Consider the following 57,671-nt stretch of genomic DNA (forward strand, 5'->3'; position numbering starts at 1 on the left):
GCCCCGACCGCCCCGCCCCCGCCCGCGTCAATGGACCGTTGCACACGTCTCGGCGGTGCAATGGTCCATTGACGAGCCTGGTGAGCCTGGTTCGAGTGCGATCTCGGACAACGGATCGGGCCGAACCTCTTGACGAAGGGGGCGGCACGGTTCACTCTTGTCGTCAGGAGCACCCCCAGTGGTTTCGTGGCCGAAGCGGCATCGGGCGTCCGGCAGGCGACACGCTTTCGTCGAGTCAGCGCACGACTGGACCCCGGGTGCTACTTTTGATGCCCCCGTTGCGCTCTGCGCACATTTGGGGTACCTTTGGACGTTGCGCTGGCTGCCTCCTGTCCACCTCTCGATCGCTGTTACCCGAAAGCACGTTTTCGGGCCGCTGTGATGGGGATTCGGTCTGGTTGCACCAGCCGAAATTCGCCCCACATATAGCAAACAGATACAGCGGCGGTCGCACTGCACGAGCGACCCGCGTGAGGTGCTGGAAGGACGCATCTTGGCAGTCTCTAGCCAGACCAAGGCAGTTGTCGGAACACCGGGAGCCCCGAGGAGGGTTTCGTTCGCGAACATTCGCGAGCCGTTGGAGGTACCCGGTCTCCTCGATGTACAGACGGATTCGTTCGAATGGCTGGTAGGTGCGCAGAGTTGGCGTGACCGTGCCGCCGCCCGCGGAGACAGCAGTGTCGCCGGTGGACTCGAGGACATCCTGACCGAGCTCTCCCCGATCGAGGACTTCTCGGGCTCGATGTCTCTCTCCTTCTCCGATCCACGATTCGACGAGGTCAAGGCCTCGACCGATGAGTGCAAGGACAAGGACATGACGTACGCGGCTCCGCTGTTCGTCACGGCCGAGTTCATCAACAACAACACCGGTGAGATCAAGAGCCAGACGGTCTTCATGGGTGATTTCCCGATGATGACCGACAAGGGCACCTTCATCATCAACGGCACCGAGCGTGTCGTCGTCTCGCAGCTGGTGCGTTCGCCGGGCGTCTACTTCGATCACTCGATCGACAAGACCACCGAGAAGGACCTGCACAGCGTCAAGGTCATCCCCGGCCGCGGTGCATGGCTCGAGTTCGACGTCGACAAGCGCGACACCGTCGGTGTCCGCATCGACCGCAAGCGTCGCCAGCCCGTCACGGTGCTGCTGAAGGCTCTCGGCTGGTCCACCGAGCAGATCACGGAGCGCTTCGGCTTCTCCGAGATCCTCATGGCCACGCTGGAGAAGGACAACACCGCCGGTACCGACGAGGCTCTCCTCGACATCTACCGCAAGCTGCGTCCGGGCGAGCCGCCGACCAAGGAGTCGGCGCAGACCCTGCTGGAGAACCTGTTCTTCAAGGACAAGCGCTACGACCTCGCTCGCGTGGGTCGCTACAAGATCAACAAGAAGCTCGGCCTCAACTCGGGTCAGCCCATCGTGGCGTCGACCCTCACCGAGGAAGACATCGTCGCGACCATCGAGTACCTGGTGCGTCTGCACGCAGGTGAGACCTCGATGACCGCACCCGACGGTGTCGAGGTTCCGGTCGAGGTCGACGACATCGACCACTTCGGCAACCGTCGTCTGCGTACCGTCGGCGAGCTCATCCAGAACCAGATCCGCGTGGGCCTGTCCCGCATGGAGCGCGTCGTGCGCGAACGTATGACGACTCAGGACGTCGAGGCGATCACGCCGCAGACCCTGATCAACATCCGTCCCGTCGTCGCTGCGATCAAGGAGTTCTTCGGAACGTCCCAGCTCTCGCAGTTCATGGACCAGAACAACCCGCTGTCGGGTCTGACGCACAAGCGTCGCCTGTCGGCACTGGGACCCGGCGGTCTCTCTCGTGAGCGCGCCGGCCTCGAGGTCCGCGACGTTCACCCGTCGCACTACGGCCGCATGTGCCCCATCGAGACCCCGGAAGGCCCGAACATCGGCCTGATCGGATCGCTCTCGGTGTACGCACGCGTCAACCCGTTCGGCTTCATCGAGACCCCGTACCGCAAGGTCGTCGACGGCAAGGTCACCGACGATGTCGATTACTTGACCGCCGACGAGGAGGATCGCCACACGCTCGCGCAGGCGAACTCCCCGGTCGACGATTCGGGTCACTTCATCGAGGACAAGATTCTCGTCCGTCGTAAGGGTGGAGAGGTCGAGTTCGTCTCGTCCGACGACATCGACTACATGGACGTCTCGCCGCGCCAGATGGTGTCCGTCGCCACCGCAATGATCCCGTTCCTCGAGCACGACGATGCCAACCGTGCCCTGATGGGCGCGAACATGCAGCGTCAGGCAGTCCCGCTGGTTCGCAGCGAGTCGCCGATCGTCGGAACCGGCATGGAGCTGCGTGCAGCTGTCGACGCCGGTGACGTCGTCATCACCGAGAAGACCGGTGTGGTCGAAGAGGTCTCCGCCGATTACGTCACGGTCATGGCCGACGACGGATCGCGCAAGACCTACCGGATGCGCAAGTTCGCGCGTTCCAACCAGGGCACGTGCGCCAACCAGCGTCCGATCGTGGACGAGGGACAGCGCGTCGAGTCCGGCCAGGTCCTCGCCGACGGCCCCTGCACCGAGAACGGTGAGATGGCACTCGGCAAGAACCTGCTGCTGGCGATCATGCCGTGGGAGGGCCACAACTACGAGGACGCGATCATCCTGTCGCAGCGCCTCGTGGAAGAGGACGTTCTCACCTCGATCCACATCGAGGAGCACGAGATCGATGCTCGCGACACCAAGCTCGGTGCCGAGGAGATCACTCGCGACATCCCGAACGTCTCCGACGAGGTCCTCGCAGACCTCGACGAGCGCGGCATCATCCGTATCGGTGCCGAGGTTCGTGACGGCGACGTGCTGGTCGGAAAGGTCACGCCCAAGGGCGAGACCGAGCTGACCCCCGAAGAGCGCCTGCTGCGCGCCATCTTCGGTGAGAAGGCTCGCGAAGTTCGCGACACCTCGCTCAAGGTTCCGCACGGCGAGAACGGAAAGGTCATCGGCATCCGCGTCTTCTCGCGCGACGACGACGACGATCTGCCTCCCGGCGTCAACGAGCTGGTCCGCGTCTACGTGGCTCAGAAGCGAAAGATCCAGGACGGCGACAAGCTCGCCGGCCGTCACGGCAACAAGGGCGTCATCGGCAAGATCCTCCCGCAGGAGGACATGCCGTTCCTGCCCGACGGCACCCCGATCGACATCATCCTCAACACCCACGGTGTTCCGCGTCGTATGAACATCGGTCAGGTCCTCGAAACCCATCTGGGTTGGATCGGCAAGACCGGTTGGAACGTCCAGATCGCCGCGGACGGCACGAAGCCCGATTGGGCCGAGCGTCTGCCCGAGGAGATGTTGGCGGCTCCGGCCGACAGCAACATCGCCACCCCGGTGTTCGACGGTGCCAAGGAGAATCAGCTCGCCGGCCTGCTGGAGAGCACGATTCCCAACCGCGACGGCGAGCAGATGGTCGGATCCGACGGAAAGGCCACGTTGTTCGACGGCCGCTCCGGCGAGCCGTTCCCGTACCCGGTGTCGGTGGGCTACATGTACATCATCAAGCTGCACCACTTGGTCGACGACAAGATCCACGCTCGTTCGACCGGGCCGTACTCGATGATCACGCAGCAGCCCCTCGGCGGTAAGGCGCAGTTCGGTGGACAGCGCTTCGGTGAGATGGAGTGCTGGGCCATGCAGGCCTACGGCGCCGCGTACACGCTGCAGGAGCTTCTCACCATCAAGTCGGACGACGTTGTCGGCCGCGTGAAGGTGTACGAGGCGATCGTCAAGGGCGAGAACATCCCGGAGCCCGGTATCCCCGAGTCCTTCAAGGTGCTCCTCAAGGAGCTCCAGTCGCTGTGCCTCAACGTGGAGGTGCTGTCCTCGGACGGCGCTGCCATCACGATGGCCGACGGTGACGACGAAGACCTCGAGCGTGCCGCAGCCAACCTGGGAATCAACCTCTCCCGCAACGAAGCTGCCACGGTCGACGACCTCGCACAGTAGTTCTATGGTCCGGTGGGCCTGCAGCGATGCAGGCCCACCGGGCGATATTTCTTGTTTTTGATTCGGTATCACAACACCCATAACGGGGAAAGGAAGTTACGTGCTCGACGTCAACTTCTTCGATGAACTTCGCATTGGCCTTGCCACTGCGGACGACATCCGTCAGTGGTCCTACGGCGAGGTCAAGAAGCCGGAGACCATCAACTACCGCACGCTCAAGCCCGAGAAGGACGGCCTCTTCTGCGAGAAGATCTTCGGGCCCACTCGGGACTGGGAGTGCTACTGCGGCAAGTACAAGCGCGTCCGCTTCAAGGGCATCATCTGTGAGCGTTGCGGCGTCGAGGTCACTCGCGCCAAGGTGCGTCGTGAGCGCATGGGCCACATCGAACTGGCCGCTCCGGTCACGCACATCTGGTACTTCAAGGGTGTGCCGTCGCGTCTGGGCTACCTGCTCGACCTGGCTCCGAAGGATCTCGAGAAGATCATCTACTTCGCTGCCTACGTCATCACCACGGTCGACGACGAACTCCGTCACAACGAGCTCTCGACTCTCGAGGCCGAGATGGAGGTCGAGAAGAAGGCCGTCGCAGATCAGCGCGACGCCGATCTCGAGGCTCGTGCGCAGAAGCTCGAAGCCGACATCGCCGAGCTCGAAGCCGAGGGTGCCAAGTCCGACGTGCGCCGCAAGGTCAAGGACGGCGGCGAGCGCGAGATGCGTCAGCTCCGTGACCGCGCGCAGCGTGAGCTCGATCGTCTCGAAGAGATCTGGACCACGTTCACCAAGCTCGCTCCCAAGCAGCTCATCGTCGACGAGCTCATCTACCGCGAGCTCATCGACCGGTACGGCGAGTACTTCACCGGTGCCATGGGTGCCGAGTCGATCCAGAAGCTCATGCAGACCTTCGACATCGACGCCGAGGCGGAGTCTCTTCGCGAGACCATTCGCAGTGGCAAGGGTCAGAAGAAGCTGCGCGCGCTCAAGCGTCTGAAGGTCGTCGCTGCGTTCCAGGCCGGCCGTAACTCGCCGATGGGCATGGTCCTGGACGCTGTCCCGGTCATCCCACCGGAGCTTCGTCCGATGGTGCAGCTCGACGGTGGACGTTTCGCGACGTCCGACCTCAACGACCTGTACCGCCGCGTCATCAACCGCAACAACCGCCTCAAGCGTCTGATCGATCTCGGTGCTCCCGAGATCATCGTCAACAACGAGAAGCGGATGCTGCAGGAGTCGGTCGACGCCCTGTTCGACAACGGCCGTCGTGGACGTCCGGTCACCGGACCGGGTAACCGTCCGCTGAAGTCGCTCTCCGACTTGCTCAAGGGCAAGCAGGGTCGTTTCCGTCAGAACCTCCTCGGCAAGCGCGTCGACTACTCGGGCCGTTCGGTCATCGTCGTCGGCCCGCAGCTCAAGCTGCACCAGTGTGGTCTGCCGAAGCTGATGGCTCTCGAGCTGTTCAAGCCGTTCGTGATGAAGCGTCTGGTTGATCTGAACCACGCGCAGAACATCAAGTCCGCCAAGCGCATGGTCGAGCGTCAGCGTCCGCAGGTGTGGGACGTTCTCGAAGAGGTCATCGCCGAGCACCCCGTGCTGCTGAACCGTGCACCCACCCTGCACCGGTTGGGCATCCAGGCGTTCGAGCCGCAGCTCGTCGAGGGCAAGGCCATCCAGCTGCACCCGCTCGTGTGTGAGGCGTTCAACGCCGACTTCGACGGTGACCAGATGGCTGTCCACCTCCCGCTGTCCGCCGAGGCTCAGGCCGAGGCACGCGTGCTGATGCTGTCCTCGAACAACATCCTCTCGCCTGCATCGGGCCGTCCGCTCGCCATGCCGCGTCTGGACATGGTGACGGGTCTGTACCACCTGACGCGTCTCGACGCCGGTGCTGTCGGCGAGCGCGCCGACGCGAAGACCGACCATGCCGAGTTCGGGGCGTACTCCTCCCCGGCCGAGGCTCAGATGGCCGTCGACCGTGGATCGCTCACGGTGCAGTCGCAGATTCGGGTTCGTCTCACCACGCAGCGCCCGCCGCGTGACATCGAGAACGAGCTGTTCCCGAACGGCTGGAACCGCGGCGAGGCATGGACCGCGGAGACCACTCTGGGACGCGTGCTCTTCAACGAGCTGCTTCCGGCGGACTACCCGTTCGTCAACGAGCAGATGCCGAAGAAGCGTCAGTCGACCATCATCAACGATCTCGCCGAGCGTTACCCGATGATCGTCGTCGCACAGACCGTCGACAAGCTCAAGGACGCAGGCTTCTACTGGGCCACGCGTTCGGGTGTCACCATCTCGATCTCCGACGTCCTCGTGCCGCCGGAGAAGCCGCAGATCATGGAGACCTTCGAGGCTCAGGCCGATCAGATCGAGAAGAAGTACCAGCGTGGCGCACTCGACAAGGTCGAGCGCAACTCCGCACTGGTCAAGATCTGGCAGGACGCGACCGAGCAGGTCGGTAAGGCCATGGAGGCCCACTTCCCCGACGACAACCCGATCCCGATGATCGTGAAGTCCGGCGCAGCCGGAAACATGACTCAGGTTCGCTCGCTCGCCGGCATGAAGGGCTTGGTGACGAACCCGAAGGGTGAGTTCATCCCGCGTCCGATCAAGTCTTCCTTCAAGGAAGGCCTGACGGTCCTCGAGTACTTCATCAACACGCACGGTGCTCGTAAGGGTCTGGCCGACACGGCGCTTCGTACCGCCGACTCGGGCTACCTGACGCGTCGTCTGGTCGACGTCTCGCAGGATGTCATCGTTCGGGAGACCGACTGTGGCACCGAGCGCGGCATCGTCACGACGATCGCCGAGAAGATGGCCGACGGCAAGATGATCCGCGACGCTCACGTCGAGACCAGCACGTACGCCCGCACCTTGGCGAACGACGCTGTCGACGAGAACGGCACGGTCATCGTCGCTCGCGGACACGATCTCGGTGACCCGGCCATCGACGCGCTGCTCGCTGCGGGCATCACGTCGGTCAAGGTTCGCTCGGTGCTCACCTGCACCACGGGAACCGGCGTCTGCGCCACCTGCTACGGCCGCTCGATGGCCACCGGCAAGCTGGTCGACATCGGTGAGGCCGTCGGTATCGTTGCCGCACAGTCCATCGGTGAGCCCGGAACCCAGCTGACCATGCGTACCTTCCACCAGGGTGGTGTCGCCGGAGATGACATCACCGGTGGTCTGCCTCGCGTGCAGGAGCTGTTCGAGGCACGTGTGCCGAAGGGCAAGGCTCCGATCGCGGACGTGTCGGGACGCATCCAGCTCGAGGACGGCGATCGTTTCTACAAGATCACCATCGTCCCGGACGACGGCGGCGAAGAGGTTGTCTACGACAAGCTCTCCAAGCGTCAGCGTCTGCGCGTCTTCAAGCACGACGACGGCACCGAGCGCCTTCTGGCGGACGGTGACCACGTCGAGGTCGGCCAGCAGCTCATGGAAGGTGCTGCCGATCCGCACGAGGTCCTGCGCGTGATGGGTCCCCGCCAGGTGCAGATCCACCTCGTCAACGAGGTCCAGGAGGTGTACCGGTCGCAGGGTGTGTCGATTCACGACAAGCACATCGAGACGATCGTGCGCCAGATGCTCCGTCGCGTGACGATCATCGACAGCGGCTCCACCGAATTCCTGCCCGGTTCACTCACCGAGCGCAGCGAATTCGAGTCGAGCAACCGTCGCGTCGTCTCCGAGGGTGGCGAGCCCGCAGCCGGACGTCCGGTCCTGATGGGTATCACCAAGGCGTCGCTGGCCACCGACTCGTGGCTGTCGGCAGCGTCCTTCCAGGAGACCACTCGTGTGCTCACCGATGCGGCGATCAACTGCCGTAGCGACAAGCTCATAGGTCTCAAGGAGAACGTCATCATCGGTAAGCTCATCCCGGCTGGTACCGGCATCAACCGGTACCGGAACATCACGGTGCAGCCGACCGAAGAGGCACGTGCCGCGGCATACGCGGTGCCGTCGTACGACGATCAGTACTACAGCCCGGACGGCTTCGGCCAGGGAACCGGTGCTGCAGTGCCGCTCGACGACTACGGTTTCTCCAACGAATACCGCTAGAGCGACTTCGTCGCACGTGAGCGGCTGAGTAGTGGGTCGTTCCGCAGGCTCCACTCCTTACTCGTAGTCCGCTACGAGTTTCCGCCCACGACGACGTAGCCGGCAGACAAAGCCCCGCATCGACTTCGGTCGATGCGGGGCTTTGTTCTTCGTTGTGACCGTATGTTCGTTGTGACCGTATGTTCGTTGTGACCGTGTTGCGTCAGGACCGGAAGAACTCCAGCATGTCGGCGTTGATCGTCGCTGCTTCCGTTGTCGGCATGCCGTGCGGGAAGCCGGGGTAGGTCTTCAGCGTGCCGTTGGGCAGTAGCTTCGCCGAGAGCACTCCCGCGTTCTCGTAGGGCACCACCTGGTCGTCCTCGCCGTGCAGCACCAGCGTTGGGATGTTCACCCCACGCAGGTCATCGCTGAAGTCGGTCTGCGAGAAGGCAACCACGCCGTCGTAGTGGGCTTTCGCGCCGCCGATCATTCCTTGACGCCACCAGTTGGCGATGATGCCTTCCGACGGAGTGGCTCCCGGCCGGTTGTAGCCGTAGAAGGGACCCTCGGCGAAGCTGCGGAAGAAGTCGGCACGGCGCGTGGCGACCTGAACCTGGACGTCGTCGAAGAAGGACTTCTCGATACCGCCGGGGTGGTCGTCGGTCTTGACCATGATCGGCGGTACCGAACTGATCAACACCGCCTTGGCTGCGCGTTCCTCCCCGTGCCGTGCCAGGTAGCGCACCACCTCGCCGCCGCCGGTGGAGTGGCCGACGTGGATCGCGTCGGTCAGATCGAGGGCTTCGACCACGGCGGCGAGATCGTCGGCGTAGTGGTCCATGTCGTGCCCGTCACCGACCTGTTGGGACCGGCCGTGACCGCGCCGATCGTGGGCGACGACGCGATAGCCCTGCTCAAGAAAGAACATCATCTGGGCGTCCCAGTCGTCCGACGAGAGTGGCCAGCCGTGGCTGAAGACGATGGGCTGACCCGACCCCCAGTCCTTGTAGAAGATCTCGACGTTGTCCGGTGTTGTGATTGTTGGCATGGAAGCAGTGTCGCCCGGGACCTTAGCTGCGCGGTACCACTGTGTGGGTCGAGAACCGCTCGTTTTGCGACATCGTCGATTGGGATGCGAACCGCTGCTGATAGCTGCGCGGGGACGTCCCGATTCGGGCGACGAACGCGCGTCGCATCACTTCGCAGCTCGAATACCCGGCTCGACGGGAGGCCTCGCCGACGGTGTAGCCGGTGTGAAGGGCGTCGCGAGCCAACTCGAATCTCGTCGACGCGACGAATTCGGCTGGTGAGCTGCCGAGCTCGGACTGGAACAGCCGGGTGAGCTGACGGGTGCTGAGGGCCGCGAACCGAGCCAGCTCCGCCACGGTGTGCGGTAGCCGGGGGTTGTCCCGTATGTGGTCGGCCACTCGGCGGACTGCTCCCGTGCGGGGGATCGGGCCGAGGAGGGACGACGAGAACTGGGATTGTCCTCCGCCTCGCTGCATGTACACCAGCAGTCCCTGGGCCGCGGCCCGCGCCACTTCGGGTCCATGGTCGTCCTCGACGAGAGCCAGTGCGAGGTCGATACCGGCCGCAACACCCGCGGAGCTGTACAGGTGGCCGTCCCGGACGAAGATGGCATCCGGATCGACCGTGAGGGCGGGGTAGAGGCGCTGCAGATCGGTCGTGAACTTCCAATGTGTCGTTGCGGCTCGGCCATCGAGTAGGCCTGCCGCGGCAAGGACGAATGCCCCGGTGCACACGGACGCCATCCGACGGGTCCGGGCAGCGAGATCGGTTGCGGCCTCGACGAGTTCGGCGGTGACGAGGCGAATCGGATCGAATTCGCTACCGGCGATGATCACGGTGTCGAACTGTCCGGATCCCGCGACCGGGCGGGTGGACACCGTTGTCCCGATCGAGGTGCTCACGTCTGCGCCGCCGGGAGAGAGGATCACCACCTCGTAATCGACGGCGGGCTGCTGATTCGACTCGACGAAGACCTCTGCGGGGCCGACGAAATCGAGCATCTTCACCCCGTCGAACACCAGGAAAGCGATCCGCCGTGATCCGAGAGATTCCGAAAGCGCATCGTTCATGCCTACAGAAGCTACCGCCGCTGGGCGATGAGTTTTCGATGCGCCTCGAGTCGGTACCGGCATGACCAACCAAACACCCAGCACCATCGTGAACATCGGCGTGGCCATGTTCACCGTCACCGACCAGGACGCCGCCCTCGAGTTCTATTCAGGCGTGCTCGGTTTCGAGCGGCGCGACGATACGCGTTTCGGCCCCGAGGGCGAGTACCGGTGGCTCGAAGTGGCACCGCCCGGGTCGACGGCGCGGCTTGCCCTGAATCCGCCGATGGGTAACTCGCCCGGCGGCGGGTCCATCGGAGTCGAAACCCCCGACGTCGGGGCGGAACACGCGCGTCTGACTGCGATCGGCGGTATCGACATGGACGCACTTTCCGGGACCGAGGACGGTGCGCCGCCCATGTTCGCGCTGCGTGATCCCGACGGCAATTCGGTGTGGGTCGTTCAGGCTTGATTCGGTCTGTCGATGAGGCGAACTTCGCCGTCTCGGGCTCGGCGCGGGGTACCGGCCGTTACTGTTGCCCCATGCGAAAGACTGTGCTCGTGCTCGCGATGGTCATGGCGTGGATTTTCGCGGGAGCCCTTCCGGCCGGTGCGGCACCCGGCGACGACCCGTCGTGGTCCGGCGATTATTCGCTGATGCGGTTCGCGGCGAGCAAGACGGGCACGAGCGCAGCGGCGTCGCAACGAGAACCGGATTTCTCCGACGTCTACACCTTCGCCACCGACTGCACCGACGGGAACTGCGTTGCCTCCGTCGTCGCCGGTCCACCGCCGGCGAACGAGTCTCTCCAGAACCGCCCGATCGACTACACCTGGGACGGGACGAGTTGGGTGCATACCTATGACTGGGTGTGGGACTGCTGGAAGGGTGCAGGAAATCCCAAGGAGTACAACGATGCACACTCGGTTGCCTACTACACGCCACAACCCGATGGCAGCTTGACGGGCGTGTGGACGACGACGATCTACGGCGGCTACTGCGACGGCACTGTCGTCATGAACGTTGCTGCATATCCTGTCTCGCCACTTCCCGCCTTGCCTCCGATGTTCGGCAGTAGCTGACCGAGTGAGTTCGCATTCGTCGACTCATTCGTGATGGCAGACGGCCTCGAGATCGATGCCGTTGAGGTCGCGCACGAACGATCCGTAGTACGTCGCGTGGTACTCCGGTTGTAGTCCCGGTGGCCGGAGCTCGATCGCTCCTGCTGACAGCGCTGCCGCGTGGAATGCATCGACAGTGGCGCGGTCCGGGGCACTGAACGCGAGGTGGGTGTGCGGTCCGATGGCCGAACCCGGGGCGTCGACGATCCAGAAGAAGGGCTTCACCTGCGCCCAGCCGAAGGCGATCATGGCGAGCTGGTTCGCCTCTGGGGTGTGCGGTACCCGCATGATCTCGGTGATCCCGAGCGGTGCGAGTGCAGCACCGTAGAACTCGGCGCTGGCGGCGAGATCGTCGACGCCGATGTTGAGGTGGTCGATTTGGGATCCTGTGCGGTCGGTGTTCGTCATGCGTTCGAGTTTTGCCGAGATCGCGGACGAGTTCGGTCCTGAATCGGATGGATCCGCTCGGAACCTATGTCCGCTGCGATCGCGCCGCCGCTGTCACCCCGATCAGTGCCACGGCCGCGAAGGTGAACAGCAGCAACTGAGCCGATCGCAGCGTCGATGATTCCCCGAGGTTCACCAGCACTCCCGCAAGGGCTGCGCCGAAGGCGTTGGCTATCAGTTGGACGGTATTGATGGCGGCCGAGGCTCGTGCGCCTTCGCCCGGTTCGGTGACCGATGTCATGGCACCGACCGCCAGGTGCGGCCACGCGATTCCTATTCCGACTCCCGCGACGATCAGACCCACCACCCACACGGTGATCAGGCCGGCACCTGCTCGGTCGGTGAGAAACGTTGCCATGGTGCACAATCCGACAGCGACGAGGATCGGTCCGCCGATGACGATGCGTCGTACGATGCGCGGAGCCGTGGCCGACGCGCTCGGTATCTCGCCGAGAGTCCAGCCCAATGCCAGTGCAGCTCCGAGGAATCCGGCCGCCAACGGTGCCAATCCGGCAAGTCGTTGGCCGAACAGTGGGATGAACGTTTCCACCGTCGATGCAACGGCGAGGACGACGATGGTCAGGTACACCCATTTCAGGGACGACGCGCTGAAGGTCGACGGAGGGAGAACGCCGTACGGTGCGCGACGGTCCGCTGCGACGAAGACGATCAGCAGCAGCACTCCGGCCGCAACCATGGCTGCCGTGATCGCGAGACTCGGCATCACCCCGGCAACGCTCACCAGCAGTGCAGCCGTGGTCAGCAGGGTCAGCGACCATGTCGGTACCGGGCTGGACTCGGTGGGCTCGCTGGTGTGGGCGGGAAGCGCTGTGGGGACGAGGGTGGCCACGGCGAGTGCTGCGACGACGAGCACGCCGAAAGCCGACCGCCAGGCTCCGAACTGAGCGAATACGCCACCGATGGCCGGTCCTGCGAACGTTCCCACGCCCCACATGGCGGAGACCAGCGCAGCTCCGCGAGTCCAGAGATGTTGCGGCAGAGCTGCATTGATGACGGCATAACCGAGTCCGGCCAATAGTCCACCTCCTGAACCCTGGATCGTTCGGCCCACCAGCAGGAGTTCCATCGTGGGGCTGACGGCGCACACGACGGTTCCGAGAGCGAAGATCGTCAGGCCGATGAGATATGCACCGCGAGGTCCGCGGGCAGCCAGAACATTGCTGACCAGCATCGAGGAAATGACGGACGCAATCAGGAAAACCGTTGCAGTCCAAGCGTAATAGCGTTGGCCGCCGATCTCGTCGATGGCCGTGGGCAGCAGGCTCGTGGTGAGATAGACGTTCGTGGCGTACAGCGCTACGCCGCCGGCGAGGACAGTTGCGGTGCCGGCGTAGCGGGCGCTGAGCAACTGTCGCCAGGTTCCGGTCGTGGGTTCGGTGGAGGGGTGCATGAGGACGAAGGTTAGAATCTAAAGTGCACTTCAGGTCAAATCGATGGACCCGCTGGGAGGCAGCATGATCCGGATCAGCGATGAGTTGCTCTCGATCGGTGAGGTCGCGGCCAGAACCGGTGCCGCGGTGTCCGCGGTCCGGTACTACGAGACCCTCGGGCTCGTTCCCGCCGAGCGGACGGCCGGCAACGTACGAAAGTTCCCCCGGCACGCGATTCGGCGGATCTCGCTGATTCAGGTGGCGGTGCGGTTCGGAATACCGCTTTCCGAAGTGGCCGAGGTCTTTGCGTCCCTGCCGTCGGGCCGCACCCCGAACAAACGTGACTGGGCAAAGATCTCGGCTGCATGGAACCAGAGGCTGGAGGATCGCAAGCAGTCGATTGCGCGGATGCAGGAGGAACTGACCGGTTGCATCGGCTGTGGATGTCTCTCGCTCGGCAAGTGCACCTTGCTCAACCCCGGCGACCAACTGGGCAAGGCGGGCCCAGGAGCTCGACGCATCTGAAGGCCGCATCGTGTTCACCTCAATGTCGAACCGATGACGGGCGCAGTTTGCTCGGGCGCGAGAGTCTCGACCAATGGTGAGACGCGGTAACGAGATTGGGATCGGACAGGACATCTCCTTGCGGGCGGGGGCCACGCGTCGACAGTTCCTGACGTGGAGTGCGTTGGTGGGGGCGCTGGCGTTCACTCCGGAACTCGCAGGAACGGCGGCGCACGCGCAGTCCGTGGTGACTCCCGACTACCCGTTCCGCCTCGGCGTGGCATCCGGCGATCCACTGCCCGATTCGGTGGTGCTGTGGACCAGACTCGCCACCGATCCCTTTGCACCACTGGGCGGAATGACTCCCGGCGTCGTGCCGGTGCGGTGGCAGATCGCAGCGGACGAGCGATTCGTGAACATCACGCGCGAGGGCGTCGAGCTTGCCACTGAGTTCGACGGCTGGTCGATTCACGTCGACGTCCGCGGTCTGGAGCCCGCTCGCGAATACTTCTATCGATTTCTCGTCGGACCGCACGCCAGCTCGGTCGGACGCACCAAAACTGCACCGGCAGTGGGGCAGTCGCTGAGCAGGCTCGATTTCGCCTGGGCGTCGTGCCAGAAATGGGAGGACGGCTACTTCGGCGCGTACCAGGACCTGGCGGCCTCGAATCTCGATGTGGTGTTCTTTCTGGGCGACTACATCTACGAGTACGCGATCAAGGATGAGGGGGCTCGCAAGGGTGAGCCGCGCACCGAGTCGGCTGCCCGAGAAACCATGGTGCTCGGCGACTATCGCGACCGATACGCGATGTACAAGGCCGACGAGAACCTGGCTGCCGCACATGCGTCGGCACCGTTCGTCTCGACGTTCGACGATCACGAGGTGGACAACAACTGGGCCTCGCAGATCAGCCAGGACAACGACGATCCGCGAGAGTTTCTGTTGCGCAGAGCTGATGCCTTCAAGGCGTGGTGGGAGAACACTCCGGTGCGCGCGAATCTGAAACCCATCGGACCGGACATGACGGTCTATCGCCGGTTCTCCTTCGGCGATCTGGTGGACTTCTCGGTGCTGGACACGCGCCAGTACCGCAGCGATCAGGCGCACGGGGACGGCGAGCATGCGCAGGACGCCGAGACGGCCGATCCGTCACGCACCATAACCGGTGCAGCACAGGAACAATGGATTCTCGACGGGTTCGCATCACCGTCGACGTGGAACTTCTTGGCGCATCAGACGGTCATCTCGGACTTGGCTCGTGGGCTCGGCAGCGATCGCAAGGTCGGGATGGATCCGTGGAGCGGATACGAGGCGTCTCGGCACCGAATTCTGGACGGGGCCAGGGATCGTGGCACGAAGAACGTCGCGTCCATCGTCGGCGACATCCACCGCACGATCGTGTCGGAATTGCGACGCGACTACCAGGATCAGGTGTCGCCGATCCAAGGTGTGGAGATCGCGACCACGTCCATCGCGTCGGGCAAGGACGGTGCCGATGTCGACTCCGCCGGTGCGGCGATCGCCGAGGCCTCACCGCACGTCAAGTACGGCAATGCTCGGCGCGGCTATCTCCGTAGCACGCTGACGAACACCGAATGGCGTTCGGAGGTCAGGGTTCTCGATCGTGTTTCCACACCGGGGGCATCGGTGCGAACCGCAGCAACGGTCACCGTCCCCGAGGGCCGCCCCGAGATCGAGTTGAGCTAGCGACCGTCGGCGATGATCTGCGCGACGTTGCGTTCGGCCAATGCGGTGATGGTCAGCGACGGGTTGGCGGCTCCGGTGCTACCGGGGATCAGTGCACCGTCGACGACGTAGAGCCCGGGGTGGCCCTTCACCCGCCCGTAATTGTCGGTGACGTCGCCCAATACCGCACCGCCGAGTGGGTGGGCGGTGAAGGTGTCGTCGACATCGCGGGTGAACGGTTCGGCTGCGACGACGGTGCCGCCGGCCTGGGCCATCCGATTCTGTACTGCGCGTAGGGCTTCGACGGTGTCGCGGCTGCCACCCTTGGGCCAGTTCAGTGTCAATCGATCTGCGGCGGAATCGAATCCGAAGTTTCCGCGCAGCGGGTCGATGGTCATGCCGAGCGAGCCGATGAATCCGAGGTTCACGGGAACGCCCGGTACGTACCAGTTCTCGACGGTCAGTGGCAGTCCTGAGTCGTCGACGATGCGAGATGCGCAGGGCGCACCCTGCGGTCCTGCGGACATCGGCCCGAGCGACCGGGTCATCGAGGCGTCGCCGTTGGTGCCCCAGCCGGTGCCGACGAATTCGTTGAGGTTCGACAGTGCTCCGGTGGTGCGGGCGCGCATCAGCAGCTCGGTGGTGCCGATGGACCCGGCTCCGAGGACGAGGGTGTCGCAGGTGAGCGTGCGTGTCTCGACGACGTTGCCGAAGGGGTCGAGGCGTTCGATCTCGACGCGGTAGCGGCCGCCGGATTCGGTGCCGATCGCCGCGACGCGGTGGCTGTGACATACCGTCGCGTTGCCCGTGGCCTCGGCCTGGGGGATGTAGTTCTGGGTCAGGTCGTGCTTGGCACCGTTGGAGTTGCCGAAGGTGCTGGCGCCGACGGTCGCGGACGGCCTCGAGCGGCCGCCGATCTCGTCGCGGACGACGTTCCAGTTCCAGTTGCCGTCCACTGCCTGAGGGGTGAAGCCTGCCCGCCTGGCGTGGTCGTCCCAGGTGCGTGAGTGTGCGAAATTCGGGCTGTTGTAGACGTCCTCGGGCATCGCCGACGGCCGGAGCATCGAGCGCGCCTTGGGGTACCAGGTGGCGGCCATCTCGTCGTAGTTCAGTCGTCCGCCGAAGGAGAGGTCGAAGAACTTCTTGTCGGGGGCGATGGTGACGCCGGTGTAGACGATCGAGCCGCCGCCGACGGCCGCGCCGCGCCAGACGGAGAGGTTCTCGTAGCGGGTCGTGTCGAGGACGCCGCCGAACAGGTCGACCGGTCCGACGGGCATTCCGGTGATGTTGGTGAACGAGCTCTGCTGCCACAGTCCGCGTCCGTCGGCGGTCATGTCGGCGGTGAAGATCTCGCGCCACGGGTCACGTGGCCAGCGCAGTCCGCGTTCGAGGACGGTGACCTGGGTGCCGGCCTGCGCCATGCGGAGGGCGGCGGCGCTCGCACCGAATCCGGAGCCGATGACGAGGACGGGGGAGTGGTCCGGTGGGCGCGGGGGGTCGGCGAACAGCTCGGGAACCAGTGCTCGGATGCGTTCGGCGCCGATCGGCAGCGCACCTGCGGTGGCGGAGCCCGGCATTCCAGCCGAGTTCAGAACCGGAGCGGCGGCAGCGCCGAGCATTCCGGCAGCGGCCAACCGCAGCAGTTGCCTTCGGTTCACGGAAAGTCCCCCTACTTGACTCACGGACAGCGTTATCGATTCTGTCGTGTTTGCGGCGAGAAAGCGAACAGTTCGGTCGGTCTCGAGGATGCTTCCCAGCTCGGCCTCAGGTTTGCCTGTAAGACTTCCGCTCATGGTTTCGGCATCGGCGGCTCTGTTACTGCTCGTCACAGCAGTACTCGGCATCGTGGCGCACCGCGTGGACGCGCGGGGGCAGGCGATGCTCGTTGCCGCGTCTTTGGCACATGTCCTCATGCTCGCCGCGGTGCCCGGCACTGCATTCGCGGCCGTGGCGTTCGGGTGGTGGGGGCTGGCGGCGGGCGCGGCTGTGGTGACGGGTGCCATTGCAACGCGGATTCCTCTGCACAGGCACCGCTCCCGGACGACGGCCGAAGCGCCGACTCTGACGGTGCTGCACGCCAATATCTGGCTGGGACAGGCCGATCTCGATGCGTTGGTTGCGTTGGTCGACAAACACCGGCCCGACGTGCTCACCCTCGTCGAGTTGACGCCCGAGGCCGACGCGGGGCTTCGCGGCAGACTGTCCGAGCTGTTGCCGCATGTGTACGTCAGTGCCGCCGCGGGCGGTGACGGGTCCGGTATCTACAGTCGCTTTCCGCTCGTCGACGAGCAGCGGCACGACGGTTTCGTGACCGAGCTGCTCTCGGCACGGGTGGAGATGCCGGGGCGGCCGCTGGTGTTCGCGGTTCATCCCGTGCCGCCGTGGCCACGGGAGCCGTCCGACTGGGTTCGCGAGCTCGCGCTGCTGCGTCAACTACTGGCCAAGATTCCCGTCGACGACGGTCCCGTGGTGGTGGCGGGCGACTTCAACGCGACGCAGGATCATCGGCGGTACCGAGATATGCAGGACGGTCGGTTCGTCGATGCCGCGGTGGCGAGCGGAGCCGGGATGCTCAGGACGTATCCGGCGCATACCTGGTACCCACCCGTCATCGCCATCGACCATGTTCTGGTGGCGGACATGGCGGTTCGTTCGGTCGAGGCCGTAGAGATTCCCGGCTCCGACCACCGCGGCATCCTGGCCCGGCTGCAGTTCCGGCACCAGTAACTCCGGCACTGGGTTCAGGGCTGCGCTGGCAACTGCTGCACCGACCACGTGTTGCCGTCGGGGTCGGCGAAGTACACGAACGTGCCCCAGCCCTCGTCCTTGGGTGGATCGATGGTCAGGCCGGCTGCGGTGAGGTGCTCGTAGGCCTCCTGGACGTTGTCCACGACCAACAGGATCCCGGCTCCTTTGCCCGGTTCGGCGTCGGTGATGCCCTCGCCGATCGCGATGGAGCAGGCCGAGCCCGGGGGAGTGAGTTGGACGTACCGGATACCGTCCCAGGGGCGAGCATCGTGGTCGGCGACGAAGCCGATCGAGACGTAGAAGTCCTTGGCGCGGTCCACGTCGGTGACGGCGAGGGTGACGAGTTCGAGCTTCATGGTGAGGTTCATGGAGCAATGATGAGCGCTATTGCGGACATGTTCGGTCCGCGGTGAACGAACACTTCGAGAAATATGCCCGACGCCTCGTCGGTTGAGATATCCGTGTTCTTCTCACTGCTCGACAGATCCCGCACGCGATCCGGTTTCGACGACGGCTCGGCGCTGCGGCATACCGTCGAACGAGCAGTGCATGCCGAGGAGATCGGATTGCACCGGTTCTGGGTGGCCGAGCATCACGGCGTTCCCGGCATCGCGTCGGGCGCACCGGCGGTTCTCGCCGCGGCGGTGGCGTCGCGCACCTCGCGCATTCGCGTCGGATCCGGCGGGGTGATGCTGCCCAATCATCAGCCGCTGGTCGTGGCCGAGCAATTCCTGATGTTGGAGTCCCTCTTTCCCGGACGGATCGACCTCGGTGTCGGCCGCTCCCTCGGTTTCACCGAACCGGTTCGGGCAGCATTGCGCAGTGAGCGGACCGACACGTTCGAGGCCGATATCGCCGAATTGCGTTCGTATCTCGACGGTTCGGGACCGGTGACTGCCCGGCCCGCTGTTCCGTCGCCGCCGGTGTTCGTTCTCGCGACCGGAGCCGGTCTCGAGGTTGCCGCTCGCGCCGGGCTTCCGGTCGTGGTCGGTGGACCGGTTCTCCAGCGTGACGATCCATTGGCGCTCTATCGCAAGCGCTTTCGGCCCACGCCATCGAATCCCGAACCTTACGTGGTTGTCTCGCTCGACGTGACCATCGCAGCGGACGCGGCCGATGCCCGCAGGCTCGCCGTGCCGGAGGCGTGGGCGATGGCCAGGTCCAGACGCGAGGGTGAGTTCCCGGCTCTGGAACGAGCGTCCGGGATCGACGAATCACAGTGGACGCCGCAGACGCGCAGCCGAATCGAGGCGTCGTTGGCGTCGAGCATCCTCGGCACGGCCGGGCAGGTCCGTCCTCGGCTGGAGGAGGTTGTCGAGCGCACCGGCGCGAACGAGATCATGGCCTCGACGTCGACGTACGATCGCGCCGAATTGTTCGACGCGGATGTCGCGTTCGCTCAGCTCGCGGGGGTGGCGGGCTGAACCGGTGCCGTCGCTGCGAGTGCTGCCACCAGGTCGCGCTGAATGTCGGTGATGGGCACGGTCGCGTCGACGACGGCCGACACCGGTAGCCGCAGCCTGCGGTCGGCCTCGGTGCGGAAGACCAGGCCGGTCTTGGGGGTGCTGTCGGCGGTGCTGGCGTACAGGATGGACCAGCATTGCGGGTTCTTGAGGAGTTCGGCGCTGGCGGTGTGATCGGACGCCACGGGTGGGCCGAAGCTCAGCGGCAGTGCACTGCGCTTCATCTCGCGCTCGATCACCCGGTGCAGCAGGATTTGCTCGCTCCGTTTGGGAAGTAGCAGGGGGTAGCCGGCGAGCTGGCTCAGGCTCGGGTTGTTCTCACCCGCCAGAGGATGGCCCTCGGGGAGGACGACGACGAGGTCCTCGGTCCACAGCTCGGTCACCTGTAGACCGGAGCGTTCGACGCTGCCGCGGATCAGCGCTACCTGGCAGTCGCCGGACGTCACCGCTTCGATCTGTTCTGCGAATCGTTTCAGGACGAAGTCGATCTCGGCGTCGGGATGGCGCTCGCGAACCGCGACGATGGCGGAGATGGCGTTGGCTGCGAACGTCATGTTTCCGGTCAGGCGCAGCTGATTGCGCTTGCGCGTCGTCAGTGCCAGGGCGGCCTGCTCGAGCTCCACCATGTGCCGGGCGATGGAGACCAATTGTGCTCCGACAACGGTCAATCGAACGGTACGAGAGGTGCGCTCGAACAGGGGCTCACCGATTTCTCGTTCCAGCTTGGAGATCTGCAGGCTGATCGCCGATTGCGAGACGTAGCAGCGTTCGGCAGCGCGAGAGAAGTTCAGTTCCTCTCCGACCGCGAGGAAGTACTTGAGCTGCCGCAGTTCCATTTCGCCATTCAATCATGAGTTCTACTCATAGATGCTATTTCAACTTCCGCGTTGATAGAGCATCTCGGTCGGAGTTTCATGGAGGTAGTTCTTCGCCCAGGGAAAGACTCGAGCCGAAAAGGAAAGTGCTGTGCAAACGTACGACGTCGTCATCGTGGGATCGGGATTCGGAGCATTGGCCGCTGCCAAGTCTCTGGGCAAGGCCGGTGTGACGTTCTCGCTGATCTCCAGCACCACAGAACACCTCTTTCAGCCGCTGCTCTACCAGGCCGCCACCGGAATGCTCTCGACCGGCGAGATCGCCCCTCCGATCAGACGCATCCTCGCGCAGTACGACTCGGCCGACGTGCGTCTCGGACGCGTCGTCGATGTCGATCCCGAAGCTCACCAGGTCACCTACGTCGGTGCCGGGCAGAGCCACACCATCGGCTTCGGTCGATTGATCGTCGCCACGGGTGCCACGCAGGCGTACTTCGGCCGTGACGAGTTCAAGGACCGCACGTTCGCGCTCAAGACCGTCGACGACGCGATCGCTCTGCGTGAGCAGATTCTCAGCTGCTACGAGACTGCGCACCTGACAACCGATTCGGCTGCTCGCAAGGAATTGCTGAGCTTCGTCGTTGTCGGTGCAGGCGCGACGGGTGTCGAGCTGGCCGGTCAGATCAGGGATCTCGCGCATCGCTATTTCGCCGGATCGTTCCCGGACATCGAACCCGACGACGTCACGGTGACCCTCGTCGACGGAGTCAAGGAAGTGCTGCCGGCGTTCGGCGGCAAGCTCAGTGCGTATGCCCGTACGAAGCTCGAGAAGTCGGGCGTCGACGTCGTCACCGGGGCCATGGTCACCGATATCGCCGACGACGTCGTGACGGTGCAGGACGTGGACACCAAGACCTCACGAACCTTTGCCGCCAAGACTGTCATCTGGTCGGCCGGCGTTCAGGCCAGCGAGCTGGCGGCCACGATCGCCGAGCGCACCGGCTGCGAGACCGACCGTGCCGGACGCCTTCTCGTGCACGACGACTTGACGGTCGGCTCGGCGAAGGACATCTACGCGATCGGCGACGTGACGTCGTTGCACAAGCTCCCCGGTCAGTCGCCGGTGGCGATGCAGCAGGGCAGGCACGTTGCCAAGATGATCATCGGAAAGGTCGACGCAGGAACCCCGTTCGAGTACACCGACAAGGGCAGCATGTCGATCGTCGGCCGATTCAGCGCTGTGGCGCGGCTGTTCGGCAAGGTCGACATGTCGGGACCGATCGCGTGGCTCATGTGGCTCGCGGTGCACCTGATGTACCTGGTCGGCTTCCGGAATCGGTACGTCGCGGTGGTGTCGTGGATGACCTCGTACATCGGCGACAAGCGACCGCACTTCCAGTACACCGACCACTCCGCCGCCACGATCGAACCGCGGGCCGAGGTCGCCGGCGAGAGCTCGGACGACGAGGAGCGCAACGCGGCCTAGGTCGCAATGCCGTTGCGGTAGGCCCAGATCACCACGTGGACTCGGGTGTTGACGTCGAGTTTGCGACAGATGTTGCTCACGTGAGTCTTGACCGTGCTCTGTTCTAGGTGCAGTGCCCGGGCGATCTCGTTGTTGCCCAGGCCCTGCGCCAACAGTTGCACCACGTCCATTTCACGCAGACTCAGGTCGTGTTGCGGTGCAACGGACGTGGGTGGGCTCGGAACGCCGCGGCGGGTGAACTCGGTCATCAGGCGCGGGGTCAGTCGAGGGGAGAGCACCGCGCCGCCGCCGGCGACGGTGACCACCGCGTCGGCCAGTTCGTCGGGATCGGTGTCCTTGAGCAGGAAGCCGGACGCTCCACTGTCGAGAGCTGCGAACACGTACTCGTCGAGGTCGAACGTGGTGACGACGATGACGCGAACGCTGTCGAACTGCGCCAGAATCTCGCGTGTGGCGGTCAGTCCGTCGCCGTTCGGCATCCTGATGTCCATCAGTACGATGTCGGGTTGCAGTGCCGACACCTGCTGCACGGCATGCCTTCCCGAGCTCGCGTGCCCGACGACCTCGATCTCGGGATGGCCGGCCAGGAACAGCTCGAATCCCTGCCGAACCACGGGTTGATCGTCCGCGATCAGTACGGTGATCATGCGTGTGACTCCATCACACCAGCACCGCGCAGAGAGATCGTTCCGCCGACGGGCAGTCGAGCGCGCACGGTCCACGTCGTTCGGTCCTCGGACAATCCGGCATCGAGGGTGCCGCCGAGCAGCGCGGCCCGCTCCCGCATTCCCGGAATGCCGAATCCCTGACCCGAGGGCTCGTGCGGTTCGGACTTGTCCGAGGTGATCGTGTTGGTGACGGTGACCTCGATGGCCGAGGATCGATTCGATACCTCGACGCGCACAGCGCAATTCGGCGCATGACGTCGGGCATTGGACAACGACTCCTGAACGATGCGGTAGCACGTCAGTTGCACGGCGCTGTCGGTATCGTCGCTGTCTGCCACAATGCTGATCGCGATGCGCCCGAACGAGATTCGAGACTGTTCGATCAGCTCGGCGATATCAGAGATCATCGGTTGCGGTGCACTGTCGGTGTTGGAACTGTTGTCGGTGTCGCTCGGGCGCAGGATGCCGACGATCTGGCGCAGGCTGTCGAGGGTGCGCTGGCCGTGTCCGATTGCGCCGGTGAGTAGTTCGCGTGCTTGCTCGGGGTTGCTCGTGATGAGCGTCTTCGATGCCTTGGCTTGGATGAGCATTCCGGTCAGGTGGTGCGCCGCGACGTCGTGGAGTTCGCGTGCCATGGTCTTTCGTTCGTTGTCCAGGGCCTCGTTCAGCCGTTGCCGGTGTTCGATTTCGGCTCGCCCGAGGGCGGCTTCGCTCTCGAGTTCCTGGGCTCGACCCCGTGCGATGTACTTGCCCAGTGCGATGAGCACCGTGTAGTTGATGACGAGGTTCACGATCTGCTCGGCGAGCACGCCGATCGTGCCACCTGGGCCGCCCGTGGAATCCGGGTAGGACAGCCGGGTGTCGACGCTGACCGCGATCTCGAGGATCAGCCCGACGGCGATGGGGGCGAACAGGCGTGGTCCGGAAACTCGAATTGCCAAGGCGGCGATGGCAAACCAGTACAGCGGGGTGAATCCGAGGGTTCGGTCCGGCAGAACCAGGATGAGCGCGATGCTGATGGCCACCACGGACAGGTATGCCGTGACCGGAAAGGATCGGCGAACGCACGTCACGCCGGTCATCGCCAGCAGGGCAACGACACTCGCTGCGATCAGGGGTGGGCTCTGGACGAGTTCGTCTCTGGTGTCGCCGACCATGCCGGTGGAGAGCTGGAATCCGGCGTAGACGAGCGTGGCCAGGAGCATCTCGATCGGCAGCACCACGGGACTGCGAGGTCGCCAGGACGGTCGAAGGGTGTGCAGCAGTCGGGAATCACCCAGCATCAGAGTCGACTCCGTTCTCCTGCCGCATCTTTCGTATTCTTCGAGCCCGCTGTCTTGGAACCCAGCACCCACAGCGGTCCGGTGACGAACCAGAAGAACGTGATGATGCCGAGTGGCTGGATCACGGTCTTCAGTGCTGCTGCTTGATCCGAGTCTGCCACGGTGTAGGCCAGTGCGTAGGTGATCACCAGAGCGATGGCCGCGGCGGTCAGCCACTTCACGAATCCCCGGATCTCGTTGCGGTAGGCCCGCGGACCGGTCTTCGGAGGCTTGATCGGTGCGGGTCCACCGGCGAATCGGTGCGCGAAGCGTACGTCGAGCCAGGCCACGGTGGAGTGCGCGAACACGACCGTCCAGCCGAGGTAGATGCCGGCGAGGCGGTGGGCGAATTCGACCTCTCCGCCGCGGTGCAGATCGAGTGCCACCGCGGCGACGAGGACGACATCGAGGACCGGGAGCAGAGCCAGGGTGACGGTGCTGGCGCGTCGCATGCGTGCCACGTAGCGCAGGCACAACCCGCCGATCACCAGAACCCAGAAGCCGACCTCGCAGATCGCGATCGTCAGCAGAATCGGATTGTCCATGGACCCGATCTCACCGCAGCCGAAGTGCGCGCGGTACCCCCGCGGAGGCGTCGTACCTGGTGGTTCTGCCGAAGGTACGACGCTGCGCTCCACCGAAAGTCGTAGCTCTACCGAAAGCCGTAGCTTCACCGAAAGTCGTGGAGCGTCGAGTCGGGCGATCGGCAGGCTAGGCTCGTCGCCGTGATGGACCTCGGCGCGTTGCACCTCGGAGCGCTCGGGCGTCAACCGAAGATTTTCTGGGTCTTCGTCGCTGTCGCTGTGGTCGCGGCAGGAGTCATCGTCGTGGAGTCACGCGCGTCCGGTCCTGCGGACTTCGCGTCGCCGGATACGCCTGCGTCGAGCGGGTTCATCGCGTCGAACTACGACCAGGGTGAGTCGTCGACCACGATTCCGGGGTGTGATGCCGTCGTCGTTCCCGAGTCCGGGGATTTTTCAGGGGCGTACTTCCGTCTCGATGGAGGACGCTACGACGACCCCCGCTATCCATGGTTCTCCGGGCGCAAAGCTACTGCGCTGTCCGATGCGCTTGTTTCTGCCTTGCCGGCCGAGACCGCCGTCGAATTCGCAGCACCCGGTACGTTCGCGTTCGGTGCCGAATCCGCGTTTCGATTCGGTCCTGTGCAAGGTCCCACGTCCGATAGCTCTGTCGGCGATGGTCCGACGGATGATCTGTCGATGTTCGCGAGCTCCACTGCCGCCGGGTTGCTGATTCGCAACGGCTCGGGTGCCGACGTGACCGTGACGATCTCGAAGTCGACTGCCGGTGTACCGCCCTGTGTCGGTGGCACTCTCGATCGCAGGCAGGTCGCGGCCGACGGTACGGTCGTGGACACGAAAGAGTCCACCAGCGAAGACGGTGGTAGAACAGCGGTGGTCAGGACGGCGACTGCTTACGCATCCGATGGAACGACGTTGCAGGCCAACGCAAGCCAGTTCGTGTCTTCGGACGAAGCAGTGTCCATGAACGACCTGATCTCCGTGGTGTCGTCGAGCGAGCTGCGAATCGATGCAGCGGTGCCGGGCGGAACCCGACTCCCTCCTCTGCCGTGTGACACGCGAGTTGGGTCGCAGGATGGACCAGCGGTGACTCGCGCCGACGCAGACCGTATCGGCCGCGCCCTGGACCAGGCTCGAATCCGCGCGCTTCGGGCAGTGATCGTGCTCGAGCAGCCGCTGGCACCGATGCAACGGAGTTCGTTGTCCCACGACTCGTTGTGTGCAGCCGGGACAATTCTGACGTCAGGATCTGAAGGTGTTGTGACCGTGGCGATCACGGGTGGACAGCCACTCCCGGAAATTCCCGACGCATATGACCCGATGGCTGATCGCTCGGTCGACACCGTGCGCCTGCCCGACGGATCGATGTCGGAGAGATCGAAGCGCGGCGTCAGGACCGTGACTGTGACCCGGCCGTCGGGCACTCGTGTCCGTATCTCGTCGACATCGGCGGGCGAGCTCGTCACGGTCGGCAATCTCGAGTCCATCGCGACGGCACCGGGCCTGGACCTGTGAGCTCCCGATGGCCGGTGTGGACAGCGGGAGCCGTGGCGTTGGCGACTGTCGTTGCTGCGGTGATCGTTGTCGCGCAGGACGACGGCCCGGCAATCGCGACTGCCCCCGCATGGACGACCACAGCTCCGCCGACGGTTCCGCGTGCGCCGGAAGTCCAGTGGTCCAGATCTGCAGAGGCCGTCTACGGCCGCGAATTCGCGCAGTTTCGTGATCCTGGTGCAGGCGGACGGCTCAACCCCAGCGCAGCGAGATTCATCGATGCGGGCGGGGTGTATATCGCTTCGGTGGGTCTGCCGGATCCTGCTACCGGGAATTTCGACGCTCCCGCGATGGTGGGCCTCGACGCAACGGATGGATCCACACTATGGCGGCGAGACGATCTCCGGGTGGAATCCTGTGCCGACCGGCCTTTGTCGGGATACCTCGTCTGCCTCTCCAGCACCGAGTCGGAAAATCCGGAATCGACGATTGTCACGGGGGACACCACGACCGGTGCTGGTCGCTCTGTTCGTGTGCCGCAACGTGTGTTGGCTGTGGGAACCGACGGGTTCTCGCTCTACTCGATCAGTTCTACTGTCACGCAAGCAGGTTACGAGGGAACGCGGCAGCTCGCCAAGGGTTCTGTGAACGATGTCGGGCGCGATTGGGTCACCGAACTTCCCGGCGAGGCCATTTACGCGGGTATGCCGGGGCCGGTCATCACCATCGACGGAAACTACGGCCTGGGCCGGTTCGGTTCGACGGCAATAGGATTCGACTCGGTCACCGGATCGATCACGTGGTACCGGGGTTATCCCGACAGTTGCGTGTCGCAACCTTTTCGGGTGCAACCGGCACTGGTGATCATGACCGAGGCGGTTTGTACACAGTCCCAGACGTACGCCGGTACCGTCGCGCTCGCCTCGGATGGTCGAACTGTCGCCAGATCTCCGCTGCCGGTGTATCCCTTCCTCGAGATCGACGATCCAACAGACCTGTCGCTGCCGATGGTCGTCGGTGACAGTGCGTTCGATCGGACGACCGGACAGTTTCTCTGGTCGAGCCCGCTGTTGGCGTCGACCAATGGCGTAGCTGTCGTCGGGGATGTGGTGATCGCACGTGCTCCCGGAACAGCTCATGTGACGGCACTGGATCTGAGAACCGGTTCGGTTCGGTGGGAGAACGATCCCGATGACTACTACCCGATCACGGCGTACGCCGACGGTCTCGCGTACTCCACCGTCGGCGGCACCGTGGATTCGATCGCGTTGGAAGACGGTACGACACGTCGGCGGTTGGAGATCGAGCCGACGCCGGACCCCTATGCAACGAATCGGTACCTGGCATCGTGGGTGATCGAATCCGGCGACCGTCTGGTGTATTCGTCCACAGCCACGATTGCCGTCGTCGACCGCGGTTAGCTGCTGTCGGTGCGCCTACAGTGGAAGTACGCATACAGGACATACGAAACAGGGAGTCCGACATGGCAGGCAAGAAGATCGACAGAGTGCACGCACAGTCCGCGTTGGAGACGGTTCGTGAGAATCCCGGCATCGCGTTGATTGCCGCCGCGCCCGCATTGGTGGTGCTGGCGGTGGTGTGGTGGCTGCTCGGGTTCCCTGCCGCGTTGATTCTGCTGATCGCAGCAGGCGGTGCCGGCTACCTGTACCTCAGGAACCGCTGATCACTGATCGGCGCGCGGGATGCAGAATTCGGTGATCGTGGCCGTCCCTGCTGCGAGCTCTGCCCAGGACGACTCCGTGGTGAGCACTGCTATCGCAGATGTGGGGAAGCGGTGCCGAACCTCACGGGCCACGTCGGTGTCGTCGTCGACCGCCAATTCGAGTGCGGTCCAGGGGATTCCGGGCTCATGCCCGACGACCAGCAAGGTCGATACCGTCACGTCTGTGGTGTTTGCACCTGCGAAGTACGTGTCGGCGAGGCGGATTTCGTCGATGATCTCGTCGGCGGATCCGCCGTAGATGTCTCGTTCGAAGCGGGTGGGAGCGTCGCCCAGACCGGTAGCGGCCAGGGTTTCGCGGGTGCGCAGAGCCGTCGAGCACAACACTGCGTCGACAGTGCCGACGTGTTCGGCGATCCAGGCTCCGGCGAGTGCCGCCTCGCGTTGGCCGCGCGACGCCAGAGGTCGTTCGTGATCCGGTACTCCGTCGGGGTAGCCGGATTTGCCGTGCCGCATCAGCACGAGGGTCCTAATGGTCGCCATGCCGTCCACCGTAAACGGTCAGGGCGACCGGATCGGGGAGAACGTTCACCGGTTCCGGGAAGACGAACTTGCGCATCGCCCACCATCGGAATGCGGTTGCCAGCAACGTGCCGATGATGGATCCGCTGACGAAGTCGGCGATGTTCTCGGTGAGGAAGGACACGTTCGGCGACCGCAGATCCAGCATGTAACTCGACACCCACAGCGGGAGCTGGTTGATTGCCAGGCCGGTTCCGGCGACGGCGAAGAACAGCGCTGCCTCGTGGTGACGACGTCGTCCGCCGCGCGCTGTGAACGACCATTCCCGGTTGAGGATGTAGGACACGATCGTCGCGATCAGCACGGCCAAAACGTTGGCCGTCACGGGCTTGTCCTGCAGGATCGTCCACTTCAGGCCGAAGAACAGGACGACGGTGACGACGAAGGTGATCGCTCCGACGATGAGGAACTTGAGGGCCTCTGCGTGCTTGACGAGGGGCTCCAGCCAGCGCTCGGGAACGTGGTCGGTGAGGCGGTCGGACACATGCATCCCAACGACGTTACCTCGAGTAAGGGGTTCGGCTCGCCGGTGAACGCTAGGCTCACGGCAATATGACTAGTGCCCGGTTGTCCGTTCTGGTCGTGTTCTTCGTCAACGGAGCGGTGTTCGCGAACTGGGCTCCGCGCATTCCGGAGATCCAGGACTCGCTGTCCATCGACGTCGCGACCCTCGGCCTGGCGCTGACCGGAGTCGGTCTCGGCGGGTTGGTGGCCGCACCTGTCGCAGCGGCGACGGTTCGACGGTTCGGCAGTCGGTGGGCGATTCTCGCCTCCGGTCTGCTGCTGTGCGCGGCGTTCGTGCTGCCTGCCGTGGCTGTGTCGTGGTGGACGCTGTTGGCGGCGCTGGTGCTTCTCGGCGGAGCGGACGCAGTGATGGACATTTCCATGAACGCGCAGGGCGTGCTCGTCGAGGAGCGAGCGGGGAAGTCGCTGTTGAGCAGCTTCCATGCAGCCTGGAGCGTCGGTGCCGTGGTCGGGGGAGTGACCGGCGCGGCCGCGGCCGGTATCCGGATGCCGGTGGCAGCGCACTTCGGGCTGGTCGCGGTGGTGTTGATGCTCGTTCTCGCTGCCGTCGGACGGGGTCTGGTAGGTCCGGAACCGGTGGTGCGCGACGATCACGAAGACCGAGCGCCGGGGCTCGTTCTCGCACGGCCGACGGCCGCACTCGCTCTGCTCGGGGCCGTGGTGCTGCTCGCCGGGCTCATGGAGGACTTTCCGCAGTCGTGGAGCGCTGTCTACATGACGACGGAAGAGGGTGCGGGCCCGGGTTCGGCCGGTATGGCGTTCGTTGCGTTCTCGGCCGCGATGTTGATCGGCCGGTTGGTCGGAGACCGAGTAGTCGATCGGTTCGGACCGTCGACGGTGCTGACCGGAGGCGCGTCGTTGGTGGCGGTGGCCTTTCTTGCCATCCTGGGGCTGTCGGTTCTGGCCGCGGATCTACCGATCCTGGTCATCGGAGCGTTCGCGGTTGCGGGCCTGGGCGCGAGCCCACTGTTTCCGATCGTCTTCAGCCTGGCCGGGCGGCTTCCCGGGGTGTCCTCGGCCGCGGCCATCTCGATCGTGTCGCTGGTCTCCCGGATCGGATTTCTCGTGGCACCCCTGGTCGTCGGTCGCGTCGTGGATGCTTCGGGCTTCGGCTCGGTACTGGGGGCCATTGCCGTGGCAGGCGTCGTCGTCGCGGTGATCGGGTGGTACTACGGCCGCAGATTCCCCGTCGACTCGACTCAGGACCGCGGTTCCAGATAAGTACGCAACAACCGCCGTACCTCGTCGCGGCACCCCGAAGAAGGGGCTGCTCGCGGAACTACGAGACGACATCGTCGGCACGAAAGATTCGAGCGATGAGTCCGAGCGTGACACTCGGCCGTGAGTGGCACCGCCGGTTCGTATCGCCGGGACGGTACTGAATTCTCGGCCCAGGCGTGATAAACAAGCTGTTCGGCGATCTGTATGGAGCGGAATGGTGGTGACCTGGTGACGACCGGTGTCGACGCGGGGCTCGCTACTCGCTCGCCTCGGCGTGGTCTGACCGCTGCAGGCACCACGGTGATGGTCCTGGGTCTGGTGGCCGGTTGGGTTGTCGTCTACTCGGTGAGCCTGATGGGCGCGCTGTGGCGCTTCCGTGAACCCGACGCGCCCGCCCCGACGCTCTCGATGGGGGATCAGTGGGCCGATCTCGCGGTCGGTGCAGCGCAGGTGGTGGTGGGAGCGGTGGCGATCGCCCTCGTGTATTTCGTTCGACGTCGGAAGCTGCCTGCGGTGTGGCCGGCCCGCAGTGGCACCGCGCGCAAGGCGGCGCTCACCTGGTGTGCCGCGATCGGTGCCGCCTCTGCTTCGCTGCTCGTGTTGTCTCGCCTGGACATCGTCCGCTTCAGCTTCTCGGTTCCTGCCTCGGTCGAGTCCGATTGGCTCGCAGTGGTATCAGCGCTCGCCGTGGGTCTACGCGAAGAGCCGATCCTGGTGGCGTTGCCGGTGTTGCTACTGGTGGGCCGACTCCCGATCTGGGCGATCATGGCGCTGTCGGCCACGATGCGAGGCCTTCTCTACATGTACTTCGGTGGAGGCGGGTTTCTGTGGGCGCTGTGCTGGGGTGCCGCGGCGGTCTGGGTGTTCTACCGCTACCGGCGACTGTGGGTGTTGATCGCCATCCACGGACTGGTGATGAACATCCAGGTATTGGATCGCGTGATTCCGTCCGAGAATGCGGCGACCGTCCTGCAGGGGATCAACATTCTGATCCTGTTTGCAGCGCTGTTGTGGTGGCTCGCCCCCCGGGCGCTGGAGGCGTTCCTGCCGAATACGGTGGCCGTTCGGTACGGCGATGCGACCGTCGAGACGACTCCGATGGTGGCCGAGGTGGTCCTGAACCCCGAGAAACTCGATCCCGACGAGTCCCGACGAGAACCGCCCGTCAAGCCCTGACCATGCGGGCTTCGAGGCACTCCCAGATCGGGTCGAACTTCTCGGTGCCGTCCAGCTCGAATCGATGCTTGCGATAGAACGCCACCGCGCGATCGTTAGCCGCTGCCACCCACAGATATGTGGATGCCTCCCGGTCGATCACGGTGGTCATGAGTTGTGTTGCGAGGCCGGTGCCGTGGTGCTCGGGCACAACGTTCAGTGACCACAGTTCGGTCGACGCCGGCGGATCGAGGTCGCGTGGTGGGCCGCCGGTGGCGAAACCGACGATGCGTGAATCGTTGGTGTCGACTGCGCATCGGGTCCGCACACCGCGGCTCGACTCCTCGTCGCGGCGGGCGATGATCTGCTCCCATCGTTCGATGCGATCGCGAGGGCGTATCGCATCGAGCTTGGCACTGTTCATCATTCCCGCGTACGTCGCCTTCCAGATCGCCACGTGCGCTGCGCCGAGCTGTTCTTCGTCGCCCGGGCGGATGTCACGGATCGTGTATCTGGCCACCGTTGCAGTTATACCGATACGACTCGAATAGTTCTCGGAATTTCTTGTCGGACCCCTCTCGTATCATCGAATTCATGTTCGATACCGGGGGGTGGGGAGCGGCGGAGACGCCGCTGGTCGATGACTGCATTGCGGGGTTTCTCGACGTCATCGCACTCAACCGTGTCAACGAGAATCTCGCTCGAGCGGCCACCGTGCTCGCGTACTGCGATGTTCTCGAGATGCGCCTCGAGGCAGCCGAAGCTGCCGGCGGAGATCCGGGCGAGACCGTCCGCGGTGCCCTGTGCGATCTGGCCGTGACGATGACCGGAACGCGTCGTGATGCGTCGGTGGTGCACGATGTCGCGGAGCGTCTGCATCGAATGCCGTTGACCGCCTTGCGTTTCGTGACCGGCAGCTTCGACTGGTCGACGGTGGTCACCATCACCTCGGTGCTGCATCGTGCCAGTGACGAGACGATCGCGAAGATCGAATACGAGGTCTGTGCCTCGGGTGGCCGAATGCGTCCGCAGGCGCTACGCAATCGGATCTGGCGGCTGTGGATGAAGGCCGATCCGGTCGGTGCCGAAGCTGCCCGCGAGACCGCGAAGTCCGAGGAGGTCGGCGTGAGGATCGACCGCACCGGTCCGGGCGGGATCGCGTCGCTCATCGCGAAGATCACCGATCTCGAAGCAGCGGAAGCGGATGCCCTCATCGTCGAGATGGTCGGGACGGTCTGCAAGGGCGACCCACGATCGACGGGCACGCTGCGGGCCGCGGGTCTGATGGCGTTGCTGCACGGCGAGCATTCACTCGCGTGTCAGTGCGATCGCGGCGACGACTGCCCGGTGGCCGGCGCTGTCGACGACATTCCTCCTCGGCGCGGGCATCTCCTCCAGATCGTGGTGGCGGTGGAGACGCTGCTGGGACTGTCCTCGGAGCCCGCGACCCTCGCCGACGGGACACCCATCGACCCCGAAGTGGCGCGCATCGTTGCCACGGACGCGAAGTGGCAGGCCCTGCTGACCGAGCTGGTCGAGATGCTGAAGCCCGAACGAACAAGCAGGGGCGACGACGGATCGAACGATGATGGTCGGGACGATAACGGCCCTGACGGTGGTGGGCTGGACGGTGGCCCGGACGACGGTGACCCGGACGACGGTGGTCCGGATGGCGGTGGTAGGGATGGCGGTGGCCCGGACGACGGTGGTTCAGACGGTGGCGGTCCTTCGCACTCCGGCCGCGGGCAGTCGCCCCGTGACTGCGGCCCAAGTTCCGGTGATTCCGGCCCCGACCATGCCGACTCCGTCGGCGGCGATGGGTCGGGTTTGCAGTCGAGTTCGTTCGGACCGTTCTCGACGGTCTCGTCGTCGTTGTTGCGTCGGGTGGTCGGCATGGGTCGGGTACGAGGTGCCGCCCAGCTTCCGTCCGTGCGTCTTGTGGGTGCCCACTGCCTGCCATCTGCAGTCCCGCTACTGGGGGAGGAGTCTGTCCGCGATGGGCTCGTCGCACGGTGGCTTGCCTGGATTGCCGAACGGCCCGAGCGTGCTCGCGGCATCTTTCCCGACGGTCATGGCGGCGAGTCCGCTCCGTCGCGGTCGGCGGTGACGTATCGGCCGGGTGCCCGCGTCGCCGCGTTCGTTCGTGCTGCGTATCGCACGTGCACTTTCCCGAATTGCGACGTGCCGGCGTCCCGGTGTCAGATCGATCATCTGGTTCCGTTCGATCACGACGATCCCGAGCGGGGCGGCTGGACGATCGTGACCAATCTTCAGCCGGTGTGCGTGTTCCATCATCAGGCCAAGACCTCGGGGGCGTGGTCGGCGGTGATGCTCGCAGGCGGAGCGATTCTGTGGTCGAACTCCCTCGGTCTGCGCAGAGTCACGGTGCCGGAGATGTCGATCGCGACTCCCCGCGCATCCCGCCGACGCCGAAGGGGCTCGTCCAGGCCGGGAGCGAGCCTGCTCGAACCCACCCGCTGGGAGCTCGAGTACGGCGGGTGTACACCGCCGACTCTCGACGACTATCGCTCTGCGACAACGGATATCGACCGAAGAAGGTTGGCGGAGAAGCGGCGGGCCTACCTCGAACACTGTCGCGTCGTCCATGCACGCGTTCGATACGACCGCTCCCGATACGACCCGCCACCCTTCTGAACAACACCCGTGCCGGTGTGGCACAGGCCGCTGGCCTGCTACCTTGAACGCCGTTCAAGTCTCTGGGGCAGTTCGCCGCCCCACTCCTCGAGGAGTCACCCGTGTCAGATGTCGACAGCAGTACTCGCCAGCCGAGCCGTAAGGTCGGGCGAATGAACGTCTCCGCCCGCGACATGGCGCAGATTGCGGTGTTCGCAGCACTCATCGCCGCGCTCGGCCTGCCGGGATCGATCACCGTCGGGTTCTCGGGCGTCCCCATCACTCTGCAGACCCTCGGCATCATCCTGTCGGGCGCGATCCTCGGACCACGCAAAGGCACGGCCGCGGTCCTGGTGTTCCTCGCGCTGACGATGATCGGTCTGCCGCTGCTGGCGGGCGGGCGTACCGGTCTCGCCGCCATGGCCGGACCGACCGTCGGCTACCTCATCGGGTGGATTCCGGCCGCATTCCTGATCGGCCTGCTCACTGCGCGCATCCTGCCCAAGTACTCGATCGCGCTCGGCCTGCTGATCAACGCGGTCGGCGGAATCCTCGTCGTCTACGCATTCGGCATCATCGGGCTCGTTCTGCGCACGGACGTCGGACTCTGGGCCGCCATCACGTCCAACGGACCGTTCCTACCGGGAGACATCGCGAAGGTCGTCGTCGCCACCGTCGTCGCCAAGAGTGTCCACCGCGCGTACCCGGGCCTGATCAAGGCGTGACTCTCACGCTGGGAGGTCGAGGCCGCGACAACGACACCGCCATCTCCTGGGCGGGTCGCACACTCACCTACGCCGAACTCGACGCAGCGGTCGAGCAGTGGCCTCACCTCCCGGTGCACGGCGATCGATCCCACGACGCGTCAGCGCTCGATCTGCCGGAGGCCTTGATCTGCGTCTTCGCGGCGGCGAGGCAGGGCAGCGCCGTCCGAGTGGAGGACCCGGTCGCCCGTCCCGAGCGCCCTGCGCACACCGATCCCGACGCGTTCCTCCTGGTGGCGACCTCGGGCTCCACCGGCCGCCCGAAACCGCTCGCTCGCACGGTCGCGTCGTGGGTCGACAGCTTCCCCGAGTTCACCGACATCTCCGGCATCCGACCGACCGACACCGTACTGATCACCGGACCGCTGCACGCCACGATGCACCTGTTCGCCGCGGTGCACGCACTGTGGCTCGGGGCATGCGTCACCGACGACGCTGCGCAGGCCACTGCTGTCCATGCCGTGCCTGCGGTACTCCGTGACGTCCTCTCCCGGATGCCCCATGCGCGAGTTGCCGTCGCTGCCGGGAGTGGCCTCGATGATGCCGCCGCGCAGACGATCTCGGCACAGAACCCCTCGACGCAAGAGATCAGGCTGGTCGAGTACTACGGCTCGGCGGAGCTGTCACTGGTGGCGGCGAGGGTGGTGGGCGAACACTCGTCACTGAGACTGCTTCGGGACGTCGACGCACGCACCGAGGACGGGTACCTGTTCGTTCGTTCGCCGTACGCTGCGCTCGGTGCGCGCGGTTGGTTCGGCGTCGGTGATCTGGCCGAACTGAACGGCTCCGAACTCCTCGTCCACGGTCGCGGGGATGCAGCGATCAACGTGGGCGGAACCACCGTGATCGCCGAGGACGTGGAGAACATCCTGACCGCACTCGACGGCGTCCGAGCTGCGGCAGCGATCGGCACACCACACGCGGTTCTCGGCGAAACGGTCTCTGCTGTCATCGAACTCGACGGAACCCGCGACCTCGACCTCGTGCGCGCCGACGCTCGCGCAATCATGGCCAAGGAAGCACTGCCGCGACGCTGGACGGTGGTGCAGCAGTTGCCCCGTACCTCCAACGGCAAGATCGCCCGAAGGGCCCTGCTGTGAATGTCGCTCCTGTGAATGTCCCCGTTATCGTCGCGGCGAAACGTTCGGCAATCGGTATCGCCGGGCACGGCTTCGCCGATGTCACCGCCCCGAACCTCGCCGCGCCGGTGCTGAAAGCTGTTGCAGCTGAGATCGGTTCGCTCGAAATTCCGATCGACGACGTGATTCTCGGCAACTGTCTCGGTCCCGGCGGCGACGTTGCACGGGTCTCGGCGCTGCTCGCGGGCCTCGGTGTCGGCGTTCCCGGCGTCACCGTCGATCGGCAGTGCGGATCCGGGCTCGACGCGGTGGCGCAGGCCGCGTCGCGTATCCGCAGCGGCGACGAGACGCTGATACTGGCCGGTGGCGTCGAGTCTGCCAGCACCAGCCCGTGGAGATTCTGGCCACCGGTCGACGGCGGAGAACCCGTCCGCTACACCCGAGCGCCGTTCGCTCCGCCCGGCTTCGCGGACCCGGACATGGGTGTGGCAGCGGACGACCTCGCGCGAATCCGAGGTATCGGGCGCGAACGCCAAGATGCCTACGCTGCACGGTCGTTCGCGCGCGCGGCGGCCTGCGATTTCTCGGCCGAGATCGTCACGGTGAACGATGTCGCAACCGACGAGCGCATCCGCCCCAACATGACTGCCCAGCGGCTCGGCAGACTGCGCCCCACGTTCACCCCAGCCGGCACGTTCACCCCAGCCGGCACCGTGACCGCGGGCAACTCGTGCGGAATATCGGACGGCGCAGCAGTTCTGGCCGTCACCACGGCCGAGCGCGCAGCCGGGATGCCGGCGTTGCGCATCCTCGGCAGCGCGGTCGCAGGGTCCGACCCGGCTCTTCCGGGACTGGGTCCGGTGCCGGCGATCGAGAAGCTGCTCGCCCGCACCGGGGTGAGCCTCGCCGACATCGACACCGTCGAGATCACCGAGGCTTTCGCGTCGGTCGTGCTCGCGGTCTCGGATGAATTGGGCCTCGACGAGGGCCGCATCTGTCCGGAGGGCGGAGCCATCGCGATGGGGCACCCGTGGGGCGCGTCGGGCGCAATTCTGCTGGTACGGTTGGCCTCTCGAATGCTGCAACCCGGGGGCCCGGCACTGGGCCTGGCGGCCTGCGCCATCGGCGGCGGGCAAGGAATAGCGATGCTGGTGGAACGAGCGACATGAGCAGGGTTACATGAGCAGGGTCATATGAGCACAGTCAAGTTCGAGAACATTTCGCACTCGTTCGGGGAACGGCAGGTGCTGCACAGCATCGACCTCGAATTCGACGAGCGCCGAATCGGCATCATCGGTTCCAACGGTTCGGGCAAGTCGACGCTCGCGCGGATGATCAACGGTCTGATCAAGCCCGATACGGGCCGCGTCACGGTCGACGGCGTCGATGCCGCGAAGAAGGGGGCGCAGGTTCGCAAGAAGGTCGGTTTCGTGTTCACCGATCCCGATTCCCAGATCGTGATGCCCACTGTCGCAGAGGATCTCGCGTTCTCGCTCCGCAGGTCCGGTTTGAGCAAGGCCGAGGTGGCCGAGCGTGTGGAAGAGATTCTCGTCCGCTTCCGTCTCGATCAGCACCGCGACCACCCGGCGCACCTGCTCTCCGGTGGACAGAAACAACTGCTGGCGATCGGTGCCGTCCTCATTCGACGACCGGAGGTGGTCGTTGCCGACGAACCGACGACGCTGCTCGATCTGCGCAACGGACGCGTCGTCGCGCAGGCTCTGGATTCCATGGACCAGCAAGTCATCGTCGTGACCCATCAACTGGCACTGCTGGACAGCTTCGAGCGCGTCATCGTCATCGACGACGGCCGCATCGCGTTCGACGGCACCCCCGCCGCCGCGGTCCCGGCCTACCGGGAGCTGATCGGATGATCGGTCTCTACCGGCCCGGCACCTCGCTGCTGCACCGGATGAGCCCGGGATCGAAGCTGCTGGCGCTGATCTTCGCGATCTTGGCGACGGTGATCTTCGCGCGTACTCCGCTCGAAGTGGGTGTGGTGGCGCTGCTGGTCGCGGCATTGTTCGCGGTGGCCCGCATTCCGGCGAAAGTTGCACTGGCGCAGCTGCGTCCGGTGCTGTGGATGTTGTTGATCATCGGCGTGTTCCAGGTGATCATCACCACCTGGCAGCGCGCCGTTGTGGTGTGCGGGGTGCTGGTGATCTCCGTTGCTCTGGCGGCTCTGGTCACCCTCACCACCCGGGTGACCGACATGCTCGATACCGTCACCCGTGCGCTCGGCCCCGTCCGACGCTTCGGCGTCGATCCGGATCGCATCGGACTGCTCTTGGCCCTGGCCATTCGATGCATCCCGCTGCTCGCGTCCATCGTCCAAGAGGTGTCGCAGGCCCGCAAAGCACGCGGACTGCAGTGGTCGATGACGGCGCTGGCAACGCCGGTCCTGGTGCGTGCCCTCCGCACCGCCGACGCGATGGGAGACGCCCTCGTCGCCCGCGGTGTCGATGACGACGGTGTCGATGATGACGGTGTCGATGATGACGGTGTCGATGATGATGACCACAAGTGAGCTCCTCGCCGCCCGAATAGCGCAGCATTCCGACCGTCGCGGGTCGGCCGTCGTCGACTCGACCGGGGAGATCTCCTACCGGGAATTCTGGGCTCGGGTGACACGCGCGGCGACCGCAGTGGCAGGGATGCGTCGTATCGCGGTACTGCCGACGTCGGATATCGGGTCATTGGTGGTCGTCGTCGCGGCGATGCATGCCGGGGTGAGTGTCGTTCTGCTGCATCGACATCTGCTGGCTCATGAATTCGCCGATGTCACGGCGGTGTGCGAGCCCTCGCTGATTGCCGCGCATCCGCGTCAGCATGCGAGATTGCGTGGTTGGGGCGCAGTCGACGTGTTCGCACCCGAGGACGTGGCTGCCGACCCGACCGCCGCCATCTCCACTCCCGCAGCGAATTCCGAGTTGCTCGTGGGCGTAACCTCCGGAACCACGGGCCCGCCCAAGTTGTTCGTGCGCAATCAGGCGTCGTGGGCTGCCACGCTGGACCGCTCCGACGCACTGTTCGATCTGGGTCCAGGCGATCGGGTGTCCGCACCCGGCACCCTCGATCACACCCACTTTCTCTACGGTGCGTTGCACGGGCTGACCCGGGGTGCGACGGTGGACCTACGCAAGGCGCCGGTCGCTCTCGAAGATGCTCCGACACATCTGTATTCGGTACCGACCATCGCCTGGGACATCGCTCGCTCGGGAGTGCGATCGGACAGTGTCCGCGAGGTGCTCTCGTCTGCGGCGCGATGGCCGCAGTCGGGTCGAGCGGCACTGGCGAGAGCGCTACCGAAGGCAACGACGACGCACTTCTACGGGGCGTCCGAGCTCAGTTTCGTCTCCTACGACCGAAGCGAAATCACAGGCACCGAGGTCAGCGGACAGCTGTTCGACGGGGTCGAGGTCGAGATCAGGGACGAGCTGCTGCACGTGCGCAGCGACATGCTGTTCGACGGCTACCTGAGCCGAGTGGGAGGCCACACGACCCTGACGAACGGGCCGGTCGACGGGTGGATGACCGTCGGCGATCGCGGCAGTGTCGAAGAGGGACGACTGGTCTTGCACGGCCGCGACAGCGAGACGATCGTTCGAGCCGGACTCAACGTCGAGCTGGCTCCGATCGAAGCGGCACTGTTGTCGATCCCCGGTGTGCTCGAGGCCGGGGTGGTCGGCTTGCCCCACGACCGAACCGGTGCGGAGCCAGCGGCCGGAGTTGTTGTTGCGCAAACCGATCCGATATCCGTGGATCGGATCCGCCGCCACCTACGCACCGTGCTGCCGGGTCCCAGCCTGCCGGTGGTGATCGCCGTCGTGGATTCGCTGCCCCGCACACCACGCGGCAAGCTCGACCGTCACGCCTTGGGTGCAACCTTGGCCACGGTCCGGAGCGTCGGCTCGCCCGATGCTCCTGTGACGACGAACCAGACGGTCAACGCGCCGCCGTCGTAGCGGTGGCGCAGAGTGACGCGTTCACCCGCCAGCACCGGGGTCAGGTATTCGATGACGGCGCGGTGCGGTGCCGCGGCCAGCTCCGGCACGTCCACCAGCAACTCCTCGATCGCATGCCAGTATGCGGCGTTGTTGAGGTGGTTGAACGGGTCGATATCGGTTGCGCGCAAGGGGAACTGAACGTCCCCGTGAGATTCCGCCGGCACCGGCTCGGTCAGCCATGCCTTCCAGCGCAACCGGTGTTGATCGGTGGTTCGCGCCAGCATTTCCAGGGCACCGTCGCTGATGCGGGTCGGCATTCCGGTGTCCTTGCTGATGTTGATCCAGAAGCCCTCGGTCTCGATGCGTCCACCCTTCGGTGTCGTCAGTGCCACCCGCATGTTGGACCATCGGGTCGACATCGAGGAACACCAGCGCCGCATGTGCACTCGGTCCGGGAAATGGATCGGCTCGAATACATCGATGACGGTGCGCCGCACGATCCACATGGGATCCGTCTTGCCCAGGGGAGTGGCGTCGAGGTTGTCGGTACCTATGTCCTGCAGGTAGCGGGCAACGCCGTCGAACCGTAGTCGGTTGCTCGGATCGATGTCGCCGGTCCGCACCGGCCAGTTGGTCTCGAAGCCTTCACCGGGCGGCGGCTCCGGTGCCAGTTCGTCGTCGAAGCCGGCCGGTTCCACGCGTGCATTGGTCACGACCGCACTGTACGCGCGCACCTAGACGATGTGACGGGCGCGCATACCGTCGAACACCGGTGCCACGCGCACCACGTCCCCGGTGGTGGGAGCGTGCACCATCTGGCCGTTGCCCATGTAGATCGCCACGTGGCCCGGCCCGGCCGGTCCGAAGTTTCCGAACAGCAGATCGCCCGGTTGCGCGAGCTCCATAGGGATCTCGGTGCCCACGTTCCACTGAGTTTCCGAGGTTCGGGGCAAGGTGACCTTTCCTCCCGATGCCTTGTAGAGGGCATACGACGTCAGGCCCGAGCAGTCGAATCCGCCGCCGGACGGTCCGTTGATGTTTCCGCCGCCCCATACGTACGGCAGTCCCAGGTAGTCCATCGCCAGCTGCACCGATCGGCCGCCGATTCCGGTGAGGTCGAGTCCGGCGAACGGGGTGAGGATGGCGGCGAACTGCGCTTCGGTCGCTCTGATGCGAGACACGTACGGCTTGGTCTGAGTCTCGTAATCGACTGTGCCCGAGGGCATACCGCCCGATCGCAGTACAGCTCCCGCGCCTGCGTTGTATCCGGCCAGGGTCAGATCCAAGGTGTCACCGGACACCTTGCCCTCGCGCTTCCAACCGTCGACCTGTCCGTAGATGTCGCACAGCAGTGTGCCCGACGCCATCACCGAATCACCGATGCTGTTGACGTCGGTGACGCCGTTGCCGTCGTAGTCCTTGCCGTATGTCGCCCACGTGCCGGGCATGAACTGCCCCGGTCCCTGCGCGCCGGTGCTCGAGACCGGAGCAGTGGGGCCGTGCCGAAAACCGTTCTCGGCGGCATACAGTGCCGCGATGGTCGTCGCTTTGACGCCGCCGCAGATGTTGCCTGCCTTCTGCAGCCACGGCACGAAGGCGGTGATGGCTCCCACCGCACCCAAACCGATCGAGCCCACATTGATTCCGGTGAACGTGGCGGGTTGACCGGGAAACAGCGCGCGCCTGATGGCCTCGGCCGACGCCATGAACGCGGTCTGGGTGGCGATATCGGCGGCGGTGTACGTACGGCCGGCGAATTGAACGGCACCGGCCCCGAGTGCGGCTGCGGTGGTGGACACCGCATTCGAGGAGAACACACTGAACGGCAGTGGCGTGGAGGGGGAGCCGGCAGCAGCTACGGCCGCGGCTGTGGTGGCGGCCAGTGCATCTCCCGGCGCGGTCGGCACCGCTGCCGTATCGCCGGCTGCTGTGCCGGCTGCTTCTGGGTCGCCGGCTTCTGTGCCGACTGCTTGGATGTCTTCCACCGTCGGTAGGTCGGGGAGCATCGGTTCGGCGGCGGTGTGCAAGCCTTCGGCGGCGTCGGAGAGGGTGCGATCGGCGATGTCGGCGGCCGGTTCGGGCATGGTGCCCAGTAGTTCGGTCCACTGATCGCTCATCGTCTTCGCCTGATCCTCGGCGTTGGCCGCGATCTCCGCCGCCTGATCCTGCACCGCCTGATCGGGAATCGGAGCCGGGGCATCGGTTCCGGCGACTACACCGGCGGCTGACACGATGACGGCAACGATGACTGCGAATGGATCGCCTGCCATGTATGGACTCCTGCTACTCGAACGATCTTCCCCGAGCCAGGAGCTGTGATCAGTCTCACTCGGGTGCTGCACCCATCATGCACGGTGCAGACGTTCGACTCATGAGTTTTGCGAAACTGTCAGAGCAGGGATGCCCAGTAGTCCGAGAAGCGGATTCCGATGAGCGCGACGACGATTGCGTACCACACCGCGAGCAGCGTCCAGCGCCATTCCAGGAAGAGGCGGCCGACTGTGCCGCCGTTGTTCGGGCCGGAGCCGACCAATCGGCTCAGAGCGAGCACGAACAACGGCATCGTCACCGCCCACACCACCATGCAATAGGGGCACAGGGCATTGATCTCGTACAGGCTCTGGAAGATCAGCCAGTGCACGAAGACTTCGCCGAGCAGCAGGCCTGCACTCAGTCCGAGCCAGAACCAGTGGGGCAGTTCTACGCGGCCGAGCCAGAGCACCCCGGCGACGAGCGCCACCGAGAACGCGGCGATGCCCAGGATGGGGTTCGGAAAACCGAAGAGCGCCGCCTGTTTCGTCACCATCACCGAACCGCACGAGAGCACCGGATTCAGGCTGCACGACGGGACGTACGACGCGTCCTCGAGCAGTTTGAATCGCTCGACCGTCAGCGTCAGCGCTGCGAGTAACCCGAAAGCGCTGAACAGGGTGAAGACAGCGGCACCTGCGCGGGTTCTCATGTCGATTACCGGATGCTGCTCAGTTACCGGCTGCTGCAGCGGCAGCGAGGATGTTCTCCGGCGTCGGGTTGGAGATGTCGGTGCCGTTGACGCGCACGTTCGGCGTTCCGTTGATGCCTTCGCCGAGGACCGACTGCGTCTGGGTGGTGACCCAATCGGTGTAGCTGCCGGCGGTGATGCACGACGCGATGGCGGGGGAGTCGGCACCTGCGGAGGCGGCGATCGCGACGAGCTCGTCATCGGTCAGTCCGGTACCGCCTTCGGACGGCTGCTGCTCGAACATGGCGGTGTGCCAGCTCATCCAGTTGTCGCGGTCGTTCTCGGCGACGCATATGGAGGCACCGGCCGCGCGGGTCGAGTACATGGTCCCGTTCGAGAACCGGTCGAGAATGGAGATGGGGCGGTAGTCGACGGCGACGTTGCCTGCCTCGGCCAACTGCTGCAGCGTCGATCCGCTGATGGACTCGAAGTTCTTGCACGCCGGGCACTGGAAGTCCTCGACGACGCTGACGACGGTGGTGGCGTCGGGGTTGCCGAATCGGATGGCACCGTTGTCCGTCAAGGTCGTGGGGGTGAGCTGGGCCCCGGTCGCGCCGGAGCCTGCCGCGGACGATGCATCCCCCGACGTCGAATCCTTGTTGACGATGAAGAGGGCAATTGCCGCCACGAGCGCTATCAGAACGACTGCGACGACGACCTGAACGAGAGTCCGACGATTCTTGTCGCCGTTCTGCATGGCCTTGATGTCTTTGGAGACGTTCTTGCTCGTGTTCACGGCGACCAGTTTAGGCAGTCGATCCTGAGCGTCGGATGAGAGCTGCGTCAGATGAGAGCAGCGAGGCGCTGGATGGCGAATCGGTATCCGTCGATCCCGAGTCCGGCGATGACGCCGCTGGCGATGGGGGAGACGAAGGAGTGGTGCCGAAACTCCTCGCGGGCGTGCACGTTGGAAATGTGCACCTCGATGATCGGTACCTCCGGGATGACGAGTGCGTCGCGCAGCGCCACGGACGTGTGCGTCAACCCGCCCGGGTTGATGACGATGCCCGACGCCACCCCGCGGGCCGCGTGGATCCAGTCGATGAGCTGTCCCTCGTGATTGGACTGCTCGGTCTGGACGGTGAGTCCGTGCTCGGCGGCGGTCTTCTCGCACAGGGTGACGACGTCGGCGAGGGTGGCGTGGCCGTAGACCTCGGGCTGCCGGGTTCCGAGCATGTTCAGATTCGGACCGTTGAGCACCAACACCTGCTTGGCCATCGCGCCACTCCTTTTCTTGCTTCGGGTACTACTGCCTGCTTCGGGTACTACCGGCTCCGACTATTCCACAGCGTGGTTGACACAATCGTCCGGTGAGTACTGGCAAGACGGTCTGGGTGGTGTGGGGCATCGGTGTCTTCGCCTACATCATCGGAGTGCTGCATCGAACGTCGTTCGGCGTCGCCGGACTGAGTGCGGCGGATCGGTTCTCGGTGTCGCCGTCGCTGCTGTCGTCGTTCGTGGTGCTGCAGGTGATCGTGTACGCGGGGATGCAGATCCCGGCCGGGGTGCTGCTGGATCGCATCGGTTCGCGGAAGATGATCGCCGCAGGCGCGCTGATCATGGCGTCGGCGCAGATCACGTTGGCGCTGACGGAGTCGCTCCCGGTCGCGGTGGTCGCACGCGCGTTCGTCGGCGTGGGCGATGCTCTCACCTTCATCTCGGTGCTGCGGTTGGTGCCGGTGTGGTTCACGCCGCGGCGAGTGCCGATCGTCTCGCAGCTGACCGGTCTGCTCGGCCAGCTCGGCCAGGTGCTCTCGGCGGTCCCGTTCCTCATCCTGTTGAACGGACCCGGTTGGACGTTCGCGTTCGGTAGCGCAGCGGCGCTCGGGCTCCTTGCACTCGTACTGGTTCTCGCGCTCGTCAGAGATCGCCCCGACGACGGAGCTGCCCCCGCGTTCGAGCCGACGACGCTTCGACAGACCCTCGTCTCCATTGCGGACGTGTGGCGACGCCCCGGCACCCGGCTCGGCTTCTTCTCCCATATGGGTACTCAGTTCTCGATCACGGTGTTCGCGTTGCTCTGGGGTGTGCCGTATCTGACGTCGGCACAAGGGCTGTCGGCGTCAACGGCCGGAGCGTTGCTGACGGTGTCGGTGGCGTCCGCGGTGGCGTCGGGCATCGTGGTGGGTGTTCTCACCGGGCGGTACCCGATGCGACGGTCGTGGCTGGTGCTGGCGATCATGGTCAGCAACGCGACCATGTGGGCGATCGTGTTGGCATTGCCCGGGCCTGCTCCGCTGTGGTTGCTGGTGCTGCTCGTCGTGGTGATCTCGGTGGGTGGCCCCGGTTCGGTGATCGGTTTCGACCTCGCCCGCACGTTCAATCCGAGCGCCAATCTGGGGACGGCGCAGGGGATGGTGAACATCGGTGGCTTCCTGGCGTCGCTGTTGGTGATCGCGGCGATCGGATGGATTCTCGACGCGATGGGTGGTTACACGTTCGACGGCTTCCGGGTGGCGTTGCTCGCGCAGTTCCCGGTGTGGATCATCGCGATCACCGGGGTTCTGTTGACGCGGCGCAAAACTCGTAGGGTGCTCGCTGCCGAGGGCATTCACCCGCACACGATGCGTGAGGTGCGGGACCGGATTCGCCGTAAATAAACCTTTGCTTAGACGGCTTTCTGCGAGCATGCTGGTGGTCCGAATATCGTTGTAGGACACAAGTAAATGCTATGTAAAGGTGAATCCAAGAGATGGTTACCGAGCCTGAAGTGAAGCCCGCGACCGGCGAGTATTCGCATCGCGAGATCATGACGATTCTGTCGGGCCTGATGATGGGCATGTTCCTTGCCGCCCTCGACCAGACCATCGTCTCGACGTCCGTCCGGACCATCGCCGACGACCTCAACGGGTTCTCGGTCCTGGCGTGGGTGACCACGGCCTACCTCATCACCTCGACGGTCTCGACCCCGCTCTACGGCAAGCTGTCCGACCTGTACGGACGCAAGCCGTTCTTCATGACGGCCATCTCGATCTTCGTCGTCGGGTCAATGCTGTGCGGCATCGCGACGTCGATGTACGAGCTCGCCGCTTTCCGCGCCATTCAGGGCCTCGGTGCGGGCGGTCTGATGTCGATGGCGCTGGCCATCATCGGCGATATCGTGCCGCCGCGCGAACGTGCCAAGTACCAGGGCTACTTCCTGGCCGTGTTCGGCACGTCCAGCGTGCTCGGGCCGGTCATCGGTGGACTGCTCGCCGGGCAGTCGTCGATCCTCGGAATCACCGGCTGGCGTTGGGTCTTCTACATCAACGTCCCGCTGGGCATCATCGCGCTCGTGGTGGTGTGGCGAGTACTGAACCTGCCGGTGTACCGCCGCGAGGCGCGCGTCGACTGGTGGGGCGCAGTGCTTCTCAGCGTCGGCCTCGTACCGCTGCTCATCATCGCCGAGCAGGGACGCGTGTGGGGATGGAGTTCGCCTCGGGCCCTGTTGTGCTTCGGAATCGGCATCGTCGGCGTCATCGCGTTCGTGCTCGCCGAGATCAAGATGGGCGACGACGCCCTGATCCCCATGCGATTCTTCCGAAACCCGTTGTTCTCGTTGTGTATTGCTGTCAGTGTCATTGCCGGTGCGGCGATGTTCGGCGGCATCTCGCTGCTGCCGCAGTATCTGCAGGTGGTCAAGGGCTCCTCGCCGACGCTGGCCGGCTACCAGACTCTGCCCCTCGTCGGTGCCCTGATGATCGCGTCGATCGTCTCGGGTCGCATGATCTCGAAGACGGGCCGCTACAAGATCTTTCCGATCGTCGGTACCGCACTGATGGCGATCGCGATGTTCGTCTTCCATTACGTGCATGCCGATACGCCGCTGTGGCAGACGATGATCGTCATGGGCGTGTTCGGCCTCGGGCTCGGTTCGATGATGCAGCCGCTGACCCTGGCCATCCAGAATGCGATGCCGCCCAAGGACATGGGTGTATCCACGTCTGCTGCAACGTTCTTCCGGCAGATCGGTGCGACGGTGGGTGTTGCCGTCTTCCTGTCGATGCTGTTCACCCAGCTGACCCCGAAGACCGGCGATGCACTGATCGCCGCGAGTTCGACGCCGGAGTTTCAGCAGGCAGTGCAGAGCGCCGCAACCAGTTCCGACCCGCTGGAATCCGGTTTCGCCCAGGCGATAGCGTCGGGTGACGCCTCCGTCGCAGGTAGTGCGTTGCAGGACAGCTCGTTCATCCAAAAGCTCGAACCCGCACTGGCCGAGCCGTTCCGGATCGGGTTCTCCGACGCCATGGACTACGTGTTCCTCGCCGTGTCGATCCTGATGGTCATCGGCTTCGTGCTGGTGTTGTTCCTCAAGGAGGTGCCGCTGCGGACGATGTCGGGGCTGGCTGCGGCGCAGCAGCAGCGTGACGAAGAACGAGCGAACGAAGCGGGTACGGGTCTACTTTGACGTCGTGAATTCCGACGCCGTGAGTTCTGGGAACTGGGTACAGCTCGGTCCGGTGCGGACGTGGTACGCGGCGTGCGCAGGCTCGACGACATGCACAGCGCAGAGCCGGCGCTGACGCCCGAGATGCTGGCCGAGTTGGCGGTCCGCACGCTGGTGATGATCGACGACGACGACGAGGTGAGCATCGAGCACGCCACCGAGTTCTATCGCAGCGTGCCGGTCGCCGAACTGTCGATCGTGCCGGGCACGTCCCATGGGCTACTGGTCGAGAAACCCGAGCTGAGCAACGCGATTTCGGTGGACTTCCTCACCCGTGACCCAGTGCAGAGGTTTGCCCCGATCCGGCGGGCGTGACGGTCTCGGCCGTGCGCCCGAGACCCTCGAACAACACGTCGAGTCCACGCTCGAGCTCGAGGGCACCGTCGTATTCGGTGATCAGCGCTGGAAGCGTGGACAGCAGCGGAAATTCGGCGGTGGGGAGGCGGCGCAAGGCGAGGGTCAGCCGATCTCCGGTCTCGTCGGGTTTCTCGGGCATCTCCTGCGTCTCGCTCAACAGGTGTCCCCGTAGGAAAGATTTCAGCATCCGGTACGTCGACAATGCCTGGGGCACGGTGAACCCGGCGGCGGTCAACAGTGCCAGTACGCCCTCCAACGACCTCAAAGATCTGGTGGTGCCCAGCCCGAGCGGCGTTCGATGGGGGCGAGTGGACAGCAGAATTACCGCGTGCGGATGCTCGAGTGCAAGACAGCGATAGTGCCGGGCGAAGATTCTCAGCTGTCCCTGCCAATCGGGGTCGGTCACATCGACCGTGACGAGCGGGCTGAGTATCGCATCGGCGATGGCGTCGAGCAGTGCCTCCTTCGTCGGGAGATATCGGTACACCGTCATCGGATCGCGATCGATCGACGACGCCAGGCTGCGAATGGACAGGCTGTCCAGGCCGGTTCGGTCGACGATGGACAGAGCTGCGGACACCACGTATTCGCGGTCGATCTTGTCCTTGACGTGTGGGCCCGTGCGATTGGACGGTGACAACGAGCGTCACCACCTTTCCGGAATCAGAACTAAGCGGTATATCGAAGGTTATCAGACCCAAAACAAACTTGTTGTCCTGCAGGCATTTTCGCTTGACCCGTGAGAGTACACGTGGTGTGCTGTAGCTCTACACCGTAGAGATACGGGGAAACTCTTTGTTGCGGAGTGGGCCACGAGCCTCCGCCTACCTCTCACTCCTATCGCGTGTTGCAGAAAAGTCGGCACGCGATGCCATCGAAGTGCACAGACCGCGAGACCTCGACGCCCCTGGTGTATGCCAGTGAACATCGTCGAAAGTCGCGAGATAACCTACCGCGCAATCGAACTCGTCGGGGGATCGATGCGCGTGATCCACGAAGCGAGGCAGCAAGCCCGCTTCGTCCCCCACCATCAGATCGGTATGTAATCCATGCATGCTTCGCAGCGCACCCATGCGTCCACCACCACCGGCCGCAGCAAGACGCTCATTCCCGTCGTAGGAACAATTGCCCTGGCCACCAGCGCACTCATGATGATCACTGCATCTCCCGCCGTTGCCCAGCCCACCACCGTGGGCCTCGGAACCGCAGAGACTTTCGCCGTACTTGCCGGCTCCACCGTCACCAATACCGGCACCTCGACCATCAGCGGCGACGTCGGCGTCAGTCCAGGTGAGGGCGAACCACCGAGTGTCACCGGCTTTCCGCCCGGCTTGGTCACCGGTGGAGTGATCCACGACCGCGATACCGTTGCAGCACAGGCACAGTCGGATCTCACCGTCGGCTACAACGATGCGGCCGGTCGAACCGGCCCGGCGAACGTCGGAGTGGAGCTCGGTGGGCAAACTCTTCTCGCCGGACTGTACGGAGGATCGGGGACTCTCGGCCTGACCGGAACCCTGACACTCGATGCGCAGGGCAACTCGAATGCCGTATTCATCTTCCAAGCGGCATCGACGCTGATCACTGCCTCCAACAGTCGGGTATCGCTCACCAACGGAGCGAATCCCTGCAATGTGTTCTGGCAGATCGGCAGCTCCGCGACACTGGGCACCGACACGCAGTTCGTCGGCACCGTCATGGCGCTGGCGTCCATCACCGCGACCACCGGTGCCACCGTCGACGGACGCCTGCTCGCCCGGAACGGTGCCGTGACGTTGGACTCGAACCGCATCACCAGCCCGAACTGTGAAACCGTCATTCCGTCGACGACCACAACACCCCCCACGACCACAACACCCCCGGTGACCACTACTCCTCCGGTCACGACAACGCCTCCGGTGACCACCACGCCTCCGGTGACCACCACGCCTCCGGTGACCACCACGCCTCCGGTCACCACGACGCCTCCCGGTGACGGCGGCGGTACACCGGGTACCCCGGGTGACGGTGGCGGAACGCCGCCGATCGTCATCGAAGTACCCCCGATCCCAGGCCTGCCTCCCGTCCCCGGCATCACGATCCCGCCGATCCCGGGTATCCCGAATCAGCCGAACGTGCCGAACCAGCCGAACGTGCCGAACCAGCCGAACGTGCCGAACCAGCCGAACGTGCCGAACCAGCCGAACGTGCCGAATCAGCCGAACGTTCCGAACACCCCCAACACACCGAACACGCCTGATCAGCCCAACCAGCCGAGCACACCGGGTGGCCCGGATCAGCCGGGCACGTACAACCCGGGTGGGCAGATCACGCAGATCCCGAACGGTGGCGTCGACACCGGTGACGGCAGCACTGTGTCATCCTCTGACACAACGCCGTTCGTTGCGATCTGGACGTTACTGGCCGTGCTTGCGGTCGGTGCAGTCTCTGCCTTGACTCTGACTCGTCGTCGGCACTGATCGGTGAGACCTACCGTCGAGGTATCGATACCTCTGGCCGAAACCGCCCGCACCACGACCCGACACCGGGTCGTGGTGCGGGCGGTGGCAGCGGCGTTCCTCCTGCTGCTGTCGCTGGTTGCCGGCTGCGCAACGCCCTCGGATCCCGGCCCGTCGCAGAACGATTCGATGTCCTCGGTTTCTCCTGCTCCTGCCGCCGTCGCCCCGTCGGGTGAGGTTGCCGCCGAATCGTCGTCGGCTCCTGGGTCACCGCCCGCGCGGCTCGAGATCGGTGCGATCGGCGTCGACTCCGATGTGATGGGTCTGGGTCTGCGTCCGGACGGCTCGATGGAAGTTCCCGCGGGTGGTTTCCCAGCCGGCTGGTACACCGGGTCGCCGGTTCCGGGGCAATTGGGACCGTCGATCGTTGCGGGGCATGTGGATTGGGGCGGCAGCCCCGGCGTCTTCTACCGGCTCCGCGAACTCGAACAGGGCGACGATGTCACCGTCGTCAGCCAGGACGGCAACACGGTCCGATTCGTCGTCAGCGCGGTGGAGCAGTATCCGAAGGATGCGTTTCCCACCGACAAGGTCTACGGAGACATCGACCACCCCGGCTTGCGATTGATCACCTGCGGCGGTCAATTCGACTCGGACATCTCGAGTTACGACGACAACATCGTCGTGTACGCCGATCGCGTCTGAGCGAGGTCTTTCGCTCACAGCAAGTTCGCAGGCTGCTCCCAGCGTGGCCGACGGTCCATCGCACATTCTCGTAGTCGACAACTTCGACGAACAGGATCTGCGATGACTGCCCAACTCGACCGACCGGGCGCGATGCCTCCATCGCATGCCCGCCAGCCGTCCCGGCAGAACGGGTGGCTGTATCGCCGCCGGCACCTGCTCGGGTTATTGGTTCTGCTCGCGGCCACCGCAACCCTGTACCTGTGGAACCTGACCGCAAGTGGTTACGCGAACTCGTTCTACGCCGCGGCGGTACAGGCCGGTACCAAGGACTGGACGGCGTGGTTCTTCGGATCGCTCGATTCCGAGAACTTCATCACCGTGGACAAGCCACCGGCCGCACTGTGGGTGATGGGACTGTCGGCTCGCGTGTTCGGGTTCTCGAGCTTCAGTTTGCTTCTACCGCAGGCATTGATGGGAGTCGCCTCTGTGGCGACGGTGTATGCCGCGGTCAAGCGGGTCGCGAACCCCACAGCCGGGTTGCTCGCCGGCTTCACTCTGGCGTCGGTTCCGGCGGCGGCGTTGATGTTCGACTTCGACAATCCCGACGCGCTGCTGGTTCTCCTCATGACACTCGGCGGCTACTTCGTGGTGCGATCTCTGCAGACGGCTGCCGGACGACGGGCCGCGATGTGGCTGGCCTTCGCCGGCGTGGCGCTCGGGTTCGCCTTCCTGACGAAGATGTTGCAGGGGCTGCTGGTGTTGCCGGCGTTCGGTCTCACGTATCTCGTTGCAGGACAGGCGCAGTTACGGGCCCGGTTGCTGCACCTCGTCGGCGCGTTCGCGGCGCTGATCGTCGCTGCGGGGTGGTGGGTGTTGACGGTTCAGCTGTGGCCGGAGAACGCCCGACCGTACATCGGCGGGTCCACCGACAACACCGTGATGGATCTGGTGCTCGGGTACAACGGCCTCGGCCGAATCTTCGGTAACACCGGCGGTGGCGGGATGGAGGCTCCGACCGGAATGAGTGCCGGGGCAGCCGGGTCCAGCTTCGGTGGGTCGACCGGTTTGGACCGACTGTTCGGCAGCGAGATGGGAATCCAGATCTCCTGGCTCATCCCGGCGGCCCTGGTGGCGCTGGTCTTCGGGTTGATCGCTCGTGGCCGAGCGCCACGTACCGACCTGCTGCGTGCGTCCCTGATTCTGTGGGGCGGTTGGTTCCTGGTGACGGCGCTGATCTTCAGCTACATGTCCGGCACGATTCACCCGTACTACACCGTCGCGCTCGCTCCTGCACTTGCGGGCATGATCGGAACCGGCGGCTATGCACTGTGGCTTCGACGCGAATCCATCTGGGGCAGAGCCGGTATGGCAACGATGATGATTGCGGCCGGTACCTGGAGTTGGGTGCTGCTGCACCGCAACGCGGACTGGCTGCCTGCGTTGAAATGGATTCTGTTGGTGGGGACCATCGTCGCGGCCGTGATGATTCTGCTCGCCGGGCGGTACCGAAAGCTCACTGCCGCTGCGTTGATCCTCGGAGCCGTGGCCGGTCTCGGCGGCGGCGCGTCGTACGCCATCGCCACGACGACCAACGCACACAGTGGTTCCGTCCCCACCGCGGGCCCGACAGGTGCAGTCAGCGACGGAGGCCCTGGCGGCATGCCGGGCGGTGGAATGCCGAGTGGTGGTATGCCGAGTGGAGCGATGCCGGGCGATGCGATGCCGGGCGATGCTGCCGATCTTCCGGCCGGCTTCGGCAGCGGCGACCTGCCGAGCGGTATGTCGATGGGCGGTATGGGTGAGACCGACGAGGAGTTGACGGCTCTGCTCGAGTCCACGACCACGCGGTGGTCCGCTGCCGTGAACGGTTCGATGTCTGCAGCCGGATACGAGTTGGCGTCCGATACGGCAGTGATGGCGATCGGCGGATGGAGCGGCGATCCCACCCCGACTCTCGACGAGTTCATCGAGTACGTCTCCAATCACGAGGTGGCGTACTACGTGTCGGGCGGAATGGGTGGCGGAATGGCGCGCGGGGGCATGGGCGGCGACTCCGCGAGTACTTCCTCGCAGATCCAGGAATGGGTCGAGGCGAACTTCACCGCCAGCACCGTCGGCAGCGCGACGGTGTACGACCTCAGCACCTACACGGGCTGACACCCGCGACGCCGATTGGGCACAGTTGTTCCACCGCAGACGCTTCGACTGCGGTGGAACTTCTGTGTACTGACCCGTGGTACTGACCCGTGATCGATCAGAAAGGCGGAGGATCATCGTCGGGTGCCGACGTAGGTACCGGCGCGGGCAGCGGCTGGACTATCTCGAGGATCGGGGTATCGGCCTGCATCGCTTCACCTTTGGGCCTGCGATGGACGACGGGCAGATGGCTCAGGTCCGCGAGTTGCGTGGTGCCGGGAACAGTGATCGCGGTGGTGCCGGCATTCGAGACCCAGAACTCGACACCGCCGGCGAGCATCACCGGCGTCCACAACCCCATGGTCTTGAGGCTGTGGTGGTAGCGGCACAGGCAGTGCAGGTTGGTGTCGATGGTCCAGCCACCGGACTCGGGGTCGCGATGAAAGTACGGAACGATGTGGTCGATCTCGCATTGCTGGGCCGGGACGTCGCAGCCGGGGTGCCGGCACGTGCGGTCGCGATATCGAATGCGTTCCGCCAGTGCCATAGTCGTGCGATATACGAGGGCTCCGGGTGGCGGCACCACGAGACCTCCATGACCGTCCGGGTGGAGCGCGAGCCCGAGAGCGGGATCTGCGGTGATGGCCGCTTCGCGTTCGGCAACAAAGGTGTAAGTGCCCCGATACGGTGTGGCGACACAGGTGCTTCGCGGTGGTTGTGCGGACTTCGGGGGCCGAGGAACCGAACCGCCGACGCGACGACGACTGCGTCCCAGCGGATGAAACACCACCTGCGACCTGCTGCTGCTGTCGGCGCTGCTTTCGGCGCCCTTGTCTTCAGTGCCCGTGCCATTGTCGGTATCGGTATCGGTATCGGTATCGGTATCGGTATCGAGGTTTACGAGTGACTCCAGGTCTTCGCCGTAGCCGAGTTTCTCCGCCAGATTGCGGGCTTCGGTGAGGAGGATCTGCCAGTGTGCGTTGTCTGCGAGCTCTCGGGCGTATTCGGCATCGATGGGGCCGTGGCCGGCCAGGTGAGCAGGACTGGACAGCAGACCGGCGAGAGTGGCGAGGTCGACGGTGATCACCGTCAGTGGGGCGCGTCGATCAGGTCGCACAGTATCGGCCGTGCACGGATTGTCGTCATCGGGTTCGCACATGCATGCCATCGACGACTCTTGCTGCAGCAGAGCAACATACGCTGCGGCACGCTTCTGCCCCTTGTTTCGCGGATCACGTCGGCACACGGTCGCGGCCATCTCGTTGATCAACTGCCAAGCAGCTGCGGCGTCGGCGGCGGTGAGGTCGGCTTTGAGCGTCGAGAGCACGTCTTTGTCGGTGTACGTGACGTTGGTGTGCCGTTCCAAGTCCTTGCGCAGAGCGGCAGCCTGCTCGGGTGCGATGCGGTACATGATCGACCAGATTTCCGTCGCCAGCGGACCCGGTGACAGGCGTCGGGCAGCGTGCAGAACCTCCCCTTGGACGGCCGTCGCGGCGTCCTGCGTCAGGTTGTGGGTGCACCGGTATATCGCGCGGACCCGAGGCAGATCGAGTTCGCCGGCCTCGAACGCTGCTGCAACATCGGTAAGCCGGAGCCGTAAGTCCATGCCGATCTCGGCGTACGTGTTCGCTACGGTCTTCGAGCAACCCAGAACGTGCGCAATCTCCGACGCCGCGTAATTGCCGGCATCCTGAATGATGTCACCGACCAGAACGTTCTGATGGATGCATGAGTCCCAGATGGCAGCGGCTACAGCCACTTTCCGTGCGCACGCCTGATTCTCCAGCGTCGCGACATCTCGAATCTCGGTCAGAGAAGCAGCCTCGATGTACGGCTTCGATTGCGGCCCGAGATAGGCCGCGAATCGACTGCGCGTCGAGCTGGATGTGGTCATCGTGTAGTCGCCCCCCGGCATGTGTTCCCACTGGAAGTAGAACGCATGTTCGATGGTATTGCAGAAATCGATGCCGGTCAACTCCAATTCCGTTGCACTGAAGAAGGATTGGAGAAGTAGCACCAATACACCAACCTACCGACAAGTTGCTCGGCCGCGTTGTGGGAAGGCGCTCGAGGAGCTCAGGCCGAGTCGTGCATCAGCGCGGCGATGTACAACAGCACGGAATCGCTGCCGGGCGAGGTCGTGTACCCGGTGAGCTTGTCGATCTTGACGAGCCGGTAGGTGAGCGTGTTTCGGTGCAGGTGAAGCTTTTCGGCTGTCTTGGTCGAGTTGAAGCCGCTCTCGCCCCACGTCATCAGTGTTCGCTTCAGGACTTCCCAGTCCGGGGCATGGACGATGTCGCCCAGCACCGTGTCGACCAATCGGCGACGGGTGCTGTCGGGAACAGCCCGAACGGCGTGCAACAGACGCATCCGGTCGATGTCGTGGATGTGTCGTTCGGGAAAGACCTGCCGCCCGAGCTCGAGTGCGTCACGTGCGTCCTGGGCCGACGCGTTCAATCGAGCGACGCCGGACGCGCTCGGTCCAACCCCGACCGATACCGACCATGCGTTGGCCTTGCCCCGCTCGACGAGCGTCTGCCAGCGACGGTCGTCGTCGGTGGTGCTACCCACTGGAGGCATCACGGCGACGACATTTCGGGAGAGTCTGCCGGCTATTTCCTGCGTAGTGTCGGCTGTGTTTCGAATCCATTCCAGCACAACGGTAGTGGGGTCGGCGTCGGCGCGCTTGCCGACCTCGGTCGCCGGTGCCGTGTTGTCGGTTTCGACCAGAAAGACACGGCGCGGAATGTCGATGTCGAATGACAGTGCAGCAGCTCGATTCTCGACACTCTGCATGGACGCGTCGCTACGGTGCCAGTCGAAGACATCACGCAGAAAGTCTTCGACGGCGCGCTGGCGGGAGACCCTGGTTCCGATGCGGCTGGCCTCGCTCATGAGGATTTCCGTCTGACGTTTGACTATCTGCCCGAATTGCTCGACCAGCTCGGGAGCTCCGGACAGACCTACGGTGCCGACCACTCGACCATCGAGGGTCAGCGGAAGCGTGGTGCCGGGAAGGCTGCCCTGCAGGCTCCGTACGTCGGCGCTCGAGTGACTGCGTGTGCTGTTGGTTTCTATCACCACGATCGACGCCTCGTGGAATTGCCCGACGCGTCCCCGCTCACCGCTACCGAGGACGATCCCGGTGGCGTCGGTGATCAGTACGTTGTGCCCGATGATCTCGGTGATGTCCACTGCGATCTGCTGCGCCAGCTCGGTACTGAGCACGACGAACTCCCGTCCGATTAACTTCGACGTAACGCCGAATCTGGGCATGTGTGCAACTTGCCCAAGAATATAGACGTACGGGAGCTGATGCTGGGCTTTTTGATGAAGACCCGAAAGCGGTCTCCGTCATACGATTTTTCCATCGTCGACAGAGGAGAAGTCATGCAAGTATTGGATTGGATTGCGGTAGCCGGGTATTTCGTAGTGCTGATCGTGGTCGGTGTACAGACCATGAAAAAAGTCTCGAATGCCGATGATTTCGCGGTTGCCGGCAATCGTATTGTCTGGCCGGTCTTCTTCGGCAGCCTCGCTGCTGCCTTTCTGGGCGGCGGCGCATCGTTGGGTGTCGCCGGGGCGACGATGCGCGACGGGTACGTCTACATGTTCGCCTTCTGCGCCTTCGGAATCCAGACCGTACTGGTGGGACTCTTCGTCGCGCCCAAACTCAAACGCTACCGCGGTGCACACACGCTCGGTGACGTGATGCATGCGCACTACGGCAAGCCCGCTCGCGTCATCACGGGCGGATTGTCGATCGTGTTGTGCACCGGAATTCTGGGCGCTCAGGCATTGGCGATCGGTACGGTCGTCAACGCAACTCTCGATGTACCGCCGACACTGGCGATCATTCTGGGTATGGGCGTGACCGTCCTCTATTCCGCGTTCGGCGGAGCCTGGGCCGTCATTCAGACCGACCTTCTCCAGTTCGTGTTCCTCGGCGTCCTGATCCCCGTGACGTTGCTCATCGGATTGCATGCAGTGGGAGGGCCTTCGGCTCTCGTCGACGCCCTGCCGTCCGATCACCTGACGCTGATGGGTGATTACAGCGTCATGAAGTTCGTCGGTTTGTTCGCGGCCCTGCTGCTCGGTGAGACGTTGGTTCCTCCTTACGCGCAGCGCACCTTTTCGACGCCCGACTCCTCGCACGCCCGTAAGGGATTCGTCACCGCCGGTATCTTCTCGTTCTTCTTCTTCTTCATCTCGGCCTCGATCGGAGCGGTGGCATTCGTGCTCTACCCCGACATCGAGCCGGATTCGGCACTCCCGACCGTCGTCACCAACCTGATGCCGATCGGCCTGCTCGGCTTGTTGGTTGCGGCGCTCCTCGCGGTCGTGATGTCGACGGCATCGAGCTACATCAACTCCAGCGCAGTGGTGTTCACCGACGATCTCTACCGGCCACTGGCCAAGCACGAGGCCTCGCAGCGCAAGCGGCTGAACATCGAACGAACCCTCAGCGTGGTCGTCGGCGCCGGTGCCACCATCTTCGCGCTCACAGTTCCGTCCATCGTGGACGCCCTGCTCTACAGCTACACACTCTGGGCACCGACGATGATCGTGCCGCTGTTCGGAGCAGTGCTGTTCGGTGTTCGTTCCGCGCCTGCCGCGCTGTGGGGTATCTCCGCGGGTGCTGCGGTCACGGTCGTGTGGCAGTGGGTACTGATGAGCCCGTTCGGTCTCGACGGTCTTCTCCCCGGTGTCGCTGCGAACTTCATCGCCTACACCGTGGCAGCGGTAGCGACGAGCAAGAAGTATCCACGAAGAACACAAACCTCGAACGAACCGATCCTCGACAACACCGGAGCGCACTGATGTTGGAAATACTTTTCTACGGAGCGCCGATTGTCGCAATTGCTGTCACTGCCTGGTGCGGCTTTCTCGGGTGGCGATTCTATTTCCAAGAAGTTCTGAAGAAAGAGGAATGATATGACCCTCGTATCTGCAAATCTCGCAGGCATCGCCGACGAGACCACCAGTTACCCCGCGTATGTGCAAGATGGACGAAATATCCATGTTTCGGGTCAGGTGTCCTTCGCCGACGACGGGTCGATCGTGGGCGAGGGTGATCCGGCGAAACAGACCGAGGTCGCTATCGATCGTCTCGAACGAGTACTGCACGCCGCCGGGTCGGATCTGAACCACGTCGTCTCGACGACCGTGTACCTGACGTCGGCGGCGTACGCCGCCGAGATGAACAGGGTGTGGCGTGAGCGGTTCGGTCGGCACCGGCCGGCCAGGGCCACG

The 57,671-nt window shown here is 64.6% G+C and carries 50 protein-coding genes (1 of these 50 running past the window's edge); 29 read left to right on the forward strand and 21 right to left on the reverse strand.

The window, feature by feature from the left end:
* Positions 1–475 precede the first annotated feature (475 nt).
* Together rpoB and CH302_RS26585 are read left to right on the forward strand one after the other, a co-directional pair.
* Positions 476–3,982, forward strand: a complete 3,507-nt coding sequence (rpoB, locus tag CH302_RS26580) for a DNA-directed RNA polymerase subunit beta (RefSeq protein ID WP_037191275.1) — start codon at positions 476–478, stop codon at positions 3,980–3,982.
* A gap of 100 nt (positions 3,983–4,082) precedes the next feature.
* The gene (locus tag CH302_RS26585; RefSeq protein ID WP_037191277.1) at positions 4,083–8,039 is read left to right on the forward strand and encodes a DNA-directed RNA polymerase subunit beta'; all 3,957 of its coding nucleotides are present in this window, start codon (positions 4,083–4,085) and stop codon (positions 8,037–8,039) included.
* 202 nt (positions 8,040–8,241) lie between these two features.
* Here CH302_RS26585 and CH302_RS26590 read toward each other — a convergent pair whose 3' ends face one another.
* Both CH302_RS26590 and CH302_RS26595 read right to left on the reverse strand, forming a co-directional pair.
* Complete coding sequence (locus tag CH302_RS26590) at positions 8,242–9,066, reverse strand: alpha/beta fold hydrolase (RefSeq protein WP_037191278.1); 825 nt, start codon at positions 9,064–9,066, stop codon at positions 8,242–8,244.
* A 22-nt stretch (positions 9,067–9,088) separates the two neighbouring features.
* Positions 9,089–10,117, reverse strand: coding sequence for a GlxA family transcriptional regulator (locus CH302_RS26595; RefSeq protein WP_052047717.1), 1,029 nt, complete (start codon positions 10,115–10,117; stop codon positions 9,089–9,091).
* Between the two features lie 61 nt (positions 10,118–10,178).
* Between CH302_RS26595 and CH302_RS26600 the strand changes: the two genes are divergently transcribed.
* Positions 10,179–10,568, forward strand: coding sequence for a VOC family protein (locus tag CH302_RS26600; RefSeq protein ID WP_052047718.1), 390 nt, complete (start codon positions 10,179–10,181; stop codon positions 10,566–10,568).
* A 71-nt stretch (positions 10,569–10,639) separates the two neighbouring features.
* Positions 10,640–11,179: a hypothetical protein gene (locus CH302_RS26605; protein WP_037191279.1), complete on the forward strand. Its 540-nt coding sequence runs from the start codon at positions 10,640–10,642 to the stop codon at positions 11,177–11,179.
* A 24-nt stretch (positions 11,180–11,203) separates the two neighbouring features.
* On the opposite strand, the gene CH302_RS26610 is transcribed toward CH302_RS26605, so the two are convergent.
* Together CH302_RS26610 and CH302_RS26615 are read right to left on the reverse strand one after the other, a co-directional pair.
* On the reverse strand, positions 11,204–11,626 hold the full coding sequence (locus tag CH302_RS26610) for a VOC family protein (protein WP_037191280.1): 423 nt from the start codon (positions 11,624–11,626) through the stop codon (positions 11,204–11,206).
* A gap of 64 nt (positions 11,627–11,690) precedes the next feature.
* Positions 11,691–13,076, reverse strand: coding sequence for an MFS transporter (locus CH302_RS26615; protein WP_037191281.1), 1,386 nt, complete (start codon positions 13,074–13,076; stop codon positions 11,691–11,693).
* 67 nt (positions 13,077–13,143) lie between these two features.
* On the opposite strand from CH302_RS26615, the gene soxR reads away from it, so the two are divergent.
* Both soxR and CH302_RS26625 read left to right on the forward strand, forming a co-directional pair.
* Complete coding sequence (gene soxR, locus CH302_RS26620; protein WP_176460790.1) at positions 13,144–13,581, forward strand: redox-sensitive transcriptional activator SoxR; 438 nt, start codon at positions 13,144–13,146, stop codon at positions 13,579–13,581.
* Between the two features lie 73 nt (positions 13,582–13,654).
* Complete coding sequence (locus CH302_RS26625; protein ID WP_037191285.1) at positions 13,655–15,268, forward strand: alkaline phosphatase D family protein; 1,614 nt, start codon at positions 13,655–13,657, stop codon at positions 15,266–15,268.
* On the opposite strand, the gene CH302_RS26630 is transcribed toward CH302_RS26625, so the two are convergent.
* Positions 15,265–16,905, reverse strand: coding sequence for a GMC oxidoreductase (locus CH302_RS26630; protein ID WP_037191288.1), 1,641 nt, complete (start codon positions 16,903–16,905; stop codon positions 15,265–15,267). The genes CH302_RS26625 and CH302_RS26630 overlap by 4 nt on opposite strands.
* Positions 16,906–17,038: 133 nt before the next feature.
* On the opposite strand from CH302_RS26630, the gene CH302_RS26635 reads away from it, so the two are divergent.
* The gene (locus CH302_RS26635) at positions 17,039–17,974 is read left to right on the forward strand and encodes an endonuclease/exonuclease/phosphatase family protein (RefSeq protein ID WP_176460786.1); all 936 of its coding nucleotides are present in this window, start codon (positions 17,039–17,041) and stop codon (positions 17,972–17,974) included.
* A gap of 14 nt (positions 17,975–17,988) precedes the next feature.
* Here the strand turns inward: CH302_RS26635 and CH302_RS26640 are convergent, their stop codons facing one another.
* On the reverse strand, positions 17,989–18,363 hold the full coding sequence (locus tag CH302_RS26640; RefSeq protein WP_037191293.1) for a VOC family protein: 375 nt from the start codon (positions 18,361–18,363) through the stop codon (positions 17,989–17,991).
* A gap of 93 nt (positions 18,364–18,456) precedes the next feature.
* Here CH302_RS26640 and CH302_RS26645 point away from each other — a divergent pair, with 93 nt between their 5' ends.
* Positions 18,457–19,419, forward strand: coding sequence for an MsnO8 family LLM class oxidoreductase (locus CH302_RS26645; RefSeq protein ID WP_176460791.1), 963 nt, complete (start codon positions 18,457–18,459; stop codon positions 19,417–19,419).
* Here the strand turns inward: CH302_RS26645 and CH302_RS26650 are convergent.
* Positions 19,395–20,294 (reverse strand): LysR substrate-binding domain-containing protein, encoded by a 900-nt coding sequence (locus CH302_RS26650; RefSeq protein WP_037191297.1) that lies wholly within the window; start codon positions 20,292–20,294, stop codon positions 19,395–19,397. The two genes, CH302_RS26645 and CH302_RS26650, sit on opposite strands and share 25 nt — an antisense overlap.
* Positions 20,295–20,424: 130 nt before the next feature.
* On the opposite strand from CH302_RS26650, the gene CH302_RS26655 reads away from it, so the two are divergent.
* The gene (locus CH302_RS26655; protein WP_037191300.1) at positions 20,425–21,759 is read left to right on the forward strand and encodes an NAD(P)/FAD-dependent oxidoreductase; all 1,335 of its coding nucleotides are present in this window, start codon (positions 20,425–20,427) and stop codon (positions 21,757–21,759) included.
* Here CH302_RS26655 and CH302_RS26660 read toward each other — a convergent pair.
* From CH302_RS26660 to CH302_RS26670, 3 genes are read right to left on the reverse strand one after another with little or no spacing between them, the layout of a single operon-like run.
* A complete protein-coding gene (locus tag CH302_RS26660; RefSeq protein ID WP_037191303.1) occupies positions 21,756–22,406 on the reverse strand; it encodes a response regulator in 651 nt (216 codons plus the stop codon). The two genes, CH302_RS26655 and CH302_RS26660, sit on opposite strands and share 4 nt — an antisense overlap.
* Positions 22,403–23,710 carry a sensor histidine kinase gene (locus tag CH302_RS26665; RefSeq protein WP_052047719.1) on the reverse strand — a complete coding sequence of 436 codons (1,308 nt, stop codon included), beginning with the start codon at positions 23,708–23,710 and terminating at the stop codon, positions 22,403–22,405. Before CH302_RS26665 ends, CH302_RS26660 begins: the two co-directional genes overlap by 4 nt.
* Positions 23,710–24,294 (reverse strand): hypothetical protein, encoded by a 585-nt coding sequence (locus tag CH302_RS26670; RefSeq protein ID WP_052047720.1) that lies wholly within the window; start codon positions 24,292–24,294, stop codon positions 23,710–23,712. Before CH302_RS26670 ends, CH302_RS26665 begins: the two co-directional genes overlap by 1 nt.
* Before the next feature lie 180 nt (positions 24,295–24,474).
* Between CH302_RS26670 and CH302_RS26675 the strand changes: the two genes are divergently transcribed.
* The 3 genes from CH302_RS26675 to CH302_RS26685 all read left to right on the forward strand — a co-directional run bounded on the left by CH302_RS26675 (position 24,475) and on the right by CH302_RS26685 (position 27,469).
* Positions 24,475–25,806, forward strand: a complete 1,332-nt coding sequence (locus CH302_RS26675) for a hypothetical protein (RefSeq protein WP_141216736.1) — start codon at positions 24,475–24,477, stop codon at positions 25,804–25,806.
* The gene (locus CH302_RS26680) at positions 25,803–27,206 is read left to right on the forward strand and encodes an outer membrane protein assembly factor BamB family protein (RefSeq protein ID WP_037191310.1); all 1,404 of its coding nucleotides are present in this window, start codon (positions 25,803–25,805) and stop codon (positions 27,204–27,206) included. Before CH302_RS26675 ends, CH302_RS26680 begins: the two co-directional genes overlap by 4 nt.
* Positions 27,207–27,268: 62 nt before the next feature.
* The gene (locus CH302_RS26685) at positions 27,269–27,469 is read left to right on the forward strand and encodes a membrane protein (protein ID WP_027498199.1); all 201 of its coding nucleotides are present in this window, start codon (positions 27,269–27,271) and stop codon (positions 27,467–27,469) included.
* Here the strand turns inward: CH302_RS26685 and CH302_RS26690 are convergent, their stop codons facing one another.
* Together CH302_RS26690 and CH302_RS26695 are read right to left on the reverse strand one after the other, a co-directional pair.
* Positions 27,470–28,009, reverse strand: coding sequence for a SixA phosphatase family protein (locus tag CH302_RS26690; RefSeq protein ID WP_037191611.1), 540 nt, complete (start codon positions 28,007–28,009; stop codon positions 27,470–27,472).
* Positions 27,996–28,538 carry a GtrA family protein gene (locus CH302_RS26695; protein WP_037191312.1) on the reverse strand — a complete coding sequence of 181 codons (543 nt, stop codon included), beginning with the start codon at positions 28,536–28,538 and terminating at the stop codon, positions 27,996–27,998. The genes CH302_RS26690 and CH302_RS26695 overlap by 14 nt, the downstream gene beginning before the upstream one ends.
* Positions 28,539–28,600: 62 nt before the next feature.
* Between CH302_RS26695 and CH302_RS26700 the strand changes: the two genes are divergently transcribed.
* Complete coding sequence (locus CH302_RS26700) at positions 28,601–29,794, forward strand: MFS transporter (protein ID WP_052047721.1); 1,194 nt, start codon at positions 28,601–28,603, stop codon at positions 29,792–29,794.
* 228 nt (positions 29,795–30,022) lie between these two features.
* A complete protein-coding gene (locus tag CH302_RS26705) occupies positions 30,023–30,970 on the forward strand; it encodes a CPBP family intramembrane glutamic endopeptidase (protein WP_094633949.1) in 948 nt (315 codons plus the stop codon).
* Here CH302_RS26705 and CH302_RS26710 read toward each other — a convergent pair.
* Complete coding sequence (locus CH302_RS26710) at positions 30,960–31,469, reverse strand: GNAT family N-acetyltransferase (protein WP_037191315.1); 510 nt, start codon at positions 31,467–31,469, stop codon at positions 30,960–30,962. The two genes, CH302_RS26705 and CH302_RS26710, sit on opposite strands and share 11 nt — an antisense overlap.
* A gap of 74 nt (positions 31,470–31,543) precedes the next feature.
* Here CH302_RS26710 and CH302_RS26715 point away from each other — a divergent pair, with 74 nt between their 5' ends.
* The 7 genes from CH302_RS26715 to CH302_RS26745 all read left to right on the forward strand — a co-directional run bounded on the left by CH302_RS26715 (position 31,544) and on the right by CH302_RS26745 (position 39,391).
* Positions 31,544–33,604, forward strand: a complete 2,061-nt coding sequence (locus CH302_RS26715) for an HNH endonuclease signature motif containing protein (RefSeq protein WP_094650144.1) — start codon at positions 31,544–31,546, stop codon at positions 33,602–33,604.
* A 152-nt stretch (positions 33,605–33,756) separates the two neighbouring features.
* Positions 33,757–34,308, forward strand: a complete 552-nt coding sequence (locus tag CH302_RS26720; RefSeq protein ID WP_176460787.1) for a biotin transporter BioY — start codon at positions 33,757–33,759, stop codon at positions 34,306–34,308.
* Positions 34,305–35,447, forward strand: a complete 1,143-nt coding sequence (locus tag CH302_RS26725; RefSeq protein ID WP_052047724.1) for an AMP-binding protein — start codon at positions 34,305–34,307, stop codon at positions 35,445–35,447. The genes CH302_RS26720 and CH302_RS26725 overlap by 4 nt, the downstream gene beginning before the upstream one ends.
* Positions 35,448–35,458: 11 nt before the next feature.
* On the forward strand, positions 35,459–36,595 hold the full coding sequence (locus CH302_RS26730) for a thiolase family protein (protein ID WP_037191319.1): 1,137 nt from the start codon (positions 35,459–35,461) through the stop codon (positions 36,593–36,595).
* A 24-nt stretch (positions 36,596–36,619) separates the two neighbouring features.
* Positions 36,620–37,300 carry an energy-coupling factor ABC transporter ATP-binding protein gene (locus CH302_RS26735; protein WP_037191323.1) on the forward strand — a complete coding sequence of 227 codons (681 nt, stop codon included), beginning with the start codon at positions 36,620–36,622 and terminating at the stop codon, positions 37,298–37,300.
* Complete coding sequence (locus tag CH302_RS26740; protein ID WP_037191326.1) at positions 37,297–37,953, forward strand: energy-coupling factor transporter transmembrane component T family protein; 657 nt, start codon at positions 37,297–37,299, stop codon at positions 37,951–37,953. Before CH302_RS26735 ends, CH302_RS26740 begins: the two co-directional genes overlap by 4 nt.
* On the forward strand, positions 37,889–39,391 hold the full coding sequence (locus tag CH302_RS26745; RefSeq protein ID WP_230596288.1) for an AMP-binding protein: 1,503 nt from the start codon (positions 37,889–37,891) through the stop codon (positions 39,389–39,391). The genes CH302_RS26740 and CH302_RS26745 overlap by 65 nt, the downstream gene beginning before the upstream one ends.
* Here the strand turns inward: CH302_RS26745 and CH302_RS26750 are convergent.
* The 5 genes from CH302_RS26750 to aroQ form a co-directional block, all read right to left on the reverse strand.
* Positions 39,295–40,086, reverse strand: a complete 792-nt coding sequence (locus tag CH302_RS26750; protein ID WP_082323699.1) for an acyl-[acyl-carrier-protein] thioesterase — start codon at positions 40,084–40,086, stop codon at positions 39,295–39,297. The genes CH302_RS26745 and CH302_RS26750 overlap by 97 nt on opposite strands.
* Before the next feature lie 21 nt (positions 40,087–40,107).
* Positions 40,108–41,643, reverse strand: a complete 1,536-nt coding sequence (locus CH302_RS26755) for a C40 family peptidase (protein WP_037191328.1) — start codon at positions 41,641–41,643, stop codon at positions 40,108–40,110.
* A gap of 119 nt (positions 41,644–41,762) precedes the next feature.
* The gene (locus tag CH302_RS26760; protein ID WP_037191329.1) at positions 41,763–42,335 is read right to left on the reverse strand and encodes a vitamin K epoxide reductase family protein; all 573 of its coding nucleotides are present in this window, start codon (positions 42,333–42,335) and stop codon (positions 41,763–41,765) included.
* Between the two features lie 19 nt (positions 42,336–42,354).
* Positions 42,355–43,110, reverse strand: coding sequence for a DsbA family protein (locus tag CH302_RS26765; RefSeq protein WP_230596289.1), 756 nt, complete (start codon positions 43,108–43,110; stop codon positions 42,355–42,357).
* Positions 43,111–43,157: 47 nt separating this feature from the next.
* Entirely contained in the window at positions 43,158–43,592 is a 435-nt protein-coding gene (aroQ, locus tag CH302_RS26770; RefSeq protein WP_037191330.1) for a type II 3-dehydroquinate dehydratase, read from the reverse strand.
* Positions 43,593–43,684: 92 nt separating this feature from the next.
* Here aroQ and CH302_RS26775 point away from each other — a divergent pair, with 92 nt between their 5' ends.
* The 3 genes from CH302_RS26775 to CH302_RS26785 all read left to right on the forward strand — a co-directional run bounded on the left by CH302_RS26775 (position 43,685) and on the right by CH302_RS26785 (position 47,115).
* Entirely contained in the window at positions 43,685–44,974 is a 1,290-nt protein-coding gene (locus tag CH302_RS26775; RefSeq protein ID WP_037191332.1) for an MFS transporter, read from the forward strand.
* Positions 44,975–45,066: 92 nt separating this feature from the next.
* The gene (locus tag CH302_RS26780) at positions 45,067–46,761 is read left to right on the forward strand and encodes an MDR family MFS transporter (protein ID WP_037191333.1); all 1,695 of its coding nucleotides are present in this window, start codon (positions 45,067–45,069) and stop codon (positions 46,759–46,761) included.
* A 90-nt stretch (positions 46,762–46,851) separates the two neighbouring features.
* Positions 46,852–47,115 (forward strand): alpha/beta fold hydrolase, encoded by a 264-nt coding sequence (locus tag CH302_RS26785; RefSeq protein WP_141216737.1) that lies wholly within the window; start codon positions 46,852–46,854, stop codon positions 47,113–47,115.
* Here CH302_RS26785 and CH302_RS26790 read toward each other — a convergent pair.
* A complete protein-coding gene (locus CH302_RS26790) occupies positions 47,069–47,797 on the reverse strand; it encodes a TetR/AcrR family transcriptional regulator C-terminal domain-containing protein (protein WP_037191334.1) in 729 nt (242 codons plus the stop codon). The genes CH302_RS26785 and CH302_RS26790 overlap by 47 nt on opposite strands.
* Before the next feature lie 409 nt (positions 47,798–48,206).
* On the opposite strand from CH302_RS26790, the gene CH302_RS30465 reads away from it, so the two are divergent.
* The 3 genes from CH302_RS30465 (at position 48,207) to CH302_RS26805 (ending at position 52,439) form a co-directional block, all read left to right on the forward strand.
* Entirely contained in the window at positions 48,207–49,616 is a 1,410-nt protein-coding gene (locus CH302_RS30465) for an ice-binding family protein (RefSeq protein WP_037191335.1), read from the forward strand.
* 3 nt (positions 49,617–49,619) lie between these two features.
* Complete coding sequence (locus tag CH302_RS26800; RefSeq protein ID WP_212556180.1) at positions 49,620–50,300, forward strand: class F sortase; 681 nt, start codon at positions 49,620–49,622, stop codon at positions 50,298–50,300.
* Positions 50,301–50,402: 102 nt separating this feature from the next.
* Positions 50,403–52,439 (forward strand): ArnT family glycosyltransferase, encoded by a 2,037-nt coding sequence (locus tag CH302_RS26805; protein ID WP_217903134.1) that lies wholly within the window; start codon positions 50,403–50,405, stop codon positions 52,437–52,439.
* 97 nt (positions 52,440–52,536) lie between these two features.
* Here CH302_RS26805 and CH302_RS26810 read toward each other — a convergent pair whose 3' ends face one another.
* Positions 52,537–54,393 carry an HNH endonuclease signature motif containing protein gene (locus tag CH302_RS26810; RefSeq protein ID WP_255139084.1) on the reverse strand — a complete coding sequence of 619 codons (1,857 nt, stop codon included), beginning with the start codon at positions 54,391–54,393 and terminating at the stop codon, positions 52,537–52,539.
* Between the two features lie 101 nt (positions 54,394–54,494).
* Positions 54,495–55,646 carry a CdaR family transcriptional regulator gene (locus tag CH302_RS26815; RefSeq protein ID WP_052047726.1) on the reverse strand — a complete coding sequence of 384 codons (1,152 nt, stop codon included), beginning with the start codon at positions 55,644–55,646 and terminating at the stop codon, positions 54,495–54,497.
* Positions 55,647–55,808: 162 nt separating this feature from the next.
* Between CH302_RS26815 and CH302_RS26820 the strand changes: the two genes are divergently transcribed.
* Positions 55,809–57,239, forward strand: coding sequence for a sodium:solute symporter family protein (locus CH302_RS26820; protein ID WP_052047727.1), 1,431 nt, complete (start codon positions 55,809–55,811; stop codon positions 57,237–57,239).
* A gap of 114 nt (positions 57,240–57,353) precedes the next feature.
* A protein-coding gene (locus tag CH302_RS26825) for a RidA family protein (RefSeq protein ID WP_037191337.1) crosses the window boundary here: on the forward strand, positions 57,354–57,671 show its 5' portion. It continues 81 nt past the right edge of the window; 318 of the gene's 399 nt are visible here — the first part of the coding sequence; the start codon lies at positions 57,354–57,356; the stop codon falls past the right edge of the window.

Source organism: Rhodococcus sp. 15-2388-1-1a, from assembly GCF_002259145.1.
Taxonomy (GTDB): Bacteria; Actinomycetota; Actinomycetes; order Mycobacteriales; family Mycobacteriaceae; genus Rhodococcoides.

Coding starts and splice junctions, on each gene's coding strand:
- CH302_RS26670 (WP_052047720.1), bottom strand. CDS start 24,294: ATGGACAATCCGATTCTGCTGACGATCGCGATCTGCGAGGTCGGCTTC.
- CH302_RS26665 (WP_052047719.1), bottom strand. CDS start 23,710: ATGCTGGGTGATTCCCGACTGCTGCACACCCTTCGACCGTCCTGGCGA.
- aroQ (WP_037191330.1), bottom strand. CDS start 43,592: ATGGCCAAGCAGGTGTTGGTGCTCAACGGTCCGAATCTGAACATGCTC.
- CH302_RS26805 (WP_217903134.1), top strand. CDS start 50,403: ATGACTGCCCAACTCGACCGACCGGGCGCGATGCCTCCATCGCATGCC.
- CH302_RS26600 (WP_052047718.1), top strand. CDS start 10,179: ATGACCAACCAAACACCCAGCACCATCGTGAACATCGGCGTGGCCATG.
- CH302_RS26740 (WP_037191326.1), top strand. CDS start 37,297: ATGATCGGTCTCTACCGGCCCGGCACCTCGCTGCTGCACCGGATGAGC.
- CH302_RS26700 (WP_052047721.1), top strand. CDS start 28,601: ATGACTAGTGCCCGGTTGTCCGTTCTGGTCGTGTTCTTCGTCAACGGA.
- CH302_RS26745 (WP_230596288.1), top strand. CDS start 37,889: ATGACGACGGTGTCGATGATGACGGTGTCGATGATGACGGTGTCGATG.
- CH302_RS26820 (WP_052047727.1), top strand. CDS start 55,809: ATGCAAGTATTGGATTGGATTGCGGTAGCCGGGTATTTCGTAGTGCTG.
- CH302_RS26760 (WP_037191329.1), bottom strand. CDS start 42,335: ATGAGAACCCGCGCAGGTGCCGCTGTCTTCACCCTGTTCAGCGCTTTC.
- CH302_RS26690 (WP_037191611.1), bottom strand. CDS start 28,009: ATGGCGACCATTAGGACCCTCGTGCTGATGCGGCACGGCAAATCCGGC.
- CH302_RS30465 (WP_037191335.1), top strand. CDS start 48,207: ATGCATGCTTCGCAGCGCACCCATGCGTCCACCACCACCGGCCGCAGC.
- CH302_RS26685 (WP_027498199.1), top strand. CDS start 27,269: ATGGCAGGCAAGAAGATCGACAGAGTGCACGCACAGTCCGCGTTGGAG.
- CH302_RS26640 (WP_037191293.1), bottom strand. CDS start 18,363: ATGAACCTCACCATGAAGCTCGAACTCGTCACCCTCGCCGTCACCGAC.
- CH302_RS26755 (WP_037191328.1), bottom strand. CDS start 41,643: ATGGCAGGCGATCCATTCGCAGTCATCGTTGCCGTCATCGTGTCAGCC.
- CH302_RS26605 (WP_037191279.1), top strand. CDS start 10,640: ATGCGAAAGACTGTGCTCGTGCTCGCGATGGTCATGGCGTGGATTTTC.
- CH302_RS26715 (WP_094650144.1), top strand. CDS start 31,544: ATGTTCGATACCGGGGGGTGGGGAGCGGCGGAGACGCCGCTGGTCGAT.
- CH302_RS26595 (WP_052047717.1), bottom strand. CDS start 10,117: ATGAACGATGCGCTTTCGGAATCTCTCGGATCACGGCGGATCGCTTTC.
- CH302_RS26780 (WP_037191333.1), top strand. CDS start 45,067: ATGGTTACCGAGCCTGAAGTGAAGCCCGCGACCGGCGAGTATTCGCAT.
- CH302_RS26720 (WP_176460787.1), top strand. CDS start 33,757: ATGAACGTCTCCGCCCGCGACATGGCGCAGATTGCGGTGTTCGCAGCA.
- CH302_RS26615 (WP_037191281.1), bottom strand. CDS start 13,076: ATGCACCCCTCCACCGAACCCACGACCGGAACCTGGCGACAGTTGCTC.
- CH302_RS26695 (WP_037191312.1), bottom strand. CDS start 28,538: ATGCATGTGTCCGACCGCCTCACCGACCACGTTCCCGAGCGCTGGCTG.
- CH302_RS26650 (WP_037191297.1), bottom strand. CDS start 20,294: ATGGAACTGCGGCAGCTCAAGTACTTCCTCGCGGTCGGAGAGGAACTG.
- CH302_RS26610 (WP_037191280.1), bottom strand. CDS start 11,626: ATGACGAACACCGACCGCACAGGATCCCAAATCGACCACCTCAACATC.
- CH302_RS26625 (WP_037191285.1), top strand. CDS start 13,655: ATGGTGAGACGCGGTAACGAGATTGGGATCGGACAGGACATCTCCTTG.
- CH302_RS26660 (WP_037191303.1), bottom strand. CDS start 22,406: ATGATCACCGTACTGATCGCGGACGATCAACCCGTGGTTCGGCAGGGA.
- CH302_RS26635 (WP_176460786.1), top strand. CDS start 17,039: ATGGTTTCGGCATCGGCGGCTCTGTTACTGCTCGTCACAGCAGTACTC.
- CH302_RS26735 (WP_037191323.1), top strand. CDS start 36,620: ATGAGCACAGTCAAGTTCGAGAACATTTCGCACTCGTTCGGGGAACGG.
- CH302_RS26785 (WP_141216737.1), top strand. CDS start 46,852: ATGCACAGCGCAGAGCCGGCGCTGACGCCCGAGATGCTGGCCGAGTTG.
- CH302_RS26590 (WP_037191278.1), bottom strand. CDS start 9,066: ATGCCAACAATCACAACACCGGACAACGTCGAGATCTTCTACAAGGAC.